General features: G+C 73.6%; 56 protein-coding genes (2 of these 56 only partly in view). 48 read left to right on the forward strand and 8 right to left on the reverse strand.

What is annotated here, in order from left to right; genetic code table 11:
- The 22 genes from rplN to truA form a co-directional block, all read left to right on the forward strand.
- On the forward strand, positions 1-360 hold the 3' portion of the coding sequence (gene rplN, locus CLV72_RS12980) for a 50S ribosomal protein L14 (protein WP_106245128.1). Its footprint begins 9 nt before the window's first position; 360 of the gene's 369 nt are visible here — the last part of the coding sequence; its start codon lies off the left edge, out of view; its stop codon occupies positions 358-360.
- Positions 361-363: 3 nt separating this feature from the next.
- The gene (gene rplX, locus CLV72_RS12985) at positions 364-666 is read left to right on the forward strand and encodes a 50S ribosomal protein L24 (protein WP_106245130.1); all 303 of its coding nucleotides are present in this window, start codon (positions 364-366) and stop codon (positions 664-666) included.
- Positions 666-1247 (forward strand): 50S ribosomal protein L5, encoded by a 582-nt coding sequence (gene rplE / locus CLV72_RS12990; RefSeq protein ID WP_106245133.1) that lies wholly within the window; start codon positions 666-668, stop codon positions 1245-1247. The genes rplX and rplE overlap by 1 nt, the downstream gene beginning before the upstream one ends.
- A gap of 13 nt (positions 1248-1260) precedes the next feature.
- Positions 1261-1446 (forward strand): type Z 30S ribosomal protein S14, encoded by a 186-nt coding sequence (locus CLV72_RS12995; protein ID WP_106245135.1) that lies wholly within the window; start codon positions 1261-1263, stop codon positions 1444-1446.
- 349 nt (positions 1447-1795) lie between these two features.
- Positions 1796-2194, forward strand: coding sequence for a 30S ribosomal protein S8 (gene rpsH, locus CLV72_RS13000; RefSeq protein ID WP_106245138.1), 399 nt, complete (start codon positions 1796-1798; stop codon positions 2192-2194).
- 13 nt (positions 2195-2207) lie between these two features.
- Positions 2208-2744: a 50S ribosomal protein L6 gene (gene rplF / locus CLV72_RS13005; protein ID WP_106245141.1), complete on the forward strand. Its 537-nt coding sequence runs from the start codon at positions 2208-2210 to the stop codon at positions 2742-2744.
- Positions 2745-2746: 2 nt separating this feature from the next.
- A complete protein-coding gene (gene rplR, locus CLV72_RS13010; protein WP_106245143.1) occupies positions 2747-3130 on the forward strand; it encodes a 50S ribosomal protein L18 in 384 nt (127 codons plus the stop codon).
- Between the two features lie 43 nt (positions 3131-3173).
- A complete protein-coding gene (rpsE, locus tag CLV72_RS13015; RefSeq protein WP_106245146.1) occupies positions 3174-3773 on the forward strand; it encodes a 30S ribosomal protein S5 in 600 nt (199 codons plus the stop codon).
- A gap of 5 nt (positions 3774-3778) precedes the next feature.
- Positions 3779-3961, forward strand: coding sequence for a 50S ribosomal protein L30 (gene rpmD / locus CLV72_RS13020; protein WP_106245149.1), 183 nt, complete (start codon positions 3779-3781; stop codon positions 3959-3961).
- Positions 3962-4441, forward strand: a complete 480-nt coding sequence (gene rplO / locus CLV72_RS13025; protein WP_106245151.1) for a 50S ribosomal protein L15 — start codon at positions 3962-3964, stop codon at positions 4439-4441.
- Between the two features lie 383 nt (positions 4442-4824).
- Positions 4825-6138, forward strand: a complete 1314-nt coding sequence (gene secY, locus CLV72_RS13030) for a preprotein translocase subunit SecY (protein ID WP_106245154.1) — start codon at positions 4825-4827, stop codon at positions 6136-6138.
- A complete protein-coding gene (locus CLV72_RS13035) occupies positions 6138-6794 on the forward strand; it encodes an adenylate kinase (RefSeq protein WP_106245156.1) in 657 nt (218 codons plus the stop codon). The genes secY and CLV72_RS13035 overlap by 1 nt, the downstream gene beginning before the upstream one ends.
- Positions 6795-6868: 74 nt before the next feature.
- Entirely contained in the window at positions 6869-7726 is an 858-nt protein-coding gene (map, locus tag CLV72_RS13040) for a type I methionyl aminopeptidase (protein WP_425428064.1), read from the forward strand.
- Entirely contained in the window at positions 7716-8177 is a 462-nt protein-coding gene (locus CLV72_RS13045) for a DUF1707 SHOCT-like domain-containing protein (protein ID WP_106245159.1), read from the forward strand. Before map ends, CLV72_RS13045 begins: the two co-directional genes overlap by 11 nt.
- 63 nt (positions 8178-8240) lie before the next feature.
- A complete protein-coding gene (locus CLV72_RS13050) occupies positions 8241-8825 on the forward strand; it encodes a Uma2 family endonuclease (RefSeq protein WP_245930165.1) in 585 nt (194 codons plus the stop codon).
- 219 nt (positions 8826-9044) lie between these two features.
- Positions 9045-9266 carry a translation initiation factor IF-1 gene (gene infA, locus CLV72_RS13055; protein WP_106245166.1) on the forward strand — a complete coding sequence of 74 codons (222 nt, stop codon included), beginning with the start codon at positions 9045-9047 and terminating at the stop codon, positions 9264-9266.
- 57 nt (positions 9267-9323) lie between these two features.
- Complete coding sequence (rpmJ, locus tag CLV72_RS13060) at positions 9324-9437, forward strand: 50S ribosomal protein L36 (protein WP_106245169.1); 114 nt, start codon at positions 9324-9326, stop codon at positions 9435-9437.
- Between the two features lie 135 nt (positions 9438-9572).
- Positions 9573-9953, forward strand: a complete 381-nt coding sequence (rpsM, locus tag CLV72_RS13065) for a 30S ribosomal protein S13 (RefSeq protein WP_106245172.1) — start codon at positions 9573-9575, stop codon at positions 9951-9953.
- A gap of 50 nt (positions 9954-10003) precedes the next feature.
- Positions 10004-10408 (forward strand): 30S ribosomal protein S11, encoded by a 405-nt coding sequence (gene rpsK / locus CLV72_RS13070; protein WP_106245175.1) that lies wholly within the window; start codon positions 10004-10006, stop codon positions 10406-10408.
- Positions 10409-10517: 109 nt separating this feature from the next.
- A complete protein-coding gene (locus CLV72_RS13075) occupies positions 10518-11534 on the forward strand; it encodes a DNA-directed RNA polymerase subunit alpha (protein WP_106245177.1) in 1017 nt (338 codons plus the stop codon).
- A gap of 51 nt (positions 11535-11585) precedes the next feature.
- Positions 11586-12131 carry a 50S ribosomal protein L17 gene (gene rplQ, locus CLV72_RS13080; RefSeq protein WP_106245180.1) on the forward strand — a complete coding sequence of 182 codons (546 nt, stop codon included), beginning with the start codon at positions 11586-11588 and terminating at the stop codon, positions 12129-12131.
- A 91-nt stretch (positions 12132-12222) separates the two neighbouring features.
- A complete protein-coding gene (gene truA, locus CLV72_RS13085) occupies positions 12223-13125 on the forward strand; it encodes a tRNA pseudouridine(38-40) synthase TruA (protein ID WP_106245182.1) in 903 nt (300 codons plus the stop codon).
- A gap of 40 nt (positions 13126-13165) precedes the next feature.
- On the opposite strand, the gene CLV72_RS13090 is transcribed toward truA, so the two are convergent.
- Positions 13166-14323, reverse strand: a complete 1158-nt coding sequence (locus CLV72_RS13090; protein WP_106245185.1) for an NAD-dependent formate dehydrogenase — start codon at positions 14321-14323, stop codon at positions 13166-13168.
- Positions 14324-14619: 296 nt separating this feature from the next.
- Between CLV72_RS13090 and CLV72_RS13095 the strand changes: the two genes are divergently transcribed.
- Positions 14620-15573, forward strand: a complete 954-nt coding sequence (locus CLV72_RS13095) for a LysR family transcriptional regulator (RefSeq protein ID WP_106245187.1) — start codon at positions 14620-14622, stop codon at positions 15571-15573.
- Positions 15574-15589: 16 nt separating this feature from the next.
- Here CLV72_RS13095 and CLV72_RS13100 read toward each other — a convergent pair whose 3' ends face one another.
- Positions 15590-17044 (reverse strand): hypothetical protein, encoded by a 1455-nt coding sequence (locus tag CLV72_RS13100; protein ID WP_146159446.1) that lies wholly within the window; start codon positions 17042-17044, stop codon positions 15590-15592.
- Between the two features lie 633 nt (positions 17045-17677).
- On the opposite strand from CLV72_RS13100, the gene rplM reads away from it, so the two are divergent.
- The 4 genes from rplM (at position 17678) to CLV72_RS13120 (ending at position 21374) form a co-directional block, all read left to right on the forward strand.
- Complete coding sequence (gene rplM, locus CLV72_RS13105) at positions 17678-18130, forward strand: 50S ribosomal protein L13 (protein ID WP_106245192.1); 453 nt, start codon at positions 17678-17680, stop codon at positions 18128-18130.
- 46 nt (positions 18131-18176) lie between these two features.
- Positions 18177-18704 carry a 30S ribosomal protein S9 gene (gene rpsI, locus CLV72_RS13110; protein ID WP_106245194.1) on the forward strand — a complete coding sequence of 176 codons (528 nt, stop codon included), beginning with the start codon at positions 18177-18179 and terminating at the stop codon, positions 18702-18704.
- A 141-nt stretch (positions 18705-18845) separates the two neighbouring features.
- Positions 18846-20183: a phosphoglucosamine mutase gene (gene glmM / locus CLV72_RS13115; protein WP_106245196.1), complete on the forward strand. Its 1338-nt coding sequence runs from the start codon at positions 18846-18848 to the stop codon at positions 20181-20183.
- Positions 20184-20372: 189 nt separating this feature from the next.
- Positions 20373-21374, forward strand: coding sequence for a hypothetical protein (locus CLV72_RS13120; protein WP_146159447.1), 1002 nt, complete (start codon positions 20373-20375; stop codon positions 21372-21374).
- 12 nt (positions 21375-21386) lie between these two features.
- On the opposite strand, the gene coaA is transcribed toward CLV72_RS13120, so the two are convergent.
- Positions 21387-22337, reverse strand: a complete 951-nt coding sequence (gene coaA, locus CLV72_RS13125) for a type I pantothenate kinase (RefSeq protein WP_106245201.1) — start codon at positions 22335-22337, stop codon at positions 21387-21389.
- 629 nt (positions 22338-22966) lie between these two features.
- On the opposite strand from coaA, the gene glmS reads away from it, so the two are divergent.
- From glmS to CLV72_RS13140, 3 genes are all read left to right on the forward strand, one after another.
- Complete coding sequence (glmS, locus tag CLV72_RS13130; RefSeq protein ID WP_245930138.1) at positions 22967-24802, forward strand: glutamine--fructose-6-phosphate transaminase (isomerizing); 1836 nt, start codon at positions 22967-22969, stop codon at positions 24800-24802.
- A gap of 72 nt (positions 24803-24874) precedes the next feature.
- Complete coding sequence (locus CLV72_RS13135; protein ID WP_106245205.1) at positions 24875-25636, forward strand: alpha/beta fold hydrolase; 762 nt, start codon at positions 24875-24877, stop codon at positions 25634-25636.
- A 106-nt stretch (positions 25637-25742) separates the two neighbouring features.
- Positions 25743-27215, forward strand: coding sequence for an NAD(P)H-hydrate dehydratase (locus CLV72_RS13140; RefSeq protein ID WP_106245208.1), 1473 nt, complete (start codon positions 25743-25745; stop codon positions 27213-27215).
- A 9-nt stretch (positions 27216-27224) separates the two neighbouring features.
- Here the strand turns inward: CLV72_RS13140 and CLV72_RS13145 are convergent, their stop codons facing one another.
- Positions 27225-27821, reverse strand: a complete 597-nt coding sequence (locus CLV72_RS13145; RefSeq protein ID WP_211302838.1) for a hypothetical protein — start codon at positions 27819-27821, stop codon at positions 27225-27227.
- A gap of 265 nt (positions 27822-28086) precedes the next feature.
- Here CLV72_RS13145 and CLV72_RS13150 point away from each other — a divergent pair, with 265 nt between their 5' ends.
- The 10 genes from CLV72_RS13150 (at position 28087) to tsaD (ending at position 38051) form a co-directional block, all read left to right on the forward strand.
- Positions 28087-28473: a VOC family protein gene (locus CLV72_RS13150; protein ID WP_106245211.1), complete on the forward strand. Its 387-nt coding sequence runs from the start codon at positions 28087-28089 to the stop codon at positions 28471-28473.
- A gap of 46 nt (positions 28474-28519) precedes the next feature.
- The gene (locus tag CLV72_RS13155; protein ID WP_106245213.1) at positions 28520-29761 is read left to right on the forward strand and encodes a GNAT family N-acetyltransferase; all 1242 of its coding nucleotides are present in this window, start codon (positions 28520-28522) and stop codon (positions 29759-29761) included.
- Between the two features lie 192 nt (positions 29762-29953).
- Positions 29954-32326, forward strand: coding sequence for a PrsW family glutamic-type intramembrane protease (locus CLV72_RS13160; RefSeq protein WP_146159448.1), 2373 nt, complete (start codon positions 29954-29956; stop codon positions 32324-32326).
- A gap of 54 nt (positions 32327-32380) precedes the next feature.
- Complete coding sequence (gene alr / locus CLV72_RS13165) at positions 32381-33496, forward strand: alanine racemase (protein WP_106245218.1); 1116 nt, start codon at positions 32381-32383, stop codon at positions 33494-33496.
- 3 nt (positions 33497-33499) lie between these two features.
- Positions 33500-34609: an alpha/beta hydrolase gene (locus CLV72_RS13170; RefSeq protein WP_245930140.1), complete on the forward strand. Its 1110-nt coding sequence runs from the start codon at positions 33500-33502 to the stop codon at positions 34607-34609.
- A 39-nt stretch (positions 34610-34648) separates the two neighbouring features.
- Positions 34649-35110 carry a tRNA (adenosine(37)-N6)-threonylcarbamoyltransferase complex ATPase subunit type 1 TsaE gene (tsaE, locus tag CLV72_RS13175; protein ID WP_106245223.1) on the forward strand — a complete coding sequence of 154 codons (462 nt, stop codon included), beginning with the start codon at positions 34649-34651 and terminating at the stop codon, positions 35108-35110.
- Between the two features lie 122 nt (positions 35111-35232).
- The gene (locus tag CLV72_RS13180; protein WP_106245225.1) at positions 35233-35778 is read left to right on the forward strand and encodes a GNAT family N-acetyltransferase; all 546 of its coding nucleotides are present in this window, start codon (positions 35233-35235) and stop codon (positions 35776-35778) included.
- A 55-nt stretch (positions 35779-35833) separates the two neighbouring features.
- A complete protein-coding gene (gene tsaB, locus CLV72_RS13185; RefSeq protein WP_106245227.1) occupies positions 35834-36505 on the forward strand; it encodes a tRNA (adenosine(37)-N6)-threonylcarbamoyltransferase complex dimerization subunit type 1 TsaB in 672 nt (223 codons plus the stop codon).
- Between the two features lie 32 nt (positions 36506-36537).
- The gene (gene rimI / locus CLV72_RS13190; protein WP_106245511.1) at positions 36538-37023 is read left to right on the forward strand and encodes a ribosomal protein S18-alanine N-acetyltransferase; all 486 of its coding nucleotides are present in this window, start codon (positions 36538-36540) and stop codon (positions 37021-37023) included.
- The gene (tsaD, locus tag CLV72_RS13195; protein ID WP_106245229.1) at positions 37020-38051 is read left to right on the forward strand and encodes a tRNA (adenosine(37)-N6)-threonylcarbamoyltransferase complex transferase subunit TsaD; all 1032 of its coding nucleotides are present in this window, start codon (positions 37020-37022) and stop codon (positions 38049-38051) included. Before rimI ends, tsaD begins: the two co-directional genes overlap by 4 nt.
- A gap of 69 nt (positions 38052-38120) precedes the next feature.
- Here the strand turns inward: tsaD and CLV72_RS13200 are convergent, their stop codons facing one another.
- The gene (locus tag CLV72_RS13200) at positions 38121-39611 is read right to left on the reverse strand and encodes a coiled-coil domain-containing protein (protein ID WP_245930141.1); all 1491 of its coding nucleotides are present in this window, start codon (positions 39609-39611) and stop codon (positions 38121-38123) included.
- Between the two features lie 206 nt (positions 39612-39817).
- Entirely contained in the window at positions 39818-41080 is a 1263-nt protein-coding gene (locus CLV72_RS13205; RefSeq protein ID WP_106245232.1) for a THUMP-like domain-containing protein, read from the reverse strand.
- Positions 41081-41424: 344 nt separating this feature from the next.
- Between CLV72_RS13205 and groES the strand changes: the two genes are divergently transcribed.
- Together groES and groL are read left to right on the forward strand one after the other, a co-directional pair.
- Positions 41425-41736 (forward strand): co-chaperone GroES, encoded by a 312-nt coding sequence (gene groES / locus CLV72_RS13210; RefSeq protein WP_106245234.1) that lies wholly within the window; start codon positions 41425-41427, stop codon positions 41734-41736.
- A 134-nt stretch (positions 41737-41870) separates the two neighbouring features.
- Positions 41871-43496: a chaperonin GroEL gene (groL, locus tag CLV72_RS13215; RefSeq protein ID WP_106245237.1), complete on the forward strand. Its 1626-nt coding sequence runs from the start codon at positions 41871-41873 to the stop codon at positions 43494-43496.
- A gap of 587 nt (positions 43497-44083) precedes the next feature.
- On the opposite strand, the gene CLV72_RS32815 is transcribed toward groL, so the two are convergent.
- Entirely contained in the window at positions 44084-45190 is a 1107-nt protein-coding gene (locus CLV72_RS32815) for a helix-turn-helix transcriptional regulator (RefSeq protein WP_106245239.1), read from the reverse strand.
- A 416-nt stretch (positions 45191-45606) separates the two neighbouring features.
- Here CLV72_RS32815 and guaB point away from each other — a divergent pair, with 416 nt between their 5' ends.
- The 3 genes from guaB to CLV72_RS13235 all read left to right on the forward strand — a co-directional run bounded on the left by guaB (position 45607) and on the right by CLV72_RS13235 (position 50180).
- Complete coding sequence (guaB, locus tag CLV72_RS13225; RefSeq protein ID WP_106245241.1) at positions 45607-47109, forward strand: IMP dehydrogenase; 1503 nt, start codon at positions 45607-45609, stop codon at positions 47107-47109.
- 131 nt (positions 47110-47240) lie between these two features.
- On the forward strand, positions 47241-48329 hold the full coding sequence (locus tag CLV72_RS13230; protein WP_211302860.1) for a GuaB3 family IMP dehydrogenase-related protein: 1089 nt from the start codon (positions 47241-47243) through the stop codon (positions 48327-48329).
- Between the two features lie 138 nt (positions 48330-48467).
- A complete protein-coding gene (locus CLV72_RS13235) occupies positions 48468-50180 on the forward strand; it encodes a glycerol-3-phosphate dehydrogenase/oxidase (RefSeq protein ID WP_106245245.1) in 1713 nt (570 codons plus the stop codon).
- Between the two features lie 47 nt (positions 50181-50227).
- Here the strand turns inward: CLV72_RS13235 and CLV72_RS13240 are convergent, their stop codons facing one another.
- The gene (locus tag CLV72_RS13240; protein ID WP_106245247.1) at positions 50228-51394 is read right to left on the reverse strand and encodes an epoxide hydrolase family protein; all 1167 of its coding nucleotides are present in this window, start codon (positions 51392-51394) and stop codon (positions 50228-50230) included.
- Positions 51395-51709: 315 nt separating this feature from the next.
- On the opposite strand from CLV72_RS13240, the gene CLV72_RS13245 reads away from it, so the two are divergent.
- The 3 genes from CLV72_RS13245 to CLV72_RS13255 form a co-directional block, all read left to right on the forward strand.
- Positions 51710-52522: a serine/threonine-protein kinase gene (locus CLV72_RS13245; protein WP_106245250.1), complete on the forward strand. Its 813-nt coding sequence runs from the start codon at positions 51710-51712 to the stop codon at positions 52520-52522.
- Between the two features lie 87 nt (positions 52523-52609).
- Positions 52610-54127: a 3' terminal RNA ribose 2'-O-methyltransferase Hen1 gene (locus CLV72_RS13250; RefSeq protein ID WP_106245252.1), complete on the forward strand. Its 1518-nt coding sequence runs from the start codon at positions 52610-52612 to the stop codon at positions 54125-54127.
- Positions 54127-56656 carry the 5' portion of a polynucleotide kinase-phosphatase gene (locus CLV72_RS13255; RefSeq protein WP_106245254.1) on the forward strand. It continues 83 nt past the right edge of the window, so only the first 2530 of its 2613 coding nucleotides appear in the window; it begins with the start codon at positions 54127-54129; its stop codon lies beyond the right edge, outside the window. The genes CLV72_RS13250 and CLV72_RS13255 overlap by 1 nt, the downstream gene beginning before the upstream one ends.

Here is a 56656-nt window from a genome sequence, read left to right on the forward strand (position 1 = left end):
CAGGAGTCGCGACTCAAGGTCGCCGACAACACGGGCGCCAAGGAGATCTTGTGCATTCGGGTGCTCGGCGGCTCGGGTCGGCGCTACGCGGGTATCGGTGACACCATCGTCGCCACGGTGAAGGACTCCCTTCCCGGGGCGGGCGTGAAGAAGGGCGATGTCGTCAAGGCAGTCGTCGTGCGCACCCGCAAGGAGCGCAGGCGGCCCGACGGCTCCTACATCCGCTTCGACGAGAACGCCGCCGTGCTCATCAAGGACGGCGGCGACCCGCGTGGTACGCGCATCTTCGGCCCGGTCGGCCGGGAGCTGCGCGAGAAGAGGTTCATGCGCATCATCTCGCTGGCCCCGGAGGTGCTGTAAGCGATGAAGATCAAAAAGGGCGACGACGTGATCGTCATCGCCGGCAAGGACAAGGGCGCCACGGGCAAGGTCCTCCGGGCCATCCCGAAGGAGGAGCGCGTCGTCGTCGAGGGCGTCAACATCATCAAGAAGCACCGCAAGCCCACCCAGAGCGGTGAGCAGGGCTCGGTGATCACGATGGAGGCGCCGATCCACGTCAGCAACGTGGCGATCGTCGAGGACGGCAAGCCGACCCGTGTCGGGTACCGCTTCGGCGATGACGGCAAGAAGATCCGCGTCTCGCGCCGTACCGGTAAGGACATCTGATGACCGCCACCACCGAGGAGACGAGGACCGAGGTCCCGACGCCTCGCCTCAAGACCAAGTACCGCGAGGAGATCGCCCCGGCGCTCCGCGAGGAGTTCGGCTACCCCAACGTCATGCAGATCCCCCGGCTGACCAAGATCACGGTCAACATGGGGGTCGGCGAGGCCGCCAGGGACGCCAAGCTCATCCAGGGCGCCGTCAGCGACCTCTCGCTGATCACCGGCCAGAAGCCGAAGATCAACCGGGCCAAGAACTCCATCGCCCAGTTCAAGCTGCGCGAGGGCCAGCCGATCGGCGCCAGCGCCACGCTGCGCGGCGACCGGATGTGGGAGTTCCTGGACCGGCTGCTCTCGCTGGCGCTGCCCCGCATCCGCGACTTCCGCGGCCTGTCCGACCGGCAGTTCGACGGCCGGGGCAACTACACCTTCGGCCTGACCGAGCAGGTGATGTTCCACGAGATCGACCCCGACAAGGTCGACCGGCAGCGCGGTATGGACATCACCCTGGTGACCACCGCCCAGACCGACGACGAGGGACGCAGCCTGCTCCGCCGGCTTGGCTTCCCGTTCAAGGAAGCGTAGAGGGAGACCGGAAATGGCGAAGAAGGCCTTGATCATCAAGGCGGCGCGCAAGCCGAAGTTCGCTGTGCGCGCCTACACTCGATGCAGCCGCTGCGGCCGCCCCCGCGCCGTGTTCAAGAAGTTCGGCCTGTGCCGGATCTGCTTCCGCGAGATGGCGCACCGGGGCGAACTGCCGGGCATCACGAAGTCGAGCTGGTAGCGAAGTCGAGCGGGGGTGCCCCTGCTCGCTCGCTGGCGCTCGCTTCGCAGGGCTCGACTTCCTGCTAGTCCGGGGGGCGACCCCCGGACCCCCGATGTGGGGGGCTGCGCCCCCCACGCCCCCCTCGGGATGTGAGTGGCCTCGGCCGCTGCGGTCCGTGGAGGGCGAGGCCCGGGAGACCGGGCTTCGCGCGGGGTGTGGGTGCATGGCGATAATTGCATAGCTGAAATTCATATATTGATCGCGCTGCTCATGCGGCGCATGACCACGCCGTAGGTCTGGTAACCAAAGGTCCGGGATTCGTCCCGGGGTGCGGGCGGAAACCGCGGCGAGGAAGGGCCGACTGGCCATGACGATGACCGACCCGATCGCAGACATGCTGACGCGTCTGCGCAACGCGAATTCGGCGTACCACGACAGTGTGAGCATGCCGTATTCGAAGATCAAGGCGCACATCGCCGAGATCCTGCAGCAGGAGGGCTACATCCAGGGCTGGCGCTCCGAGGACGCCGCCGTCGGCAAGAACCTCGTGGTCGACCTGAAGTACGGGCCGACCCGTGAGCGTTCCATCGCCGGCCTGCGCCGCGTGTCAAAGCCCGGCCTGCGCGTGTACGCCAAGAAGGAGAACCTGCCCCGGGTGCTCGGCGGTCTCGGCGTCGCGATCATCTCGACGTCCGGCGGGCTGCTCACCGACAAGCAGGCCAAGAAGCGCGGCGTGGGCGGCGAAGTCCTCGCCTACGTCTGGTAAGGGAGGGATTCGAATGTCGCGTATCGGACGGCTTCCGATCCCGGTCCCCAGCGGTGTCGAGGTCACGCTCAACGGGCGGGACGTCAAGGTCAAGGGCCCCAAGGGCGAGCTGAGCCACACCGTGGCCGCGCCCATCCAGGTGTCCCAGGAGGACGGCGTCATCACGGTGAGCCGCCCCAGCGACGACGGGCCGATCCGTGCTCTGCACGGGCTCACCCGCTCGCTGCTGGCCAACCTCATCACCGGGGTGACCCAGGGATACAAGAAGACGCTGGAGATCCACGGGGTCGGCTACCGCGTCCAGGCGCGGGGGCAGAACCTCGAGTTCTCGCTGGGCTACAGCCACCCCGTCGTGGTGGAGGCGCCGGCGGGCATCACCTTCACCGTCGAGCGCCCGACCGTGCTGAGCGTCGAGGGCATCGACAAGCAGCTGGTCGGACAGGTCGCCGCGAACATCCGCGGTCTCCGCCGCCCCGACCCCTACAAGGGCAAGGGCGTGCGGTACCAGGGCGAGCAGATCCGCCGCAAGGTCGGAAAGGCTGGTAAGTAGTCATGGCTACCAAGGCGCCGATTCGCAGGCGCAGCGACTCGCGCGCGGCCGCGCGGTCCCGTCGGCACGCCCGGGTCCGCAAGCGGGTCTCCGGCACGCCGGAGCGTCCCCGCCTGGTCGTGACGCGCTCGACCAAGCACATCGTCGCGCAGGTCATCGACGACACCAAGGGCCACACCCTGGCCTCGGCCTCCACCATGGACGCGTCCATCCGGAGCGCCGAGGGCGCCAAGACCGACAAGTCCCGGCAGGTGGGCGCCCTGGTCGCCCAGCGGGCGAAGGACGCCGGCGTCTCCGCCGTCGTCTTCGACCGGGGCGGCAACCGCTACACCGGGCGGATCGCCGCACTGGCCGACGCCGCCCGCGAAGCCGGTCTGGAGTTCTAGTGGCCGGGCGCAACAGCAAGCAGCGAGAGAAGAGGAACCCCTGATGGCAGCAGCTCCCCGGCGCGGCGCCGGCGGTGGCGAACGGCGTGACCGCCGTGACGATCGCCGCGGCGGTGGCGCCGACAAGGGTGTCTCCCACATCGAGCGCGTGGTGAAGATTAACCGCGTGGCCAAGGTCGTCAAGGGCGGTCGGCGCTTCAGCTTCACCGCGCTGGTCGTCGTCGGCGACGGCAACGGCATGGTCGGCGTGGGCTACGGCAAGGCCAAGGAGGTGCCCGCGGCGATCGCCAAGGGCGTCGAGGAGGCCAAGAAGCACTTCTTCCGAGTGCCCCGCATCCAGGGCACCATCACCCACACCGTGCAGGGTGAGGACGCCGCGGGTGTGGTGTTCCTCCGTCCGGCGGCCCCCGGTACCGGCGTGATCGCCGGTGGTCCGGTGCGCGCCGTGCTGGAGTGCGCGGGCGTCCACGACGTGCTGAGCAAGTCGCTCGGCTCGTCCAACCCGGTCAACATCGTGCACGCGACCGTCGCGGCGCTCAAGGGCCTGAACCGTCCCGAGGAGATCGCGGCCCGCCGCGGCCTGCCGATCGAGGACGTCGCCCCGGCCGCCATGCTTCGGGCGCGCGCCGGAGCGGGGGCCTGACAGCCATGGCGAAACTGAAGATCACCCAGGTCCGCTCCAAGATCGGCGGCAAGCAGAACCAGCGCGACAGCCTGCGTTCGCTCGGTCTGAAGCGGATCGGCCACTCGGTCGTCAAGGACGACCGTCCCGAGTACCGCGGCATGATCAACGTCGTGTCGCACCTGGTCACCGTGGAGGAGGTGGACTAGATGGCGGACAACACCGAGACGGGCGGCGAGCGCGGCGACGCGCTCAAGCTGCACCACCTCCGGCCGGCGCCCGGTGCGAACAAGGCCAAGACCCGCAAGGGCCGCGGCGAGGCGTCCAAGGGCAAGACGGCCGGCCGGGGCACCAAGGGCACCAAGGCCCGCTCCACCGTGCCGTTCGGCTTCGAGGGCGGCCAGATGCCGCTGATCCGGCGGCTGCCGAAGCTCAAGGGCTTCTCCAACCACCGGTTCAAGACCACCTACCAGGTGGTGAACCTGGACAAGCTCTCCGAGCTGTACCCGGACGGCGGCGAGGTCACCGTCGCCGACCTGGTCGCCAAGGGTGCCGTGCGCAAGAACCAGCTGGTGAAGGTGCTCGGTACCGGTGAGATCAACGTCGCTCTGCAGGTGTCGGCGCACGCCTTCTCCGCCTCGGCGAAGGAGAAGCTGACCGCTGCGGGCGGCGGAGTGACCGAACTGTAAGGAGTTGGGGCCGGTACCGATCCCGCCCGACCACCGCTCGACCCGCATCCGTGCGGCTCGGCGGCGGAAGCGCGGCGGTACCGATTTCGTGGCGAATTGGGGCGCTCCAACCGGGTGGTTCCGCATGGAACCGCCGGGGGGAGCGCCCTTCGCTGTCGAACTGTTAGAGTGCGAAACGCCCCAGGGGTAGGCTCGGCGGCGGGACGAACGTCCGCGCCGTTACCGACGACGTCGCTCTCCCGGCGAGGTCGGATGGATCACGGGCCGGCCCGAGAACTCACAGCCCCAGGCTGTCGCCGGCTCCGCTAGTGACACCGCAACGATCCAGGATCGACCGTGACGTATCGATACGGTCCCGTAGCCGCGGCCGTGCAGGAGGACCCGTGCTAACCGCGTTCGTTCGTGCGTTCCGCACGCCTGACCTGCGCAACAAACTGCTCTTCACCCTGTTCATTCTGGTGATCTTCCGGCTCGGCTCCGCCGTGCCGCTGCCCGGCATCGACTCCGCCGAGATCCGCCAGTGCATGGAGAACGCGACCGCCAGCGGGGGCGGCGTCTACCAGCTGGTGAACCTCTTCAGCGGCGGCTCGCTGCTCCAGTTGGCGATCTTCGCTCTGGGCATCATGCCCTATATCACCGCGAGCATCATCCTGAACCTGCTCACGGTGGTCATCCCGAGGCTGGAGACCCTCCGCAAGGAGGGGCAGTCGGGCCAGGCCAGGATCACCCAGTACACCCGCTACCTGACCATCGGCCTGGCGGTGCTGCAGTCCACCACCATCCTGGCCATGGCGCAGAGCGGGCAGATGTTCCAGAACTTCTGCTCCCCGTCCCTGTTCATGCCGAACCAGGACATCCTCACGCTGATCACCATGGTCTTCACCCTGGTGGGCGGCACCGCCGTCATCATGTGGTTCGGCGAGCTGATCACCGACCGCGGTATCGGCAACGGCATGTCCCTGCTGATCTTCACCCAGATCGTCGCGGTCTTCCCGAGCGAGATGATCCGGATCTGGCAGGAGCAGGACCGCTGGGTCTTCGCGGTCATCGTCGCAGCCGGCATCGTGATGGTCGCCGCGGTGGTCTTCGTGGAGCAGGCGCAGCGCCGCATCCCGGTGCAGTACGCCAAGCGCATGGTCGGCCGCCGGATGTTCGGCGGCACCTCCACCTACATCCCGCTGAAGGTGAACCAGGCCGGCGTCATCCCGGTGATCTTCGCCTCCTCGCTGCTGTACCTGCCGACCCTCGCGGTCGGCCTGCTCGGCGAGGACAGCACCAACCCGGTGGTGCGCTTCCTGATGACCTACTTCGACCCCACGCAGATCCACCCGGTCTACATGGCCACGTACTTCGTGCTGATCGTGGGCTTCGCGTTCTTCTACGTCGCCATCACCTTCAACCCCGCCGACGTCGCCGACAACATGAAGAAGTACGGTGGGTTCATCCCGGGCATCCGCCCTGGCCGTCCGACCGCCGAGTACCTCGACTTCGTACTCTCGCGGATCACGACGGCCGGTGCGCTCTACCTCGGGGTGATTGCCCTGCTGCCGATGGTGGCGCTCGGGACGGCTGGTGCGTCCGCGAACTTCCCCTTCGGCGGTACGAGCATTCTGATCATGGTCGGTGTCGGGCTGGACATGGTGAAGCGGATCGAAAGCCAGCTCCAGCAGAGGAACTACGAAGGCTTCCTGCGATAGTGCGCGTTGTTTTGGTGGGCCCCCCTGGTGCGGGCAAGGGAACTCAGGCCCAGTTCATCGCCGAGGAGCTGCTGATCCCGAAGGTGTCGACAGGCGACATCTTCCGGGCCAACGTCAGCGGCGGCACCGAGCTGGGCAAGACGGCAAAGGCCTACATGGACCGTGGTGACCTCGTCCCCGACGAGGTCACCATCGCCATGGTGCGGGACCGGCTCGCGCAGGACGACGCCCGGGAGGGATTCCTCCTGGACGGCTTCCCGCGCAACGTTCCCCAGGCCGAGACCCTCAAGAAGCTGCTGGCCGAACTCGACCAGCGGCTGGACGTCGTGCTCGAACTGCGGATCAGGGAAGAGGAGGTCGTCCGGCGGCTGGCGGGCCGCCGTACCTGCAGAAAGTGCGGGCACACCTGGCACCTGGACTTCGACCCGCCCAAGCGCGACGGCGTCTGCGACCTCTGCGGCGGCGAGCTGTTCCAGCGCGACGACGACCGCGAGGAGACCATCCGGCACCGCCTGGAGGTGTACCGGGAACAAACCGCGCCGCTGATCGAGTTCTACGGTGCGGACGGCATCCTGGTGCCGATCGACGCCACCGGCGCGGTCGACGTGGTCACCGAGCGGGCGCTGGACGCGCTGCGGCCGTTCCTCAAGACCTAAGGCAGAGCGGTGCGGGCCAGGGCGCGTGCGTCCGGCCCGCACCCGGCGGTATCCGCATGATCGGGGATTGACACGTGGGTCTGCGCAAGCGCACATCGCGGTTCCAGCTCAAGAACGAGGCGCAGATCCGCAAGATGCGCGCGGCCGGGCTGGTGGTGGCCGACACCCTGGCCAAGATCGCCGCCGCGGTCGCCCCCGGGATCACCACCGCCGAACTCGACGCGATCGCCGAGCGCAACATCCGCTCCTCGGGGGCGGTGCCCTCGTTCAAGGGCTACCACGGCTTCCCGGGCAGCATCTGCGCCTCGGTGAACGAGGAGATCGTGCACGGCATCCCGAGCCCGGACAAGGTGCTGCGCGAGGGCGACATCATCTCGCTGGACTGCGGCGCCATCGTCGGCGGCTGGCACGGCGACGCCGCCGTCACGGTCGGCGTCGGGGAGATCAGCGACGAGGACCGCAGGCTGCTGGCGGTCTGCGAGGCGTCGCTGTGGCACGGCATCGCCGCCTTCCGGCAGGGCAACCGCCTGGGCGACATCGGCCACGCCGTCGACGGCTACATCCGCTCCCAGGGCCGCTACGGCAATGTGGAGGGCTACGGCGGCCACGGCATCGGCACCGAGATGCACATGGACCCGTTCGTGGCCAATCGCGGCAAGCGCGGCGACGGACCCCCGCTGGTGTCTGGTATGTGCCTGGCGATTGAGCCTATGGTGAACCTGGGCACCCGGCACACCGAGGTGCTCGCCGACCACTGGACCGTGGTCACCCAGGACGGGAGGCGTTCGGCGCACTTCGAGCACTCCGTGGCCCTCACCCCTGACGGCCCGCTGGTGCTCACCGCGGCCGACGGCGGCCAGGCCGGCCTGGCCGCGCTGACCGGGCAGGTGAACGCGGTCGCGAGCCCCGCGAGGAAGGGTGATGGATCCTAGCGCCGGCACGCGTGCCTCCGACCGCGACCGCGACCGGGTCGCCCAGGCGCTGCGCGGCCACTACGAGCAGGGCCGCCTCGACTACCAGGAGTTCGACGAGCGCGTCCAGCAGGCGTTCACCGCCAAGACCCTGGGCGAGCTGCGCGAGCTGACCCTGGACCTGCCGGAGGAGGACCTCCGCCAGTACCGGCTGCCCGTCCCCGCCGAGCAGCGCGGCCGCGCCGTCACCGGGCTGTGGGGCGACTCCTGGCAGTCCACCGCGCTGCGCACCGCCTGGTTCATGTGGGGCGGCGTCAGCGCCCTCAACCTGGTGATCTGGGGCATCATCTCCGCCAGCACCGGCGGCTTCCTCTACCCGTGGTGGCTGTGGGTGGCCGGCCCCTGGGGCGTGGTCATGCTGGTCGTCACGGTCGCCGTCATCGGTACGCGCAAGGACGAACACAATCTGTGACAGGATGTGTACCGCGGTTTCGCGTACCATTGGCAGTGGCCCTCGGGAGGAGGAGACGTGGCGATGACCCTGTCCGCAGCGGATCCGCGATCGTGCTCTCTCCGTGAGGCCGCCAACCAGCTGAACGTCCCCGAAGGCTGGCGGGTAGAGATCGTCGGGAGCGGTCTGGTCGTGTCGCCGACACCACTGGGAAGGCACGCCGGAATCATTGACGACATCGCGGAGCAGTTGGCCCGGCAGTTGCGGGACGACCGGGCCGCGCTGCAGAACATCGCGGTCGAGGGCGTGGACGACGGCGAGGACTACACCATCCCGGACCTCACCGTGCTACCCGCCGCGGTCAAGTTCGAGGATGACTGGCTCTTTCCCGCGGACATCGTGGATCTGGCCGTCGAAGTCGTGTCGCTGAGCAATCCGAACAACGACACGGTCAACAAGGTCCAGGAGTACGCGGAGTGGGGTATCCCGGTGTACCTGCTCGTCGACCCTCGCGACGGCGGCATCGTCACCTACTCCGATCCGGTGGACGGCGAGTACAGGGCTCAGCACAAGTCCCGGTTCGGGGAGGCGGTGCAGCTGCCCAAGCCGCTCGCGGATGTGAGCATCGACACCGCAGCGTTCACCCGGTACGGCAGCGGACGCCCCTGAGTTCCGCCGTGGCCCGAAGTACTTTTCGGGAGAGGTACGATAAGAAGACCTGACGCGCGGGTTCTGGTCTGTCTGTCGTAGTGTGTCGCGCCACCTGGCGCGGCCCGAGGTCTCCAGGCCGCCTACTCCGCCGTCCGATCCCGTATCCGCGCCTCGCGGGCGCGTCATCTGGCGGTGGCGTCGGGTCCATCCAGCTAGTCGATCGAATGAAGCGAGGATATGCCCAAGAAGGACGGCGCCATCGAGATTGAGGGCACCGTTATCGAGTCACTCCCGAACGCTTTCTTCCGGGTCGAGCTCGACAACGGGCACAAGGTCCTCGCTCATATCAGCGGCAAGATGCGGATGCACTACATCCGGATCCTCCCCGACGACCGGGTCGTCGTGGAACTCAGCCCGTACGACCTCACCCGCGGGCGGATCGTCTACCGCTACAAGTAGCTAGCCTGCACCTCCGCGCCGCCGTGGCGGCCGCGGCGGACGACCCCGGAGCCATCAGTGAAAGTCAAGCCGAGCGTCAAGAAGATCTGCGCGAAGTGCCGAGTGATCCGCCGCAACGGCCGGGTCATGGTCATCTGCTCCGACCCGCGGCACAAGCAGCGCCAGGGCTGACGCCCCGTACAACCCACACGCGCCCCGCCTTCGCGTGAACACCGCGAAGCACCTCCGGTCGGAGGCCGGGGCCCCGCCAGGGCAGGCGGGGAGGGGCGCGTAGGACCTCCGCGAAGCAAGAGGAGAACCGCCCAGATGGCACGCCTCATCGGCGTCGACCTGCCGCGCGACAAGCGGCTCGAGGTCGCTCTCACCTACATCTACGGCATCGGCCGTACCCGTTCCCTGGAGACCCTCAAGGCCACCGACATCAGCGGCGACCTGCGGGTGCACCAGCTCGGCGACGACGAACTGGTCAAGCTGCGCGACTGGATCGAGGCGAACTACAAGATCGAGGGCGACCTCCGCCGCGAGGTGGCCGCCGACATCCGCCGCAAGATCGAGATCGGCTGCTACCAGGGCATCCGGCACCGCCGCGGCCTGCCGGTGCACGGTCAGCGCACCCAGACCAACGCGCGCACCCGCAAGGGCAAGAAGAAGACCGTGGCCGGCAAGAAGAAGGCCGGCAAGAAGTAGTCCGCATCGGGTCCATGCGGACCGATGATCTCCAGGAGTGAAGAGGGCAGATGCCTCCGAAGAGCCGCCAGGGCGCCGCACGCAAGGTGCGCCGCAAGGAGAAGAAGAACGTCGCGCACGGCCAGGCGCACATCAAGAGCACGTTCAACAACACGATCGTCACGATCACCGACCCCACCGGCGCGGTGATCTCGTGGGCCAGCGCGGGCCAGGTGGGTTTCAAGGGCTCGCGCAAGTCCACCCCGTTCGCCGCGCAGATGGCGGCCGAGGCCGCCGCCCGCCGTGCCCAGGAGCACGGCATGCGTAAGGTGGACGTGTTCGTCAAGGGCCCCGGCTCCGGCCGGGAGACCGCCATCCGGTCGCTCACCGCGACGGGCCTGGAGGTCGGCTCGATCCAGGACGTCACCCCCGTCCCGCACAACGGGTGCCGTCCGCCGAAGCGGCGCCGGGTCTGACCCGCACCGCTCGGCCGTGGTGAACCCGCGGCGGAAGGCCGCCGCGGGACCATCTGTCTGATCCGCGTTCGTCAAATAGCGGGCATCGCGGAGAAACGGAGTACGAACAATGCTCATCGCACAGCGTCCGACCCTGCAGGAAGAGCAGGTCGACGAGTACCGGTCCCGGTTCGTGATCGAGCCGCTGGAGCCGGGCTTCGGCTACACCATCGGCAACTCGCTCCGGCGCACGCTGCTGTCCTCGATCCCGGGTGCCGCCATCACGAGCATCCGCATCGAGGGCGTGGAGCACGAGTTCACCACCGTCCCCGGGGTCAAGGAAGACGTCACCGAGGTCATCCTGAACCTCAAGGGCCTGGTGGTCAGCTCCGAGCACGACGAGCCGGTGGTCATGTACCTGCGCAAGCAGGGGCCCGGCGAGGTCACCGCGGCCGACATCGCGCCGCCGGCTGGTGTCGAGGTGCACAACCCCGACCTGCACATCGCGACCCTCAACAGCAAGGGCAAGCTGGAGATGGAGCTGACGGTCGAGCGCGGCCGCGGCTACGTCTCGGCGGCGCAGAACAAGCAGCCGGGGCAGGAGATCGGCCGGATCCCGATCGACTCCATCTACTCGCCGGTGCTGCGGGTCACCTACAAGGTCGAGGCCACCCGTGTCGAGCAGCGCACCGACTTCGACCGCCTGATCCTGGACGTCGAGACCAAGCCGTCGATCCGGCCCCGCGACGCGGTGGCCAGCTCGGGCAAGACGCTGGTCGAGCTGTTCGGCCTGGCGCGTGAGCTGAACGTCGACGCCGAGGGCATCGACATGGGCCCGTCCCCGACGGACGCCGCCCTGATGGCCGACCTCGCGCTGCCCATCGAGGAGCTGAACCTCACCGTCCGGTCCTACAACTGCCTCAAGCGCGAGGGCATCCACTCCGTGGGCGAACTCGTGGCCCGCAGCGAGCAGGACCTGCTGGACATCCGCAACTTCGGCGCGAAGTCCATCGAGGAGGTCAAGCAGAAGCTGGTCGACATGGGGCTGTCCCTGAAGGACTCCCCGCCCGGGTTCGACCCCACCAGCGCGGCCGACTCCTACGGTTCCGACGACGAGGACAGCTACGTCGAGACCGAGCAGTACTAAGGCGATCGATCCCGGCCGACCGGCGCCGGACCGCAATCTGAGGAGAACGACATGCCCACGCCCACCAAGGGCCCGCGGCTCGGGGGCAGCGCCGCTCACCAGCGACTGATGCTGGCGAACCTCGCCACGTCGCTGTTCGAGCACGGCAGGATCAAGACCACCGAGGCCAAGGCGAAGCGGCTCCGCCCGCTGGCGGAGAAGCTGATCACCTTCGCCAAGCGCGGCGATCTGCACGCCCGCCGCCAGGTGATGACCGTGGTCCGGGACAAGAGCGTGGTCCACACGCTCTTCACCGAGATCGGCCCGAGCTTCGAGAACCGCCCGGGCGGCTACACCCGGATCACCAAGGTCGGTCCGCGCAAGGGCGACAACGCGCCCATGGCCGTGATCGAGCTGGTCCGGGAGCAGCTGGCGGCCCGCACCGAGACGGCCGCCGCGGCCGCCGAGGAGCCGGCCGGCAGCGCCGCCGCCGAGACCGCCACCGAGGCGGGCGACACTCCCGCGGAGGACACCACCTCGGCGCAGACCTCCGGGTCCGCCGAGACCTCCCAGGCCGAGGGCGACGCCGACGAGGCGCAGGCCGACAAGAAGGACTGAGTCGCGGACGGACACCGTCCCGCCGCAGGCGCCCGCCGTCCCGTGCAGGGGCGGCGGGCGTTCGCGTGCGGGGACGCGGCCGGGAGGGCCGATGAGCGAGCAGGCCGAGGCGGCGCCGGAAGTCCGGCTGCGGCTGGACATCGCCTACGACGGCACCGACTTCGCGGGCTGGGCCCGCCAGCCGGGGCGGCGCACCGTGCAGGGCGAGCTGGAGGCGGCGCTGGAGCGGGTGCTGCGGCTGCCTGAGGCCGCGCTCACCGTCGCCGGGCGGACGGACGCGGGCGTGCACGCCAGCGGCCAGGTGGCGCATCTGGACCTGCCCGAGGCGGTCTGGGCGCCGGAGGCGGACGGCCGGCTGCTGCGGCGGCTGGCCGGGGTGCTCCCGCCCGACGTGCGGGTGCGGGCGGTCGGCCCGGCGCCCGAGGGCTTCGACGCCCGCTTCTCGGCGCTGTCGCGGCGCTACGTCTACCGGGTGAGCGACGAGCCGGGCGGGGTCGACCCGCTGCGGCGCAGGGACGTGCTCTGGCACCGCCGCCCGCTGGACCCCGAGCGCATGAACGAGGCGGCGGAGCGGCTGCTCGGCGAGCACGACTTCGCCGCCTTCTGCCGCCGCCGCGAGGGCGCCACCACCGTGCGCGAGCTGCAGCGGCTGCTGTGGACGCGGACCGGGGAGCACCGCTACGAGGCCGAGGTGCGCGCCGACGCCTTCTGCCACAACATGGTGCGCGCGCTCGTGGGCGCGCTGCTGGCGGTGGGCGACGGCCGCCGGGGGCCGGAGTGGCCCGCGCGGGTGCTGGCCGCCGGGGTGCGCGACTCCAGCGTGGCCGTGGTGCCGCCGCACGGGCTCACCCTGGTGGAGGTGCGGTACCCGTCGGGTGAACCGGGCGCGATGGCCGAACGCGCCCGGCTCACCCGACGGGTCCGCACCGGGCCGGAGCCGGACGGCGACGGCTCCGGCCTGCCGCCCCGGACCGGGGAGGCCGCCCGCGGCTGAGCCGGGACCGCGGCCGGGCGGGGCGGTGCCTTCTGTGCGGTCAGCCGACGGTGTAGGCGTGGGCGCCCGCGCCCGCCAGCGCGCCGCCGTCGACGATCAGGTACTCCTCGCGGATCGGGCGGCCGGCGAACCAGCTCTCCAGGATCTCCCGGGTGCCCGCCGCGTAGCGGGCCTGGGCGGACAGGGTGGAGCCCGACACGTGCGGGGTCATGCCGTGGTTGGGGGCGGTGCGCCAGGGGTGGTCGGCGGGCGCGGGCTGCGGGTACCAGACGTCGCCCGCGTAGCCGGCCAGCCGGCCGCTGCGCAGCGCCCGGACGACGGCGTCGCGGTCCACGATCCGGCCCCGCGCGGTGTTGACCAGGTAGCCGCCCCGCTTGATCCTGCCGATCAGGGCGTCGTCGAAGACGCCCTCGGTGCCCGGGTGCAGCGGCGCGTTGATGGTGAGGACGTCGACCGCGCCGGCCAGCGACTCCACCGACTCGTGGTAGGTGAGGCCCAGTTCGGCCTCCAGTTCGGCGGGCAGCCGGTGCCGCTCCGTGTAGTGCAGCTCCACGTCGAAGGGCTTGAGCCGGCGCAGCACCGCCGTGCCGATCCGCCCGGCGCCGACGGTACCGACCGCCATGCCCTCCAGGTCGTAGGCGCGCGAGACGGCGTCGGCGATGTTCCAGCCGCCGTCGAGCACGATGCGGTGCGCCGGCAGGTAGTTGCGGACCAGCGCCAGGATCTGCATCACCACGTGCTCGGCGACGCTGATGCTGTTGCTGTAGGTGACCTCGGCGACGGTGATGCCGCGACGGGTGGCGGCCTTGAGGTCGACGTGGTCGGAGCCGATCCCGGCGGTGACCGCCAGTTTCAGCCGGGGCGCCGCCGCGATTCGCTCGGCGGTGAGATATGCCGGCCAGAACGGCTGGGAAATGACGATGTCGGCATCGCGGAGTTCGCGGTCGAATTCGGAGTCGGGCCCTTCTTTGTCGGAGGTGACCACGAAGGTGTGGCCGGCGTCCTCCAGGTACCGGCGCAGCCCGAGCCCGCCGGAGACCGAGCCGAGCAGCTCGCCGGGGGTGAAGTCGACCGCCTCGGGGCTGGGCGCGGTCTGGCCGCCGGGGTAGCCGGTGATCCGCGGGACGCCGTCGCGGGCGTAGCGCGGCGGGTAGCCGCTCACCGGGTCGTCGTAGAGTACCGCCACGATCTTGGCCATCGCTGGTTCCTTTCCGGCGTCCGGCGCCGGCGCCGCTGCGCGGCGCCGGACGGGCGGCGTTGGGCGAATACGCGGGAAGGTGAGGAGAAAGGGAAGTAGAGGGGACATGCGGCGTCAATCGGAAACATGGCTGAATGGCTTCCGTTGATCCGTTCGCATACTCATTCGCTGGTGTTCTGCCATTGAGCCTGCCATTGGCGTGAAATGGCGTCAAATCATTCTTTCTTCCCGGCCGATAGACGCCGTTTATCGCCTAGGCTGGAGCTGGCGCCGGGGCGGACCGGGGAGGCGAGGCCGTGCTGCTGCGGCAGTTGGAGTACCTGACCGCGCTGGCGCGCGAGCGCCACTTCGCCCGCGCCGCGGAGTCCTGCCACGTCTCGCAGCCCGCCCTGTCGGCGGCCATCCGCAAGCTGGAGGCGGAGCTCGACGTGCCGATCGTGCGGCGCGGCGCCCGCTTCGAGGGCTTCACCCCCGAGGGCGAGCGGGTGCTGCGCTGGGCGTACCGCATCCTGGCCGAGCGCGACGGCCTCACCGAGGAGCTGGGGGTGCTGCGCGCGGGGCTGACCGGCCGGCTGCGGATCGGCGCGATCCCCACCGCGCTCACCACCGTGCCGCTGCTCACCGTCCCCTTCGCCGCGGAACATCCGCTGGTGACCGTCTCGGTGCTGTCGCTGCCGTCGGCCGACATCCACCGGCAGCTGGCAGAGTTCGAGCTGGACCTCGGCCTCACCTACCTGGGCGGCGAACCGCCGCCCGGCCTGCGCGCCAGCCCGCTCTACCGGGAGCGGTACGTGCTGCTCACCCACGCCGAGGGGCGCTTCGCCACCGCGGAGGCGGCGAGCTGGGCGGAGGCGGCCCGGCTGCCGCTGTGCCTGCTCACCCCGGACATGCACAACCGCAGGGTGCTGGACGAGATCTTCCGCAGTGTGGACGCCGAGCCGGCCGCCACCGTGGAGACCAACTCGGTGGCGGCGCTGTACGCCCATGTGCACGACGGCCGGTGGGCCGGCGTCGTGCCGCACGCCTGGCTGCGCGTCTTCGGGGTGCCCGCGGGCATGCGCGCGCTGCCGCTGGTGGATCCGGTCGCCAGCCGACCGGTCGGCCTGGTGCGGCCCGACCGCGACCCTGAGCCGATCCTGGCCCGCGCCCTGCTTGAGGTGGCGCGCCGCGGCGGGGTCCAGCGCGAGCTGGACCGGCTGCTCCCCGGCTCGGCGGCCCGGGGCGGGGAGCCGCGCCCGGGCCGGCCCTGACGGCCGCGGGCCGGGATCAGCCCCCGGCGCGGCGGACGACCTCCGCTGAGGCGGGCGCGACGAACTCCTGGCTGAGCCGGACCAGGTCCTCGTCCTCCTGCGGGGGGAAGCGGCCGTTGCTGTAGCTGGCCACGGTGAAGGTGACGTAGCGGCCCCACACCTCGCCGGCGACCTGCGCGCCGGAGTAGTGCAGCCGGTCGGCGCCGCTGCCCTCGTCGCCCTGGAGCCCGGTGAACCACTCGCCGGCCGCGAAGTCCGCGCTCTCGTAGGCGGCGCGCGCCGACTCGGCGTCGGCGAAGGCGGCGATGCCGGTGGTCACGGCGAACTGCTGCTCGGCGTCGACGTAGCTGGCCCGCGCCACCTGGCGGCAGTCGTTGGCGCTCAGCACCTCGGCGAAGCCGTTCCTGGCCGCCGTGGCGCAGTCGTCGCTGGCCGCGGCGGTGACCTGGGTGAAGGTCTCGCCCTGCGCCGTCTCCAGGGTGGGGGCGGCGAAGGCGGTGGCGGGGTCGAGCGGGGCGGTGTCGGTGCTCTCGCTGGTGATGTCGACCGGCCCGGCCTGCTCCCCGCCGGGCGCGGCCGGGTCGCCGCCGGGGCGCATGCCCAGGAAGTAGCCGCCGATCCCGACCACCAGGACGAGGGCGACCACCACGATCGCGCCGATCAGCACGGCGTTGGTGCGGCGCCTGGGGTCGCGGCGCGGCTCCCGGTCGTCGTAGTCGTCGACGGGCGGCAGCCCGCCGACGCGGGTGGCGTCGGCCCCGCCGGGCCGGGCGGGGCCCAGGCCGTCCAGGCGGGTGGCGCGGGGGTCGCGGTCGGCCGGGACGGCGGCGAGGTTGGCGGTCTCGTCGTCAGGGCGGGAGACCGACCACGGCACCGGGCCGGAGCCGCGGCCGTCGTCGGGGCGGCGCCGGGGCGGCTGGCCGAAGGCGCTCCACTGCTCGCCGGAGCCTGACTCGCGGGTGTCGGGTGCGAACACGGCCGGCTGGGTGTGCACCGGCGGGGGCCCGGCGCGGTCGGCCGGGTTGGGCGGCTCGGCCTTGGGCTCGCGCTTGGGCAGCCCGGCCGGGGTGCGCGGGGGCGGGCCGCCGTGCCCGCCGCCCTGGCCCGGGGGCGGGCCCTGCCGCGCGCCCGGCGGCGGCGCGGCGTAGGGCTGCTGGAAGCCCTGGCCGGGCGGCGGGCCGCCCGCGGGCGGGCGCTGCGGCCCGGAGTCGGGCCGGGCGCCCTGGGGGTGCGGCGGCCGGGCGCCGCCGGGCGGGGTGCCCTGCCAGGGGTCGTGCTGGGGGTGCTGCCGAGGGTCGCCCATGGCGTTGGGCGGCGGCGGGACCACGAACGGCTGCCGTCCGGGCGGCGGCCCGGGCCGGGCCGGGGGGCCGTCGGGCGGGGGCTGGTGCGCTTGCTGGGGGGACCGCTCGCCGCCGCCCTGCTCGGGCCGGCGGTGCGGGTCCTGGGGTCCACTGGGGTGTGATCGCACGATTGGTGCCTATCGGATCCTCGGTGCGGGGCTGACGCTCAGCGACGGCGTCGCAGAGCAGGGTAGCGCCCCCTCGCCGGACGGAGCCCGGCGAAGTGCGACCGAGCGGGGCGCCGCGGGGCGAACGGGGGCGGAGCGGACGTGCCGGGCACGGCGCGAGCATGTCACGAGTGCTGCGCGGAGGAGGCATACTTGTAAGGGAAGGGGTCTGATCGGACCTGTATGGGACGGCACCGCACCGGAGCGACACCGTACAGGGACGGCCCGGCCGGTCGCCGCGGCGTTCGAGGAGCCTCACCGCTCCGCGATCCGCCCGCGACGTCCGCCGGCGGATCGAAGCAGCGGCGAGCACGGTGCGTGAGCGTGTCTTTTGACCCCCGGTGAAGTGACCGGTAGTCTGGGACGTCGTTGTGTGCGCTATGCTAGCGCGACTGATCCCAAGGCACATCATGACCGCGCTCTTCGCGTTCCGGTCAGGGTGTCCTTCGGGCCCCGGGTGGCCGGCGGCCGGTTCGGTGTCCTGACAGACCCTCCCGCGCCCGAGCAAGCGGCCAGACCGGTGGAACCTCGCCGGACTGGCGGGCCGCACCGCAACATCCGACAGACCAAGGACCGAAACGAAGGCTTACGACCGTGCGCACTTACAGCCCTAAGCCCGGCGACGTCCAGCGTCAGTGGCACATCATCGACGCGGAGGACGTCGTGCTGGGGCGGCTGGCCAGCCACGTCGCCACACTCCTTCGCGGCAAGCACAAGCCGATCTACGCGCCGCACTTCGACACCGGCGATTTCGTGATCGTCGTGAATGCCGACAAGGTGGCGCTGACCGGCAAGAAGCTCGAGCAGAAGCGGGCGTACCGGCACTCCGGCTACCCCGGCGGGCTCCGCTCCATCTCCTATGGCGACCTGATGGCCAAGCGCCCCGAGCGGGTGATCGAGAAGGCCGTCAAGGGCATGCTGCCGAAGAACTCCCTCGGCCGCCAGATGGCCAAGAAGCTCAAGGTCTACGCGGGCCCTGAGCACCCCCACGCGGCCCAGCAGCCGGTGCCGTTCCAGATCACCCAGATCAGCCAGGTCGCGCACTAGCGTTCCGCCAGTCGCCCGCGAGCCGAAGGAAATACGAGGAAGAACCGTGTCCGAACCCACCGGCATCGAGGACACCGCGATCGAGGGTGTCTCTCCTGAGGACAACCCCGAAGAGTTCCCCGCCGAGTACACCAGCGAGACCCCGCTGCCCGCGGACTACAACGCCGGCACCGTGTCGGCCGCGTCCGGTCCCTCCGCGGGAACCGGCCGGCGCAAGGAAGCCGTGGCCCGGGTGCGCCTCATGCCGGGCGCGGGCGAGTGGAAGATCAACGGCCGTTCGCTGGACGCCTACTTCCCGAACAAGGTCCACCAGCAGATCGTCAAGGAGCCGTTCGTCACGCTCGGCCTCGACGGCGCCTACGACGTCACCGCCCGTATCAACGGCGGCGGCGTCACCGGCCAGGCCGGCGCGCTGCGGCACGGCATCGCCCGCGCGCTCAGCCAGCTCGACCCGGTGGAGAACCGGCCGCCGCTGAAGAAGGCCGGCTTCCTCACCCGCGACGCGCGGGAGATCGAGCGCAAGAAGGCCGGTCTCAAGAAGGCCCGCAAGGCTCCGCAGTACTCCAAGCGCTGACCTCCGGCGCTGTCGCTTGTTCCCGCCCCCGCAGCTTGTGCCGCGGGGCGCGGGGAGTCCTCCGGCCCGCACGATCGCCCCGCATCCCCGCGGCGGCGGTCGGCGGGCCGAGTCGTTGCACGAAGGAAAGCGAGAGAGTTCGTGGGCCGCTTGTTCGGGACGGACGGGGTACGGGGCGTGGCGGGGCGGGACCTCACCGCGCCGCTGGCCATGGAGCTGGCGATCGCGGCCGCGCGGGTGCGGGCCGAGGACGCCGGCGGGCGGCGGCCGGTGGCGGTCGTCGGGCGCGACCCCCGGGCGTCGGGGGAGTTCCTGGAGGCGGCGGTGGTCGCCGGGCTGGCCAGCGCCGGCATGGACGTGCTCCGGCTCGGCGTGCTGCCGACGCCCGGAGTCGCGCACCTCACCGGTGAGCTGGGCGCCGATCTGGGCGTGATGCTCTCGGCCAGCCACAACCCCGCGCCCGACAACGGCGTCAAGTTCTTCACCCGCGGCGGGCACAAGCTGCCCGACGCCGTCGAGGACCGCATCGAGGCGCAGCTGGGCCGGCCCGCGAGCTTCGCCGTCGGCGCCGACGTGGGCCGGGTCACCGACGCCGAGGCCGAGGTGCGCCGCTACCGCGAGCACCTGCTCGCCTCCATCGAGCAGCGGCTGGACGGCCTGACCGTGGTGGTCGACTCCGCCAACGGCGCGGCCAGCCAGATCGGCCCCGAGGTGCTGGCCGCCGCGGGCGCCGAGGTGATCCGGATCGGCGACCGCCCCGACGGCCTGAACATCAACGACGGCTGCGGCTCCACCGACCTCACCGCGCTGCGCGACGCCGTGCGCGCCTCAGGCGCCGGCCTCGGCATCGCCTTCGACGGCGACGCCGACCGCTGCCTGGCGGTCAGCGCCGACGGCTCCTTCGTGGACGGCGACCAGATCATGGCCGTCCTGGCGCTGGACATGCGCGAGAGCGGCCGGCTGCGCGAGGACACCGTGGTCGCCACCGTCATGTCCAACCTGGGCTTCAAACTGGCCATGCGCGCGGCCGCGATCACCGTGGTCGAGACGGCGGTGGGCGACCGCTACGTGCTGGAGGCCATGCGCGAGGGCGACTTCTCGCTGGGCGGCGAGCAGTCCGGCCACGTCGTCATGCTGGAGCACGCCACCACCGGCGACGGCCTGCTGACCGCGCTGCACCTGCTGGAGGTGGTGGCGCGGCGCAAGCAGCCGCTGGCCGAGCTGGCCGCGGTGATGACCCGGCTGCCGCAGGTGCTGATCAACGTGCGCGGGGTGGACAAGTCCCGGGTCGGCTCCTCAGCCGAGCTGGCCGGCGCGGTCGAGCGGGCCGAGGCCGAGCTGGGCGAGACCGGCCGGGTGCTGCTGCGGCCCAGCGGCACCGAGCCGGTGGTGCGGGTGATGGTCGAGGCGGCCTCGCAGGAGCAGGCGCGCGAGGTGGCCGAGCGGCTGGCCGCCGAGGTCGAGTCGGCACTGGGCTGACCGGGCCGCGGACGCGCGCCGGATCCGTCCGATGTCGCCCTGTTACCGGCCAGGGTGGCCGGAACACCCGGCGAGGCCCTAGGTTCGTTCCTGGCATGACGGCAGCCGACCCCGGGGTGGAGTGACATGCGCAGGCGGATGATCACCGCTGTGGCCCTCGTGCCGGTACTCGCGACCGCCTGCACACCCGTGAGCGAGTTGTTCAGCGGTTCGCGGGGCGCGGTGCGCACGGCGATCGAGCAGCTGGGCCAGGCGGAGAGCTACTACGCCGAGGAGACCGTCTCGGGCGGCCGGAGCTCCGGGGTCTCGGAGATCAGGTTCACCACCTCGCCGCTGGACACCCACGAGATCCTCCAGGCCGACGCCAACGGCCGGGAGTTCGTCTTCCTGATGCGCGGCACCACCCTGATCACCGAGAGCCGCGAGTACACCGGCCTGTGGTACATCGTGGACGAGATGCCGGGCAAGCCGGTGTACCCGGTGGCCGAGCTGGAGCTGATGCTCGGCGCCGAGGAGATCGTGGAGGTCGGCCCCGAAAGCCTCGGCGGCGCCACCACCACCCGCTACACCGGCAGCTACCTGCCGCAGGCCGGGCTGGCCGAGATCAGCGAGGAGCACCAGGCCGAGGCGTACGAGTCCTTCCTCGACGGCGTCGACCAGGTGAGCTTCGACCTGTGGGTGGACGAGAGCGGGTACCCGCGCCGGATCGAGCAGGACTTCGGCGAGGTCAGCGCGGAGCTGGAGTTCTCGGAGTTCGACGAGTCCGAGGAGCTGTTCTTCCCCCGCTCGGTCGAGATCGTCGAGTACCTGATGCTGGACCCCTACGGCGACATGATGCTGGCCGAGCAGCGCTGCCGCTACGGCGGCGAGGACCCCGAGGACGGATCGGGCGGCGGGGCCGACGCCTCGGGCGAGCCCTCGCCGGAGGCGTCGGAGTCCGCGGAGCCGTCCGAGGGCGAGGGGAGCGGCGAGCCGTCGGGCAGCCCGAGCCCGTCGGCCTCCGGGGAGCCGTGGACCGACGAGTCCGGCGACCCCGTCCCGCTGCACGAGCCGGTCTGCCTGCGCGAGACCGGCGAGATCGACCAGTACGTCGAGCCCGAGGACGGCGAGGAGGAGGCCGCCGAGGGCGAGGGCGAAGGCGAAGAGGGCCAGGGCGAGGGCGACGGGGAGGGCGAGGCGTCGGGCGGCTGAGCCGGGGCCGGCTCAGGTCTTGCGCAGCCGCACCCGCCGCACGCCGTGATCGGCATCCTTGTACAGCACCAGGGTGGCCCGGCCCCGGGTGGGCACGATGTTCTCCACCAGGTTGACCTCGTTGATCGTCCGCCACACCTCGGCCGCGAAGGCCAGCGACTCCTGCTCGTCCACGGTGGTCGCCATCTCGTGGAAGTAGGACCGGGGGTCGTTGAACGCGGTCCGGCGCAGCGCGCGGAAGCGGTCCAGGAACCACGAGCGGATGTGCTCGACCTTGGCGTCGACGTAGATCGAGAAGTCGAAGAAGTCGGCCACCCCGAGCCGGCCGGCCGGCGGGGGCTGCAGCACGTTGAGCCCCTCGATGACCAGGATGTCGGGCCTGCGTACCGTCTGGACCTCGCCGGGCAGCACGTCGTACTGGAGGTGGGAGTAGATCGGGGTGGTCACCTCGGCGGCGCCGGACTTCATCGCGGAGATGAACCGCACCAGCGCGCGGCGGTCGTAGCTCTCCGGGAAGCCCTTGCGGTGCATGATGCCGCGGTCCTCCAGCACCGCGTTGGGGTACAGGAAGTTGTCGGTGCTGACCAGCTCGACATCGGGGTGCTCGGGCCACTGCGCCAGCAGGTTCTGCAGCAGCCGGGCGGTGGTGGACTTGCCCACGGCGACGCTGCCGGCCACGCCGATGACGAAGGGGACCGGCTGGTCGGCCCCGCCCGGTGCGTCGTCGCCGAGGAAGGCCCGGACCGCGGCGTGCCGCTCGCGGGTGGCCAGCACGTAGAGGTTGAGCAGCCGCGACAGCGGCAGGTAGATGTCGCGGACCTCGTCCAGCGAGGTGGGGTCGCCGGTGCCGCGCAGCCGGTCGAGTTCGGCCTCAGTCAGCGAGAGCGGGGTGGCGGCGCGCCGGTCCGCCCAGGCGGCGCGGCCGAACTCGACGTACGGGCTGGCCGGGCCGGGCTGCTTCATCGGGTGGGACACGACAGCACACCCTAGTTCACCGCCCCGGCGCCGCCTCCGGCGGCCCGCGGGCGGTCGCGGTGCGCGGCGTCCGCGCCGCCGGCCGGAATTCGATTTCGGCGCGGGTACGGTTCCGGCGCCATTTTCCGCATATGGGGGCCGCCATTCCGCCAGGGCGTCCGCCGGGCCGTACCGGGCGGCCGGACGGGGCGGTGCCGCGCATTAAATCATCGGCAAAAAGCGGGTGCGGCGCCATTGCCCGTGGCAGCGTGATCCCTGCCGCGGCCGGGTCTTCCCGCAGGTCCGGACGGGTCCGTCCGGTGGCGGCCGGGCGGGCGACGCCGCCGCGGACGGGCCGGACCGGCCGCCGATTCCACCGCGGAAGGCGACATTCCGGCCGCCGCCGCCGCGGACCGCCGCGCCAACGCGGGCCGCGCCGCTCCCGGCGGCCCGGCCGCCCCCGTGCCATCCCGGAGAACGGGCAGCCGCCACACCCCCGATTCGGCGGCTGTCCGTTCGGATGTCGCAGGCCACGACCGGTCTAGAGCGGTCTATACCTATTCTTGCAGGTGAAATCACGTTTCTCCTTGCGTGGTCTACCTGGCGGAGCCGATACGCTGGCCCCCATGTGTGGAATTGTGGGTTACGTCGGTTCCCGGGCCGCCCTGGACGTCGCGGTCGACGGCTTGGCGCGCCTGGAGTACCGGGGGTACGACTCCGCCGGGATCGCGGTCCTCAGCGGCGGCAAGCTCGAACTGGAGAAGCGCGCCGGGAAGCTCGCCAACCTCAGGTCGGCCCTTGACGAGCGCCCGCGCCCCTCCGACGGCATCGGCATCGGGCACACCCGGTGGGCCACCCACGGCCCGCCCACCGACGGCAACGCCCACCCGCACACCGACTGCGCCCGCTCGCTGGCGGTCATCCACAACGGCATCATCGAGAACTTCGCGACCCTCCGCCGCGACCTGGAGGACCGGGGCCACGCCTTCGCCTCCGACACCGACACCGAGGTCACCGCGCACCTGCTGGAGGAGCACTACGCGCGCACCGGCGACCTCGCCGCCGCCATGCGCGCGGTGTGCCGGCTGCTCGAAGGCGCGTTCACCCTCGTCGCCATCCACACCGGCGAGCCCGAGCTGGTGGTGGCGGCCCGCCGCAACTCCCCGCTGGTGGTCGGCCGCGGCATCGGCGAGAACTTCCTGGCCAGCGACGTCGCCGCCTTCATCGCCTACACCCGCGACGCCATCGAGCTGGGCCAGGACCAGGTGGTCGAGCTGCGGGCCGACTCCGTGCGGGTCACCGACTACGACGGCGCGCCCGCGCCGGTGCGCGAGTACCACGTCGACTGGGACGCCTCCGCCGCCGAGAAGGGCGGCTACGACTACTTCATGCTGAAGGAGATCGTCGAGCAGCCGCGCGCCGTGGCCGACACCCTGCTCGGCCGCGCAGGGCTCGACGGCACCCTCACTCTGGACGAGATGCGCCTGTCGCCCGAGGACCTGCGCGACGTCACGAAGATCGTCATCATCGCCTGCGGCACCTCCTACCACGCCGGGCTGATCGCCAAGTACGCCATCGAGCACTGGTGCCGCATCCCGTGCGAGGTCGAGGTGGCCAGCGAGTTCCGCTATCGCGACCCCATCCTCGACCCCACCACCCTGGTGATCGCCATCTCCCAGTCGGGGGAGTCCATGGACACCCTGATGGCGGTGCGCTACGCCCGCGAGCAGCGCTCCCGGGTGCTGGCGATCTGCAATGTCAACGGCTCCACCATCCCGCGCGAGGCCGACGGCGTCCTGTACACCCACGCAGGCCCCGAGGTCGGAGTGGCCGCGACCAAGACCTTCCTCACCCAGCTGGTCGCCTGCTACCTGATCGGCCTGTACCTGGCGCAGGTGCGCGGCTACAAGTACGGCGACGAGATCAACGCCGTCATCGCGCAGCTGGCCGCCATGCCCGACAAGGTCGAGCGGGTGCTGGACACGGTGGAGCCCGTGCGCGAGCTGGCCAGATCGCTCGCCGACGCCCACTGCGTGCTCTTCCTGGGCCGGCACGTCGGCTACCCGGTGGCGCTGGAGGGCGCGCTCAAGCTCAAGGAGCTGGCCTACATGCACGCCGAGGCCTTCGCGGCCGGCGAGCTCAAGCACGGCCCGATCGCGCTGATCGAGCAGGACCTCCCCGTCGTGGTGGTGGTGCCCTCCCGCGAGGGCCGCAGCGTGCTGCACGACAAGATCGTGTCCAACATCCAGGAGATCCGGGCGCGGGGCGCCCGCACCATCGTGATCGCCGAGGAGGGCGACGACACCGTCGCGCCCTTCGCCGACACCCTGATCAGCATCCCGCGGGTGCCCACCCTGCTGCAGCCGGTGGTCGCCTCGGTGCCGCTCCAGGTCTTCGCCTGCGAGCTGGCGCTGGCCAAGGGCAACGACGTCGACCAGCCGAGGAACCTCGCCAAGAGCGTCACGGTGGAGTGAGGCGGCGCGGCGGGTTCCGCCGGTGTCGGTGGCATCGGGCAGGATGGTGCGCCGAGCGAAAGGGGCCCGACCATGACACCTCCGGCGACGACCGGCTACGCCGACGTCAACGGCCTGCGCATGTACTACGAGGTGCGGGGTGAGGGCCGTCCGCTTGTGCTGCTGCACGGCGGCGTGCACACCATCGAGCTGAGCTTCGGCGCCCTGCTGGAGCCGCTGAGCACCGGGCGGCGCACCATCGCGGTGGAGCTGCAGGGCCACGGCCGCACCGCCGACACCGGCCGCGAGCTGAGCTACGAGAGGCTGGCCGCCGACGTCGTCGCCCTGCTCGACGTGCTCGGTATCGAGCGCGCCGACGTGTTCGGCTACAGCTTCGGCGGGCTCACCGCGCTGCAGACCGCCATCGGCCACCCCGAGCGGGTCGACCGCCTGGTGCTGGCCGCCGTCCACTACCGGGCCGACGGCTACCACCCGGAGATCACCGATCCGGCGCAGGACTCCCCGCGGCTGCCCACGGAGGCCGACTTCGCCGACATGGTCGCCGCCTACCGCCGGGTCGCCCCGGACCCCGACCACTTCGACGCCTTCATGGCCCGGATGAACGAGTCGGTCCACGGCGACGAGGGCTGGCCGGAGGAGGCGCTGCGCGGAATCGCCGCGCCCACCCTGCTGATCCTCGGCGACACCGACTTCATCCGCCTCGACCACGCCGTGCGGATGCACGAGCTGATCCCGGACGCCCGGCTGGCCGTGCTGCCCGGCACCACCCACATGGAGGTGGTGCGCCGCGCCGAGCTGGTGGTGCCCATGGTGGACGCCTTCCTGGCCCGCTGAGGCCGCCGCCTCCGGGCGGCGGTGACACGGCGGGGCGGCGGGCGGCCCCGGGCGCGGCGGCGTGGTTCGATGAACCCTGGCGTTCTGCGAGTCCGGAGGTAGCCCCGTGCGCGAAGCCCACTCCGTCCCCGCCGTGCGGGCCGCCGAGGCGGCGCTGATGGCGCGGCTGCCCGACGGCGCGCTGATGGCGCGCGCCGCCGCCGGGCTGGCCGTGGTCTGCGCCCGCGCCCTGCCCCGGGTCTACGGCGCCCGGGTGGTGCTGCTGGTGGGCGGCGGCGACAACGGCGGCGACGCGCTCTACGCGGGCGCCCGGCTGGCCGGGCGCGGCGCCCGGGTGGTGGCGCTGGCGGCCGGGTCCAGGATCCACCAGGGCGGGCTGGCCGCGCTGCGCCGGGCCGGGGGCGTCCTGGGCACCGACCCGGCCGAGATCGACCGCGCCGACCTGGTGGTCGACGGCCTGCTCGGCATCGGCGGCCGGGGCGGCCTGCGCGAGCCGCACCGCGAACTGGCCGAGCGGGCGAACGCCGCCGCGGCCGCGGTGGTCGCGGTCGACCTGCCCAGCGGGGTGGACGCCGGCACCGGCGCGGTCGAGGGCGCGGCGGTGCGGGCCGACATCACGGTCACCTTCGGCACCCACAAGCCCGGCCTGCTCATCGACCCGGGCGCCGCCTTCGCGGGCGTGGTCGAGTTCGTCGACATCGGGCTCGGCCCCGAGTTGGGGCCGCCCGAGGTGGTGGCGGCGCAGGCGTCCGACATCGCGGCGCTGCTGCCGCGCCCGTCGGCGGAGTCCGACAAGTACCGGCGCGGGGTGCTCGGCCTGGTGGCGGGCAGCACCCGCTATCCCGGCGCGGCGGTGCTGGCGGTCGGCGGCGCGCTGCGCGGCGGCGCCGGCATGGTGCGCTTCGTCTCGGCGGCGGGCGCGGTGGACCATGTGCTCAGCCGCTGGCCCGAGGCGGTGACCACCGTGCTCGACCCCGAGGCGCCCGACCCGCGCGCCGCCGGGCGGGTGCAGGCCTGGGCGGTCGGCCCCGGCGCGGGCACCGGCGAGCAGGCGGTGCGGACGCTGGCGGCGGTGCTGTCGGGCTCCGAGCCGGTCCTGGTGGACGCCGACGGCCTCAGCTGCCTGGCCGCCCGCCCCGAGCTGGTCCGCGACCGGGAAGCCCCGACCCTGCTCACTCCGCACGCCGGCGAGCTGACCCGGCTGCTGGCCGCCGCCGGGACGGAGACCGAGCCCGCGCGGGTGGCGGCGCACCGGCTCGACCACGCCAGGCGGGCGGCGGACGCCTACGGCTGCACGGTGCTGCTGAAGGGCTCCACCACGGTCATCGCCGGCCCCGGCGAGTCGGGCCCGGCCGCGGTGAACACCACCGGCACCCCCTGGCTGGCCACGGCCGGCAGCGGCGATGTGCTCTCCGGCCTGATCGGCGCCCAGCTGGCCGGCGGCCTGGGGCCGCACGACGCGGCGGTGGCCGGCGCCTACCTGCACGGCCTGGCCGCGCGGATCGCCGCCGAGGGCGCCCCGATCTCGGCCGCCGACCTGATCACCGCGCTGCCGGGCGCCTTCCGGGCGGTGGGCTGAGCTCCCGGCTCAGTCGTCGGCGCCCACCAGCAGGGCGAGGGTGCCCGCGCGCCGGTCGACCAGCACCAGCTCGTGGAACTCGATGTGCACCCCGCCCCACACGTGGAAGGCGTCGCGGCCGAGCTCGCGCAGCCGGTACCGGCCGGTGGCCGCCCGGATCGGCTGGTAGGCGGCCTGCTCCAGGGCGGCGGCCAGCGCCGCGGGCACCGGGCCGCCGCCCTCGGCCCAGGTCCGCACGGTGTGCTCGGCCTCCTGCGCGCTGACCGGCTCGTAGGCGTCGGCGGTGACCGCGTCGAGCCGGTAGGAGCCGTGCCAGCCGCCGGCCTCGTTGGCGCCGTCGCCGGCGTAGCCGTCGCGGAACTGGACGTGCCCGATGAGCGCCTCCAGCAGCCCGCGGTCGTCGGGCGGTCGCGGGCCGAGGTCGAAGTGCTTGACGTCCAGCCACCGGTAGGCGTGGCCGCCCGGCTCGGCGAAGTCGAAGCGGCGGAAGTTCACGAACACCTGCTCGCGGAAGTCCAGGACCGGCGCGCCGGGCGCCTCCGCCGCCCCGCCCGTCCGGGCCTGCGCTCCGGCCGGCTCGGCCGATCCGTCGGTATCTGCTGCCACCGCGGTCCCCCCGTGTCCGGCGCCGCTCGGCCGAGCGGCGCGGCGTCCGGCCCGGTGCCGCCCGGTGTCGCCGGTCCGGCGCGGGCCGCGACGCCACGGTAACCGGCGGGCGGGCGGCACGTCACCGTCCGCGCGCCGTCCGTGTGTCCGGGGCGGCGGCCGGACACGCCGGGCCGCCGGCAGCGCGGATGTCGGATCGGCGTGCGATAACGGCGGAGGGGCGCCCGCGGAGGTGCGGGCGCCGGACCAGGAAGGACGGTGCCCGGTGGACTGGACGCTCGAAGTGGTGGTGGTGCCGGTCGCGGACGTCGACCGCGCCAAGCGGTTCTACGCCGAGCAGGTCGGCTTCGCCGTCGACCACGACACCGACGCGGGCGGGGGTACGCGCATAGTGCAGCTCACCCCGCCCGGTTCGGGCTGCTCCATCGTGATCGGCACCGGGCTGCCCGGCAGCGACGCGGCCCCGCTCAAGGGCCTCCAGCTGGTGGTCTCCGACATCGAGGCGGCCCGCGCCCAGCTGCTCGCCCGCGATGTCGCGGTCAGCGCCGTGCACGAGATCGACCCGCGCGACGGCGGCCGCTTCGTGTACTTCGACGACCCCGACGGCAACAGCTGGGCGGTGCAGGAGATCCGCGCCCGCGCCCGGGCCTGAGCCCCCGCCGCGCCGTCCCTACCGGTGGCGCCGCTAGCCTCCCGGCATGGCTCTCGACGTACGCACCATCACCGAAAGTGAGGTCGACGCCTGGTGCGCGGCCTGGGACACCGGCTCGCTGAACCCGGCCGGCGGGGCCGACGCGCCGGCGCGCCGCCGCGGGCTGCTGCTCGACCGCACCTGGGCCGCCTTCGACGGCGACCGCGCCGTCGCGACCCTGCGCAGCTTCCCGGCCGAGCTGACCCTGCCCGGCGGCGGCACCGTCACGGCCGGCGCCGTCACCCAGGTCGGCACCGCGGCCACCCACCGCAGGCGGGGGCTGGCCACCCGCCTGGTCGAGGCCGAGCTGGCCGCGGCGGCGCGGCGGGGCGAGCCGGTCAGCGTGCTGATCGCGTCGGAGTGGGGCATCTACGGGCGCTTCGGCTACGGCGCCGCCACCGAGCACCAGCACTACACCGTCGACACCCGCGCCGCGCGGCTGATCGACCGCCCGCGCGGCTCGGTGGAGTTCGTCGACCGCGACACCGCGCGGGCCGCCGCGCCCGGGCTGCACGCCCGGCACCGCGCCGGCCGGCCGGGCGACCTGGCCCGCGACGGCCTGTTCTGGGACCGGCTGTTCGGTATCGCCCGCGTGCCCGGCCGGCCGCAGCCGGCGCCCGCCTTCCACGTGCTGGCCCGCGACGCCGGCGGGCACCCCGCCGGCCTGGCCCGCTACCGCGCCGAGCTGCGCACGGAGCACCGGGTGCCCGCCGGCGAGGCGACGGCCGAGCTGTTCCTGGCCGTCTCCCGGGACGGCGCGCTGCTGCTCTGGGACCACCTGCTCAATCTGGACCTGGTCACGACGGTGCGCGTCGGCGACCGCCCGGCCGACGAGGCGCTGCCCTGGCTGCTCACCGACGCGCGGGCGGCCCGGGCCGCGGAGCGGGCCGACTTCCTGTGGGTGCGCCCGCTCGACGTGCCCGCGCTGCTGGCCGGCCGTCGCTACGCCGCCCCGGGGCGGATCGTGCTGGAGGTGGACGACCCCCTCGGCTTCGCGGCCGGCCGCTTCGCCCTGCACGCCGGGGGCGGCGACGGCTCCGTGGGCCACCCCGCGTCGTGCGAGCGCACCGACGCCCCCGCCGAGCTGGCGCTGAGCGCGTCGGCGCTCGGCTCGGTCTGCCTCGGCGGCTTCGGGGTGGGCGCGCTGGCCGCGGCTGGGCGGATCGCCGAGCGCATCCCCGGGGCGGCGGCGCGGGCCGACGCGATGTTCCACTGGCCGACGGCGCCGTGGTGCAGCACCTGGTTCTGATCCGGAAGGGCCGCACTCGAAATGATCAATTGGCGACCGGCGCGGATCCGAGCGGCGCGGACCGCGCCGCCATTCACCCGAGACCGGTTGTGCCATTGCGGTCCGCGACGGTAAACCGATAAAACCGCCGAACGGCTCCCCCTGGAATTCCGCCGTCCGGCTCCGCCCCTGGACTCCCCCGATCGGTTGATCATGAACAGAACGAAGACGACGGACTCGCAGGCGATGCTGACGCGGGATCTGGTGCTGCGCCTGTGCGCCACCCCGTCGGAGTTCGACGGCGCCTGGCTGGCAGAGGGGCACAAGGTCGCCGCCCCCTACCTGGCCCGCAGGGACGCCGAGCTGGCGCGCACCATCGTCGAGGCCGCCTACACCATGGGCGCCGACCGGCTGCTGGTCTGCCGCACCCGGTCCGAGCACGCCTACGACCCGGTCTCGGTCATCCCGGCGCAGGCCGGGGCGCTGATCGACCTGGTGCAGAGCTGGGGCGGGGAGCCCACCGACTTCCTCGTCGCGCTGGAGGACCTGTCCGGGGCGGTGCTGGTCACGGCCGGGCCGCTCACGGTGGCGGTGGGCCCGGCGCCCTTCCTGCGCACCCTGGTCGGCCCCGACATCGGGCGGGCGCGGGCCGCCTTCGCCCAGCGGGCGCTGGACGGCCACGACAGCGTGCTGATGCAGGCCGCCACCCGCTACGGCTGCATCGAGCCCGGCGCCCGGCACGCGCGGACGCGCAGGGAGCCGCGGCCCGACCTCGCCGAGCGGCTGAACAACCGCGCCGCCGCGCTGCGCGAGCGCCGCCCGGGCACCGCGGCGGTGCTGCGGGCCAGCCGCGCCCTGCTCGCCTGGGCGCTGGTGGTCTTCCTGGCCGCCGTGGTCCTCGCACTGCCCGAGGCGCAGCGCGCCGCCGCCGTGTTCTTCACCCTGCTGTGGCTGCTGGTCCAGCTCTGCCTGTTCGCCCGGTCCCGCACGGTGACGCTGTCGGTGCTGATGCGGCTGGTGGCGGCGGGCGGCCTGATGGCCATCCCGGTCGCCCTGGCCGAGCCGGCGCTGGCCGGCGTCCTCGGCATGGCGCCGGCCGACCCCTTCGCCTACGCCTACGTCGCCGTCCCGGTGGAGGAGGCGGCCAAGCTGGTGCCGCCGCTGCTGCTGTGGCTGCTGGCCCGGCAGCGGGTGCGCCGCTTCGCGGCCGTGGACTACCTGCTGGTCGGCGCGGCCAGCGGCGCGGGCTTCCAGCTGGTCGAGCAGGGCATCACCGCCCTGGTCACCACCCCGGTGCCGGTGCTGGTGCCCCCGGGCGTGTGGACGCTGCTGCCCGGCTGGACCGACCTGGCGCAGCTCCGCTTCGCCGGCCACGCCGTGACCACCGCGCTCATCTGCGCGGGCGTCGGCCTGGCCGCCGTGGGCCGGCGCCGGTACGGCCTGCGGCTGTGGCTGCTGCCGCCGCTGCTGGCCGCCGTCGCCGTCCTGGACCACATGGCGCTGAACGCCGCCGCGGCCGGCCTGGACCTCACCGAGCCCACCCAGGCGGCGCACGCCCTGCTCGGCGGCGGCCACGCCACCCGCTGGCTGCTGCTGGCGCTGCTCGTGCTGGGCGTGCTGCTGGACCACCGGGCGGCTAGGGAGGTCGACGACGTCGTCCCGCCGCTGCCCGGCACCCCGCCGCTGTCGGCGCTGGCGCGGATGACGCGCGGGCTGGCGATCAGGATCCGGGCCCGGGTGCCCGGCGACATCGCGCCCGTCTTCGCCCGCTCGGCACGCTGGTGGGCGCAGTTCCCCGCCGCGCTGACCGAGACGGTGGTGACCGTGCTGCACGAGTTCACCGTCGCCCTGGTGGCCGCCAGCCGGGGCCCGGCCACCCTCTTCGCGACGCTGCGGTTCATCAGGGAGCGCAGGGAGCTGGCGATGGCCGCCTACCGGGCGGGGCAGCGCCCGCGCCGCGACGTGCCGGCCCGGGTGCCGCTGTGGGACACCACCACCTGGCTGACCGGCGCGCTCACCGGCACCGCGGCCGTGGCCGCGGCGGTCGCGGCGGCCGGGATCCTCGCGCCGTCCGCGATCCGGCCCGGCGGCGCGGACGGCTCCGCGGCCGCAGTGCTCTCCGACGGTGGCTCCGCCGCCGCAGTGCCCATTGACGGCGGCTCCGCCGCCTACCTCGCCCTCCTCGTCGAAGACCTGCGGACCTGGCTGCTGCCGTACGCGCCGACGGGCTACACGATCGCGATCGGGGCGTCGATCGCGCTGGTCACGGTGCTGCTCACCGGCTGGTCGCCGCCGCGCGACCAGCTGACCATGAGCGGCTTCCTGCGCGACCCGCGCGGCGTGCTCGGCAACGCCCTGGGCACCGTCGCCCCCGGCCAGCTCGGCTACGCCCTGCTGGCCCTGCTCGGCCTGGCCGTTCCGCGCGGCATCGACACCCTGCTGGTCCGCCGCAGGGACGCCGCCCGCCGCCGCACCCTGGCCGCCGCCCACCGCCCCGGCGAGCTGGCCCCGCACCCCGTCACCCCGCCCGACGGCGGCTCGCCCCCGTCGGGCACCTACCTCAACACCGACACCCCGCCCTGGTAGGGGCGCGCGGGTCCGTGCCTGGTCAGCCGCTGGGATGCGGCAAGATGAGCGACTATGGCGAACCAGGCAACGGCTCGGGTGGAGCTCTCCGCCATCAGCGGCAATGTCGCGTACCTGGCCGGCCTGACCACCGCCCGGGTGATGGTGGCGGTCAAGGCCGACGGCTACGGCCACGGCATCGTGCCCTCGGCGCGGGCCGCGCTGGCCGGCGGGGCCGCCGCGCTGGGCACCGCCACGGTCGCCGAGGCGCTGCGCCTGCGCGCGGCCGGCATCACCGCCCCGGTGCTGGCCTGGCTGATCCCGCCGGACGAGCCGCTGGGCGCGGCGCTGGCGGCCGGGATCGAGCTGGGCGTCGGCTCGACGGAGGTGCTGGACGCGGTCGTGCACGCCGCCGCCACCGCCGGGGTGCGGGCCCGGGTGCACCTCAAGGCCGACACCGGCATGCACCGGGGCGGGTCCACCCCGGCCGACTGGCCGCGGCTCACCGAGGCGGCCGCCGCGGCGCAGGCCGCCGGGCGGATCGAGGTGGCCGGCGTCTTCTCGCACTTCGCCTGCGCCGACGAGCCCGGCCACCCGTCGATCCAGCTCCAGCTGACCGCGTTCAAGGGCGCTCTGGACGCCGCCGAGTCGGCGGGGCTCCGCCCCGAGCTGCGGCACTTCGCCAACTCCGCCGCCACCCTCACCCTGCCGGAGAGCCACTACGACCTGGTGCGCGTGGGCATCGCCGCCTACGGCCTGAGCCCGATCCCCGACCGCTTCGCCGACCGCCTGCGCCCGGCCATGACCTTCACGGCCCCGGTGGTGCAGGTCAAGCGGGTGCCGCCCGGCAGCGGGGTGTCCTACGGCCACCGCTACACCACCGGCGCCGCCACCACGCTGGCGCTGGTCCCGGCCGGCTACGCCGACGGCGTGCCGCGGGGGCTCACCAACCGGGGCGAGGTGCTGGCGGCCGGGCGGCGCCGCAGGATCGCCGGTACGGTCTGCATGGACCAGTTCGTGGTGGACGTGGGCGACGCCGAGGTGCGCCCCGGCGACGAGGTGGTGCTGTTCGGCCCCGGCGACCGGGGCGAGCCCACCGCGCACGACTGGGCTGGCGTGCTCGGCACGATCTCCTACGAGATAGTCACCCGGATCGGAATCCGGGTACCAAGAGAGTATGAGGACGGTTGATCGGTGGCACGTAACCGGATGGGGAAGCTCGTCGGAGCGGTGGTCGGCGCCGGTGTGGCCGCGGCGGGGATCACGGCGGCCGTCGTCACCGAGCGCCGGCTGGTGAGCCGGATGCGCAGCCGCCGGGCCCCCGAGCAGGAGCCGCCGCTGCCGCCGTTCGGCTCGCTTCGCGGCCGCACGGTGCCGGTGGTGGCCGACGACGGCACCCCGCTGCACGCCGAGGTCGACGACCTCCCCGACGACGCGCAGCGGCTCGGCGCCGCACCGCCCACCGTGGTCTTCTGCCACGGCTACGCCCTGAGCAGCGACTGCTGGCACTACCAGCGGCTGGCGCTGCGCGGCCGGGTGCGGATGGTCTTCTGGGACCAGCGCGCCCACGGCCGGTCCCGGCGCGGCGCGCCCGCCAACACCAGCATCGAGCAGCTGGGCCGCGACCTCCACCAGGTGCTGCGCGCCACCGTGCCCGACGACGGCCCGGTGCTGCTGGTCGGCCACTCCATGGGCGGGATGACGGTGCTGTCGCTGGCCGCCGACCACCCGGAGCTGTTCGGCACCCAGATCGTGGGCGCGGCGCTGGTCAGCACCTCGGGCAAGCTGGCCGAGGTCACCCTCGGGCTGCCCGCCTTCCTGGGCCGCACCGTCGGCCTGAGCGTCACCCCGCTGATGCGGGCGGCGGGCTGGCAGTCGGCCATCGTCGACCGGGGCCGCAAGGCCAGCGGCGACCTCTCCTACCTGGCCACCCGCTTCCTCGGCTTCGGCGACGCCGAGGTCAGCACCGACGTGATCGAGCAGCTTGAGGAGATGATCCAGCGCACCCCCACCGATGTGGTGGCGGAGTTCCTGCCCGCGCTGACCTCCCACGACAAGCTGGCGGCCGTCGGCGTCTTCAGCGGCGTGCCCACCCTGGTCATCTGCGGCGACAGCGACCGGATGACCCCCATCCGGCACAGCGAGCGGATCGCCGAGGCGCTGCCCGAGGCGGAGTTCGTCCGGATCGCCTCGGCCGGGCACCTCGCCATCATGGAGCGGCCCACCGTGGTGAACGCGGCGATCACCCGGCTGCTGCACCGCGTCACCGGCGGGCGGCTGTCGGAGCTGCCGGCCACCGCCTGAAGCCCCCGCGTCCCCCGTCGAAAGAGAGCAAGGCAGAGCATGACCAGGGAGTTCACCGCGGCCACCGCCGAGGAGATGACGCAGCTGGGCCGGCGGCTCGCCGCCGATCTGCGCGCCGGCGACCTGCTGCTGCTGACCGGTCCGCTGGGCGCCGGCAAGACCACCCTCACCCAGGGCATCGGCGCCGGACTCGGCGTGCGCGGGCCGATCACCTCGCCGACCTTCGTCATCGCCCGCAGCCATCCCTCGCTGCACGGCGGTCCGCCGCTGGTGCACGCGGACGCCTACCGGCTGGGCGGGGTGGCCGAGCTGGACGACCTCGACCTCGACGCCGCCGTGGACTCTGCGGTCACCGTGGTGGAGTGGGGCGAGGGGCTGGCCGAGGAGCTGACCGAGGACCGGCTGCACATCCGGATCAGCCGCGAGGACGACGTGCGGCGCGTCTCCGTCACCGGCCACGGCGCCCGCTGGACCGGGATGCCGCTCGCGGCCGAGGGCTGAACCGGACCGCAGGCGCTTCCGGACCGTGATCAACACCGTGATCGGGCAAATCGCCGGAAATCGTGTCGTTGAAGGGTGAAGCGGGCGCCGAAAGCCCGGCCTGGACCGGTACTCTTCGGCAGGTGTATCCGATCGCCGTCGACCAAGAGCGCCTGAGCCTCCGCGAACTCGTCCCCGACGACGCCGCGGCCCTGATGGCGGTCTACGGCGACCCGCGGACCACCGCCCACCTCGCCATGGAGCCGCACGACCACGGGCAGTGCGTCCGGCTGATCGAAAGCGCCGCCGAGCGCGCGGTCGAGCAGCCGCGCACCGACTACCTGCTCGGCATCGTCAGCCGCGACACCGGCGACCTGGTCGGCTCGGCGCGGCTGCGGGTCGACGAGCATCCGCACTCCGCCCAGATCGGCTTCGCGCTCCGCCCCGACCAGTGGGGGCGCGGCATGGGCGCCGAGACCGTGCGGCTGCTGCTGCACTTCGGCTTCGGCGTGCTGAAGCTGCACCGCGTCTGGGGCGTCAGGGCGCCGGAGGACACCGCCTCCCAGTTGGTCATGCTGGCCGGCGGCATGGTGGCCGAGGGCAGGATCCGGCACCACCTGCCCACGGTCGGCGGCTGGCGCGACTCCATCGTGCACTCCATCCTGGTCACGGAGTGGGCCGAGCCCTAGCCGGACCCGCGGCGGCCGGTCCGACCGGCCCCGGTCCGCACTACCCTTGACAGCTGTGCTGCTGCTGGCTTTCGACACCGCCACCCCCGCCGTCACCATCGCGCTGTGCGAGGCGCCCGACGCCGGGCCGCCCGGCGCGGGCCGGGTGCTGGCCGAGCTGACCACGGTCGACGCGCGCCGCCACGGCGAACTGCTCACCCCCGGAATCCGCGAGGTGCTGGCCAAGGCCGGCGCCGGGGCCCGCGAGCTGTCCGCCATCGCGGTCGGCGTCGGCCCCGGCCCCTACACCGGCCTGCGGGTGGGCCTGGCCACCGCCCAGGCGCTCGGCGCCGCGCTGGGCGTGCCCGCCCACGGGGTCCACACCCTGGACGCCCTCGCCTTCGCCTCGGGCCGCTCCGAGCCCTTCCTGGCCGCCACCGACGCGCGGCGCAAGGAAATCTTCTGGGCCCGCTACGCCGACGCCCGGCACCGCGAGACCGAGGTGGCGGTCGACCGCCCGGCCGAGGTGCCCGTCGGAGGGCTGCCGGTCATCGGCCACGGCGGGCTGCTCTACCCCGACGTGCTCGGCGGCGGGCTCGACCCGGTCTACCCGTCGGCCGGCGCGCTGGGGCTGCTGGCCGCCGAGCGGCTGGCGGCCGGGGAGCCGCTGCCGCCGGCCCGGCCGGTGTACCTGCGCCGCCCCGACGCCAGGCAGCCGGGTGCGCCGAAACCGGTGAGCCGGCCGTGACCGCCGAGCCGGCTCCGCCGCGGCTGCGGCCGATGGAGCCGGCCGACCTCCCCGCCGTGCTGGACCTGGAGCGGCGGCTGTTCCCCGGCGACCCTTGGAGCCGGCGGATGTTCCTGGACGAGCTGGCGCAGCCGTCCCGGTACTACCTCGTCGCCGAGCAGGCCGGGCGGCCGGCCGGGTACGCCGGGCTGCTCGCCGCGGGCGAGCAGGGCGATGTGCAGACCCTCGCGGTCGAACCGGGGCTGTGGGGGCGCGGCATCGGCCGCGCCCTGCTCGACGCGCTCTTCGCCGAGGCCGGGCGGCGCGGCGTGCGCGACCTCTTCCTGGAGGTGCGCGCGGACAACGACCGGGCCAGGGCCCTGTACACCCGGCTCGGCTTCACCCAGGTCGGCCTGCGGCGCCGCTACTACCGCGACCGCGCCGACGCCATCACCATGCACCGCCCGCACCCCGCGCCCGCGGCCGGGCGGGCCGGCTCCGGCGGCGCGCCGGAGCCGGGAACGGAAGGGAAGCCATGACCGACGCGCCTTTGGTGCTGGGCATCGAGACCTCGTGCGACGAGACCGGGATCGGCCTGGTGCGCGGGCACACCCTGCTCGCCGACGAGATCGCCTCCAGCGTCGAGGAGCATGCCCGCTTCGGCGGGGTGGTGCCCGAGGTGGCCAGCCGCGCGCACCTGGAGGCGATGACGCCGACCATCGCGCGGGCGCTGGACCGGGCCGGCGCCTCGCTGGCCGATGTGGACGCGATCGCCGTCACGGCCGGGCCCGGCCTGGCCGGGGCGCTGCTGGTGGGTGTGGCCGCCGCCAAGGCGTACGCGCTGGCGCTGGACAAGCCGCTGTACGGGGTGAACCACCTGTCCGCGCACGTCGCCGTCGACCAGCTGGAGCACGGCGCGCTGCCCAAGCCCTGCGTGGCGCTGCTGGTCTCCGGCGGCCACTCCTCGCTGCTGCTGGTCCGCGACCTGGCGCAGGCGGTCGTCCCGCTCGGCGCCACCGTGGACGACGCGGCGGGCGAGGCCTACGACAAGGTCGCCCGGCTGCTCGGCATGCCCTTCCCCGGCGGGCCGCCGATCGACCGGGCGGCGCGCGAGGGCGACCCCGCCGCGATCCGCTTCCCGCGCGGCAAGTACGACGACGGCACCCTGGACTTCTCCTTCGCCGGTTTGAAGACGGCGGTGGCCCGCTGGGTGGAGGACCGGCGCCGGGCGGGCGAGCCGGTGCCGGTCGCCGACGTGGCGGCCTCCTTCCAGGAGGCGGTGGTCGACGTGCTCACCAAGAAGGCCATCGCGGCCTGCCGCGAGCACGGCGCCGACCACCTGCTGATCGGCGGCGGGGTGGCCGCGAACTCGCGGCTGCGCGCCCTCGCCGAGGAGCGCTGCCGTGCGGCCGGCATCCACCTGCGGGTGCCGCGCCCTAAGCTGTGCACCGACAACGGCGCCATGGTCGCGGCCCTGGGCGCCGAACTGGTGTCGGCCAACGCCCTCCCGTCCCGGCTCGACCTGCCCGCCGACTCCTCGCTGCCGGTGGAGTACGTGCGGGTGTGAGCGACCGGCCCCGGACGCACCGCCGCCCCCGGCCGTGCGGCGCGGGGGCGGCGGGAGGCGTCGGGACGGCTACTCCTCGGTGTCGGCCGCGGCCTCGGCGGCCTCGCCCTCGGCCGCCTCGGCCGGGCGCTGGCCCTTCTTGCCCTTGCCCTTGCCGGCCGAGGGCTGCGAGGGCACCGGCGGCGCCTGGGCCGGGACGCGCTCCTCGCGGCGCGGGCGCAGCAGCGCCTCGGCGAGGGCGAGCATGGTCTCCTCCAGCGCGGCCAGCCGCTTGGTGACGTCGTCGTGGGCGGTCTCGACCACGTCGCTCAGGGTCTCCTCGACCTCGGTGCGGTCGGGGCGGTCGCGCACCTCCGACAGCAGCGGCTCCAGCTGCTCGCTGAGCCGCTTGTCGATGGCGTCGAAGCGGTCCTTGGGGTCGATGACCGGGCGTTCGAGCAGCTCGGTGAGCCTGCGGTGCAGCTCGGTGACCTCCAGGGTGGCCGGGAGCTGGCTGAGGCGCTGGTTCACCGCCTCCAGGCGGTCGTCAACGGCCTCCAGCCGGTTGTCGACGCCCTCGAAGCGGCCGTCGACCCCCTCGAACTGGCCCTCGACCCCGTCGAGGCGGCCGATCAGGCCGTCCAGGCGGCCCTGCACGCCGTCGAGCCGGCCGTCGAGCCCGCCGAGCTTGCCCTCGACCCCGCCGAGCTTGCCCTCGACACCGGCCAGCTCGCCCTCCAGGCCGTCGAACTGGCCGTCGATGCCGTCGAAGCGGCCGCCGAGGTTGACGAAGCCCTCCTGGATGCGGGCGATCACGGTGTCCTGCTGCTTCTCCAGCCGGTAGCCCAGCGCCTCCTGCTGGTTGTCGAGCTTGGAGACCAGGGCCTCCTGCTGCTGACCGAGCCGGTTCGCCAGGCTTTCCTGGTGGGCCTCTGCCAGCTGCACCAGCGCCTCGTGGCCGCGCTGCTGCTGGGCCCGCAGCTCCCCGAGGCCGCCCTCGATGCCCTCGGCCCGCCGGGCCAGCTCGGCGACGGCCTGGTCGACGCGGTCGAAGCGCTCGACCGCCGCCTCCACCCCCGCCTGCACGCGGTCCAGGCGCTCGCGGGTCTCGGTGCGCAGCGCCTCCAGGTCGGCGGCCAGCCGCTCGACCCGCCCGGCGGTCTCGCGCCCGGTGTCGCCGACCGACTGGAGCCGGCCGAGCAGGGTGTCGACGTTCTCGGAGATGACGCCGACGTCGGCCCAGAGCGCCGGCATCTCGGCCAGCGGCTTGACCTGCTCGCCGACCCGCTCGATGTGCTCGGCCAGGGTCTCGGCCCACTCCGGCGGCTTGGCGTTCAGCTCGTCGAAGCGCCCCTTGAGCACGCCGAGGTCTTCGGCCAGACCCTTGAACTCACGCTCCCTGAACTCGCGCAGCAGCCACTCCATGCCCTCCAGCCGCTGGCGCATCTCCTCCACGACGGTGCTCTGCACCCGCTGCTCGGACATGTGGTCCTGGGCGGCGCGCGAGAGGAGGTCGCGCATCCGGTCGGAGATGCCCGCCTGGCCTCCTGCGTTCAGGAAATCGTGGTTGTTGTGGTCCACCGGAGGCTCCTTGTGATCGGCGCTGCGCGCCCGTGGGACAGTCAAGGGGGATTCGGGCGGCTCGGCGTACGCGCCGCCCTACTTTAGCCGCTGGGGCGAGATCGACTCCGAGGTTACGGCGAAACGGTGCGGCTTCGCCGTGAACGGCGGCGATCACGGCGAATCGCGCGCCCGCACGGGGGTCGCGCAGGTCGCCCGGCGGGCCGCTATGCAGACGGTAGCGGAGCGTGAACGGTCCGACACAGGAGTGCGAAGGGGCGCTCGCCGATCCTGGTGAGCGCCACCACGGCCGTCTTCCCGCCGCTGAGCTTGAGGTATTTGTGCAACTGGTCCACATCGACGGCCGATCCGCGCTTGGTGATCGTTACCTTTCCGACATCGTGCCGGCGCAGCGCGTCGCGCAGCCGCTTGAGCGAGAAGGGCACCGCCTCGATCACCTGGTAGGCCCGCGCGAAGGGGGTGGGCACCGGCTCGTCGCCGGTGATGTAGGCGATCCTGGGGTCCAGCAGCGCCCCGCCGAGGCGCCGCGCCAGTTCGGCGACCAGGTGCGAGCGGACCACGGCGCCGTCGGGGTCGTAGAGGTAGCCGCCGACCTCCCCGGCGACGGGGGCCTCGCCGAGGCCCGGCTCCTCGGTGATCGTGGCGCCCCGGGGCGGTGCCGCGGTGGTGAGCGCGGCCGGGTCGCCGCCGTCCTCCTCGGCGGCCGGCGCTCCGCGCTCGGACGGGAAGACGGTGGCCCGCCGCCGCACTCCGTCGGCCAGGGCGCCGAACCAGAGCGCGACCTCCTTGACCTCGCCGCCGACCGAGATCCACTCCGCGCTGACGTCGCCGGGGATCATCTCGTGCGGCAGCCCGGGGGCCAGTTTGAGCGCGCCCGCCGGGGCCGAGCGGGCCAGCCGCACCGCCTCTTTGAGGGTCGGGCTGAAGTTCCTGGGGTCGAAGACCCGGCCGGAGTCGTCGCGGCGGGCGGGGTCGCAGAAGACGGCCGCCCGGCCGCGTGCGGCGCCCGAGCCGGTGGCGTCGCCGGTGCGGACCCGGGCGCGGTCGGCCAGGCCGAGCGCGTCCGCGTTGGCGGCGGCGACCTCGGCGGTCAGCGGGTCGAGTTCGACGCCCTCCACGGTGCGGCCGGCGGCGGCCAGCGCCAGCATGTCGGCGCCGATGCCGCAGCACAGGTCGGCGACGGGGCCGTCGACGGCGGCGAAGCGGGCGGCGCGGTGCCGGGCCACCAGCCCGCGGGTGGACTGCTCCAGCCCGGCCGGGGTGAAGTACATCCGGTCGGCGTCGGTGCCGAACTTGGCGCGGGCGCGGGCGCGCAGCCGCCCCTGCACCAGGACCGCGGCGACGAGTTCCGCGGAGTGCTCCCGGCGCAGCCGGACGGTGGCCCGCAGCGCGTCCTCGGCCGGGTCGACCCGGCCGAGCACCCGCTGCCCTTCGGACGTGAGCAAGGTGCGAAACGCGTCGATGTCCACCTTTTACCCCCACTTGCCCGGCTGTTTGTCCAGGTCCTCGCCGTGTACCTGCCCATTCGGACGGTGCTTCGCCCCTGGTCGGGCGGTCCGGTTCCGCGGCCGCGCCGGGCCCCCGCCGCGGCGCCGCGGTGCCCGGCCGCGCCCGTGTTGACGAGCCGCAGTGCTGCGGATACTGTTCCACATTGGCACTCGCAATCGTAGAGTGCTAACGGTCGGCGGCGGCGGAACGGCCGCGCCGGCCGATCAGAGCGAGCGACGAGGTAGGTCTGGCACCCGCGACGGCAGGCCGCCGTGGTCGCATGCAGCCGAAGCCGAAAATCGCATGTGAAGGGGGAGGTCACACCGTGTCGACCGCCACCAAGATTGTGCTCAAGCCGCTCGAGGACCGCGTCGTCGTCAAGCCGCTTGAGGCCGAGCAGACCACCGCCTCCGGCCTGGTGATCCCGGACACCGCCAAGGAGAAGCCCCAGGAGGGCGAAGTCCTGGCCGTGGGCCCGGGCCGCTGGGACGACGAGGGCGAGAACCGCATTCCGCTGGACGTCAAGGAGGGCGACGTCGTCCTCTACAGCAAGTACGGCGGCACCGAGGTGAAGTACAACGGCGAGGAGTACCTCGTCCTGTCCGCCCGGGACCTGCTCGCGATCGTCCAGAAGTAGTCCGGTCGGCCGCCCCGCGCCAGGGGCGGCCCGGCCTGCTGGTCATGGAACCGCAGCAGCGAACCGACCTGTGAATGCGCCCGCCCCGGCCAGCCCACGCGCTGGTGCGGGGCGGGTCGCGTGAAAGGACAAGAATGCCGAAGATCCTGGAGTTCCAGGAAGACGCCCGGCGCGCCCTGGAGCGCGGCGTCAACCGCCTGGCGGACGCGGTCAAGGTGACCATCGGCCCCCGCGGCCGCAACGTGGTCATCGACAAGAAGTTCGGCGCGCCGACGATCACCAACGACGGCGTGACCATCGCCCGCGAGATCGAGCTGGGCGAGCCGTACGAGAACCTCGGCGCCCAGCTGGTCAAGGAAGTCGCCACCAAGACCAACGACATCGCCGGCGACGGCACCACCACCGCCACCGTGCTGGCCCAGGCCCTGGTCAACGCGGGCCTGCGCAATGTCGCGGCCGGCTCGGCGCCGCTGGCGCTCAAGCGCGGCATCGACGCCGGCGCCCGCGCGGTCGCCGACAGGCTGCTGTCCTCGGCGCGCGAGGTCACCGAGCGGGCCGAGATCGCCCACGTCGCGACGATCTCCGCCCAGGACCGCAAGATCGGCGACCTCATCGCCGAGGCCTTCGACAAGGTCGGCAAGGACGGCGTCATCACCGTCGAGGAGTCGCCGACCCTGGGCCTGGAGCTGGAGTTCACCGAGGGCCTCCAGTTCGACAAGGGCTACATCTCGCCCTACTTCGTGACCGACGCCGAGCGGGCCGAGGCCGTCCTGGAGGACGCCTACGTGCTCGTGCACCAGGGCAAGATCTCCAACCTCAACGAGTTCCTGCCGGTGCTGGACAAGGTCGCGCAGGCCAAGAAGCCGCTGCTGATCATCGCCGAGGACGTCGAGGGCGAGGCCCTGTCCGGCCTGGTGGTGAACCGCATCCGCGGCCTGCTCAACGTCGCCGCCGTCAAGGCGCCCGGCTTCGGCGAGCGCCGCAAGGCCATGCTCGGCGACATCGCGGTCCTCACCGGCGCGCAGGTCATCGCCGAGGAGCTGGGCCTGACCCTGGAGAGCGTCGACGTCGACGCGCTGGGCTCGGCCCGCCGGATCACGGTCACCAAGGACACGACCACCATCGTGGACGGTGCCGGTGCGCAGAGCGAGGTCGACGACCGCGTCGCGCAGATCCGCAAGGAGATCGAGGCCAGCGACTCCGACTGGGACCGCGAGAAGCTGCAGGAGCGGCTGGCCAAGCTGGCCGGCGGCGTCAGCGTGCTGCGGGTCGGCGCCGCCACCGAGGTGGAGCTGAAGGAGAAGAAGCACCGCCTGGAGGACGCGATCTCGGCCACCCGCGCCGCGATCGAGGAGGGCATCGTGTCCGGCGGCGGCAGCGCCCTGGTGCACGCCGCCGCCGACCTCGACGACCTCGGCCTCACCGGCGACGAGGCCGTGGGCGTGAGCATCGTCCGCCGGGCGCTGGTCGAGCCGGCCCGCTGGATCGCCAACAACGCCGGCCAGGAGGGCTACGTCGTCACCGGCAAGGTGGCCGAGCTGCCCGCCGGCCACGGCTACAACGCCGCCACCGGCGAGTACGGCGACCTCATCGCGCAGGGCGTCATCGACCCGGTCAAGGTCACCCGCTCCGCGGTCGAGAACGCCGCCTCCATCGCGGGCATGCTGCTGACCACCGAGGCGCTGGTGGCCGACAAGCCCGAGGAGGAGGACGACTCCGCGGGCGCCGGCCACGGCCACGGGCACGGCCACGGCCACTGAGGCCGGGCGGCACGGCACCACCGGCGCGCCCAGGCGCGCCGCCTCCGGGCTCCGGCCCGCGCCCGACCGGGCGCGGCCGGGGCCCGGCCATTTTCCGGAACGATCAATAATTGCGCAGCGTGCTAATGTAATTACAGATAGTGATTGCCGGGCGCGCTGTTTCCGTCATATAAGGACAACGGCGATCAGTCAGACTTTCAGCCGGTAACGTAACCACTCACCTAACGCAGTCCGAAACCGTGCGCCGTAACCGTTCCGTTGTGCCGGATGCAGGCGACAGCGGCGCGCGAAAAAGGCATGATGCATTACGTGATCGGATGTCGACAGTCGCGGGGACCGCGCACTTCCGGGCTCTGGCTGGGATTCGGCCGCGAGCGCTGGCGCCCCCTGCGGCCCAAGAACACCCACCCGGCGACGAAATGGCACCCCGTCCGCGTTACCAGGCGCCGCGACGGCCGTACCGTCCTGCCGGGCCACTCCGCCGGCCGCCCCGGCCGCTCCCGCCACCCCCAGGAGACCTGCACCCCCAGGCGGCACTGCCTGATCTGACGGCGCGGCGGCCGCGCCGGTCCCGTCCCCCGCGGGCATCAGCGCAGCCAGCCGCGCCTGGCCGCCTCCACCCCGGCCTGCAGCCGGGTCCTGGCGTCCAGCCCGGCCATGGCGTCGGCCACCCGGCTGCGCACCGTGCGCACCGAGACGCCCAGGTGGCGGGCGACCGCGTCGTCGGACAGCCCCTGGGCCAGCAGCCGCATCACCTCGCGGTCGTGGTCCTCGCCGGAGCCGGGCGGGTGGGCGCCGCGCCGCCACAGGTCGTCGGCGAGGGCGAGCATGCCCTCGGCGATGACCCGGGTGCGCACCAGGTAGGAGCTGTAGCGGTGCGCGGCCACGCTGTGCCCCCAGGCCAGCGGCAGCCCGACGGCGTCGCGGTCCACCACCACGAACCAGCTCGGCAGCTCGCGCAGCAGCCGGAAGCGCCCGCCCAGCTTCACCAGCACGTCCAGCAGCTCGCGGACGGTCTCGTGCTCCAGCGCCCGGAACTCCACCAGAGCCCGCAGCCGCCAGGCGCCCGAGGACACCAGCTCGCACAGCTCCTCGCGCCGCGGCACCAGCAGCTCGCCCAGCATGCGCTGGTCGGGGATGACCGCCACCACGTCGGAGGGCACCCGCTGCCGGGTGCACTCCATGGTGGCCCGCCACAGCTCCTCGCCGCCGTGCAGCAGCTCCACCGGCAGCCGCCCCGACTCGAACAGCCGGCCGGTCTCATAGGCGTCGACCAGGCCGCCCACCGAACTCTGCAGCGCGGTGAGATGCCCCACCAGCTCCGTCGCCTGGGCCAGGCGCCGCGCGGCCAGCCGGCCGAGCGCGGTGCCGGGGTGCTGGGCCGCCACCTCGCCGTCGCGCCGCTCGACCAGCCCCAGCTCTTCGAGCGCGTCCAACTGCTCGCCGACCCGCTCCACGGGCAGGGCGGCCGCCTCGGCCAGCTCCGCCACGCTGAAGCCGGGCAGCCGGAGCGCCGCCAGGTAGAGCCGCCGCTGCGCGGCGCTGAGCCCCCACGCGGCCAGCGCCTCCGCCGACTCCTCCGAGGTGCCGCGCGGCGGGCGCCGGGGCTCCGGCGCGGAGCGGGCGGCCCGCTGCCGCGGGCCCGGGGGCGCGGCCGGAGGCCCGTCGTCAGGGGCGGTGCGTTCTGCGTCCACCCGCCAAGCCTGCCTGCATCTTTCTGCATTTGCAGGCGTTTCCATTGCTTGGACACCGCGGGTGTTCCAGGCTTGGCCTCGCTGGCGCGCGGGGTCGTGTGGAGGAGGGGGACCCCGCCGTCCGTGCCCGAGCCGCCCGTGCCGCAAGGCACGAGCGGCCGTGGCGGTCCGCCGACTCCCCGGGTCGGGCGGCCCGCCGCGGCCCGCCCGAGTCCGTGGGGCGGGCGGTACCCCGGAAGGGCACGGCCGGAAGCGCGACGGCCACGGCGGCGCCGCCCGGTCACGGCGGCGCCGCCGATCAGCAGGCGGCCCGGCGGCGCGCCCCCGTCCGCCGGGCACCTGCTGATCGGGCCGGTCGAGGCGGGGACAGGGCCTACGATGGGAAGACACACCGTGACCAGGAGCTGGAAGGTGCCATGACTCCGCGCGACCAGGGAGACCCCGCCCAGACGGCCACCATCCTGCCGCCGGGGCTGACCTACGACGACGTCCTGCTGCTGCCGGCCTACTCCGACCTCCAACCGGGCGAGGCCGACACCAGCACCCGGCTGTCCCGGTCGCTCACGCTGCGCATCCCGCTGATCTCCTCGGCCATGGACACCGTCACCGAGGCGCGCATGGCCGTGGCCATGGCCCGGCAGGGCGGCGTGGGCGTGCTGCACCGCAACCTCCCGGCCGAGGAGCAGGCCCAGCAGGTCGACCTGGTGAAGCGCTCCGAGGCGGGGATGATCACCCACCCCGTCACCTGCAGCCCCGACGAGACCCTCGCCGACGTCGAGGAGCTGTGCGCGCACTACCGGATCTCCGGGGTGCCGGTCACCGACGCCGACGGCGTGCTGGTGGGCATCGTCACCAACCGCGACATGCGCTTCGAGGAGGACCGCCGCCGCGCCGTGCGCGAGGTGATGACCCCGATGCCGCTGGTCACCGCCCCCGTCGGCGTCTCCAGGGACGACGCCTTCCGGCTGCTGCGCTCGCACAAGGTCGAGAAGCTTCCGCTGGTCGACGAGCGCGGTCGGCTGCGCGGGCTGATCACCGTCAAGGACTTCACCAAGAGCGAGCAGTACCCCCTCGCCACCAAGGACGCCGACGGCCGGCTGGTCGTCGGCGCCGCCGTGGGCGTCGGCCCCGACGCCGAGAAGCGCGCCCAGGGGCTCATCGACGCCGGCGCCGACTTCATCGTGGTCGACGTCGCGCACGGCCACTCCCGCGGCGTCGTCGACATGGTGGCCAAGCTCAAGGCCAACGGCCAGGCCGACGTCATCGCCGGCAACATCGCCACCCGCGCCGGGGCGCAGGCGCTCATCGACGCCGGCGCCGACGCCGTCAAGGTCGGCGTCGGACCCGGCTCCATCTGCACCACCCGGGTGGTGGCCGGGGTGGGCGCGCCGCAGGTCACCGCCATCTACGAGGCGGCCAAGGCCTGCCGGCCCGCCGGGGTGCCGCTGATCGGCGACGGCGGCCTCCAGTACTCCGGCGACATCGCCAAGGCGATCGTGGCCGGGGCCGACACCGTCATGCTGGGCAGCCTGCTGGCCGGCGTCGAGGAGAGCCCCGGCGACCTCATCTTCATCAACGGCAAGCAGTTCAAGACCTACCGGGGCATGGGCTCGCTCGGCGCGATGCGCGGCCAGTCCTACTCCAAGGACCGCTACTCGCAGGCCGACGTCGCCGTTGAGGAGCAGCTGGTCCCCGAGGGCATCGAGGGCCAGGTCCCCTACCGGGGGCCGCTGCGCGCCGTCTCCCACCAGCTCGTCGGCGGCCTGCACCAGTCGATGTGGTACGCGGGGGCCCGCACCATCGCCGAGCTGCGCGACCGCGGGCAGCTGATGCAGATCACCGCGGCCGGGCTCAAGGAGAGCCACCCGCACGACATCCAGATGACCGTCGAGGCGCCCAACTACCACGGCCGGCGCTGAGCCGCGCCGCCGCCGGGAGCACCCGTCGGCGGGCGGCCGCGGAGCTGGCACAGTAGGGGGAGTCGGCGGGGCCGGTACGGCGCCCGCGGGGCCGAGAGGGGAATCACGCGGTGGACCAGGTTGAGATCGGGATGGGCAAGAGCGGCCGGCGGGCCTACGGGCTCGACGACATCGGCATCGTGCCGGCGCGGCGCACCCGCGACCCCGAGGAGGTCTCGATCTCCTGGCAGATCGACGCCTACCGCTTCGAGATCCCGCTCGCCGTCAGCCCGATGGACAGCGTGGTCTCGCCGCGCACCGCGGTCGAGATCGGCCGGCTCGGCGGCCTGGGCGTGCTCGACCTCGAAGGGCTCTGGACCCGCTACGACGACCCCGATCCGCTGCTGGCCGAGATCGCCGAACTCGACACCGAGGCGGCCACCCGGCGGCTCCAGGAGATCTACACCGCGCCGATCCGCGAGGACCTCATCGGCCGCCGGATCGAGGAGATCCGCGCCGGCGGCGTCACCACCGCCGTCCGGCTCTCCCCGCAGCGCACCGCGCAGTTCCACAAGGCGGTCATCGACGCCGGGGTCGACATCTTCGTGATCAGGGGCACCACCGTCTCCGCCGAGCACGTCTCGGGCCGGGCCGAGCCGCTGAACCTCAAGCAGTTCATCTACGAGCTCGACGTCCCCGTGATCGTCGGCGGCTGCGCCACCTACACCGCCGCGCTGCACCTGATGCGCACCGGCGCGGCCGGGGTGCTGGTCGGCTTCGGCGGCGGCTCCGGCCACACCACCCGCACCGTGCTGGGCGTGGCGGTGCCGATGGCCACCGCCATCTCCGACGTCGCCGCGGCCCGCCGCGACTACCTGGACGAGTCCGGCGGCCGCTACGTCCACGTCATCGCCGACGGCGGCATGACCCGCAGCGGCGACATCGCCAAGTCGCTGGCCTGCGGCGCCGACGCCGTCATGGTCGGCTCGCCGCTGGCGCGCGCCACCGAGGCGCCGGGCCGCGGCCACCACTGGGGCAGTGAGGCCCACCACAACGAGCTGCCGCGCGGCCGCCGCCTCGAACTCGGCACCATCGGCACCATCGCCGAGATCATCAACGGCCCCTCGTCCACCAGCGACGGCTCGATGAACCTCATGGGCGCCCTGCGCCGCACCATGGCCACGGCCGGCTACTCCGACGTCAAGGAGTTCCAGCGGGTCGAGGTCGTGGTCGAGGGGTAGTCCCCACGCCGCGGTGCGCGCTGTCCCCCTTCCATACCGGCCGGTAGCGTAAGGGGCGCGTTGCCCGGATCATGGGCGGATAGCGCGTGATCCGGCTGGGTAACGCCTTGGTGAGAGCACCCGTGGGGAGAGGCGACCATGACGACAGCGCGACTGGGGCCCGCCGAGCGCGAGGAGAGTCTGGCGTATCTGGCGGACAACGAGGTCGACGTGCTGGTCGTGGGCGGCGGCATCGTCGGCGCCGGAGTGGCGCTGGACGCCGTCACGCGCGGGCTGAGCGTCGGCCTGGTCGAGGCGCGCGACTTCGCGTCGGGCACCTCCAGCCGGTCCAGCAAGCTGATCCACGGCGGGCTGCGATACCTGGAGCAGAAGGACTTCGACCTCGTCCGCGAGGCGCTGAGCGAGCGGGCGCTGCTGCTGCAGCGGCTGGCCCCGCACCTGGTGCGTCCGGTCCCGTTCCTGTACCCGCTGAGCCACCGCGTCTGGGAGCGGCTCTACCTGGGCGCCGGGGTGACCCTCTACGACGTGCTGGGCCTGTCGATGGGCTCCACCCGCGGGCTGCCCCGGCACCGCCACCTCACCCGCGGCGGTGCGCTGCGGCTGGCGCCCGCGCTCAAGCGCAGCGCGCTGGTCGGCGCGGTGCAGTACTGGGACGCCCAGGTCGACGACGCCCGCTACGTGCTGTCGGTGCTGCGCACCGCCGCGAGCTACGGCGCGCGCATCGCCTCGCGGGTGCGGGTCTCGGGCTTCCTGCGCGAGGGCGAGCACGTTACGGGTGCGCGCGCCTGCGACCTGGAGACCGGGCACGAGTTCGACATCGCGGCCAAGCAGGTGGTGAACGCCGCCGGGGTGTGGACCGACGACATCCAGGAGATGGTGGGCGGCCGCGGCCAGATCCACGTCCGCGCCTCCAAGGGCATCCACCTGGTGGTGCCGCGCGACCGCATCCAGTCGCGCAGCGGGCTGATCCTGCGCACCGAGAAGAGCGTGCTCTTCGTCATCCCGTGGGGGCGGCACTGGATCATCGGCACCACCGACACCGCCTGGGACCTGGACAAGGTGCACCCGGCGGCCAGCCGCGCCGACATCGACTACCTGCTCGAACGCGTCAACGCCGTACTGCGGGTGCCGCTGACCCGCGACGACGTCGAGGGGGTGTACGCGGGGCTGCGCCCGCTGCTGTCGGGTGAGTCCGACGAGACCTCGAAGCTCTCGCGCGAGCACATGGTGGCGCACCCGGTGCCGGGGCTGGTGCTGATCGCGGGCGGCAAGTACACCACCTACCGGGTGATGGCCAAGGACGCCGTCGACGCCGTCGCGCACGGCCTGGGCGGCGGGGTCGCCGACTCCTGCACCGACGTGATCCCGCTGGTGGGCGCGAACGGCTTCCGCGCGCTGTGGAACGCCCGCCGCTCCACCGCGCGCCGCTCCGGGCTGCACGTCGCCCGGGTCGAGCACCTGCTGCGGCGCTACGGCTCGCTGATCGAGGAGGTGCTGGCGCTGATCGAGGAGCGCCCCGACCTCAGCAGGCCGCTGAAGGGCGCCGACGACTACCTGCGCGCCGAGATCGTCTACGCCGCCCGCCACGAGGGCGCCCGCCACCTCGACGACGTGCTCACCCGCCGCACCCACGTCTTCATGGAGACCTGGGACCGGGGGCTGGCCGTGGCCGAGGAGGCGGCGGCGCTGCTCGGCGGGGAGCTGGGCTGGGACGACGACCGCCTCAAGCGCGAGGTGGCCTACTACCGCAAGCGCATCGAGGTGGAGCGGGCGGCGCAGGAGACCGACAACGACCGCGAGGCCGACGCCGTGCAGCACGGCGCGCCCGAGGTGGTGCCGCTCGGTTCGTGAGGCGGTGTGCGCGGCCCCGGGCCTTTCGCCCGGGGCCGCCGCCGTGTTCAGGCCCGTGCGGCGAGCGCGCCGAAGAACTCCCTGATGTCCTCGACCAGCCCCTCGGGAGCGGCCATCGCCACCATGTGGCTGCCGCTGGACCGGTTCGACCAGTGCGCGATGTCGTTGCGGCGCTCGGCGATCCTCCGGATCGCGTCCGAGCCGCCGTGCGAGACGCCGGTGGGCACCTTGTCCTGGTCGATCGGCATCCCGGCCGCTCCGTCGTAGTAGGTCCACGACGACGACGCCCCCGTGCCGGTGAACCAGTACAGGCTCGCGTTGGTGAGCAGCGCGTCGCGGCCGATCGGCTCGGCGGGCGCCGTGCCGTCCTGCGGCCAGCCGTCGAACTCCGTGAAGCGCTCCACCAGGTAGGCCAGCTGGGCGACGGGCGAGTCCAGGAAGCCGTAGCCGAGGGTGAGCGGCCGGGCGGCCAGGTAGGGCGCGTAACCGCTGCCGCCGGCCCCGGCGAGCATGTCCACCAGCCCCTGGACCTGCTCGCGCTCCTCGCCGGTCAGCCCGGCGAGTTCGGCCGGGTCGCCGGTGGGGATGCCGACGCCGCCGGTGATGTGCACGCCGACCAGGTGGTCGCCGTCGGCGACGGCCAGCTCGGGGGAGATGACGGCGCCCGCGTCATTGCCGTGCGCGCCGTAGCGCCGGTAGCCGAGCCGGGCCATCAGCTGCGCCCAGGTGCGGGCGACGCGGGCCGCGGTCCACGGGGCGGGGTCGGGCGGCTGCGGGAAGCGGGAGAAGCCGAAGCCGGGCAGCGAGGGCGCCACCACGTGGAAGGCGCGGGAGGGCTCGCCGCCGTGGGCGCGCGGATCGGTGAGCGGGCCGATGACCTCCAGGAACTCGGCGATGGAGTTCGGCCAGCTGTGCGTCATGATCAGCGGCAGCGCGTCCGGCTCGGGGGAGCGCACGTGCGCGAAGTGGATCGGCTGCCCGTCGATCTCGGTGATGAACTGCGGGAACGCGTTCAGCCTGCGCTCGGCGAGCCGCCAGTCGAAGCCGTCCGCCCAGTACTCGGCCAGTCCGCGCAGGTGGTCCACTGGTACGCCCCTGCTCCACTCGGCGCCCGGCAGCGGCTCCGGCCAGCGGGTTGCGGCCAGCCGGGCGCGCAGGGCGTCCAGTTCGGCCTGCGGGATGTCGATGCGGAACGGGTGGATCTCGGTGCTCATGGGCGTCCTTCCGGCGGTGGGCCCGGCGGTCCCTCCGCCGCGCCGCTGCCCGGCCGACGCTAGGCGGCCAGTAGGACGGAATCTGTCCGCTATGGCCGCTCACCTGGTGCGGGTCGCGCGGGAGTGCGCTCCGGAACGGCTGCGCACGGGCGGCTTGCGGCGGTTCCGTCAAGATTCGACCCCTGCGAGCCAAAGAGTATGCACTCTCCGTAATGAAAAAATCGCTCAGGGTAGCAACGCTCTCGAACGCGCCCTGGGCACGGCGGTCCGCCCGCCGGGGACCGGGCGCACCGGCGGTCGGGAGGGAGTGCGGGCATGCGCGACAACGGAGGCGTCAGGAGGCGGCGCGCGGCCGCCGCCGCGGCCGGACTCGGCCTGGCCGCGGCGCTGGCGCTGCTCGGCGCGGCGCTCGGCCGGCCCCCGGCGGTGCTCCGCCCGGCCAGCGCCGCCGGCGAGGTGAGCGCGGCCTACCGCTGCGAGACCCCGGTCGGGCCGCAGGAGGGCACGGTGCGGCTGACCGTCGACGCCCCCGCCGAGGGCGCCCCGGGCCGGCCGGTCGAACTGCGGCTCACGGTGCGGGAGCTGCCGGTGACCCTGCCGGTGCTGGTGCCGGCCGGCGGGCTGCGCCCGAGCGCCGTGCTGCGCGCCTCCGGCGCGCACACCGAGCCCGTACGCCTCGACGGCGCGGCCAACACCGAGGACCTGCCCGCCGACCGCCCGCTGGCCGCCCCGGCCATGACCGGCCGCTTCACCCCCGCCGCCCCCGGCGAGATCACGCTGACCCCGGACCGGATCACCCTCGCCGCCGACCTGCCCCTGGCCGGAGCCACCGAGACCGTCTGCACCCCGGTCGGCACCGCCCCGGCGGCGGCCACCGTCCGGGTGTCCGGGGAGGGGCGGCCCTCGGACGGGTACGGGGACGGCGGTCCCGCCGACGAGCCGAGCCCGGACGCTCCGGCCTCCGGCGGTGCGCCCCGTCCCTCGGCCGAGCCCTCGGCCGCACCCGCGTCCGGGCCGGCGCCCACGCCGGGCCCCGGCGTGCCGAGTCCCGCGGCCCCGAGCCCCGCCCCGTCCGTGCCGGCGTCCGGCGCGTCCGGTCCGCCGGGCACCCCCGGCCCCGCGGCCTGACAGCCGGGGATCGGGCCGGCCCCGCCCCGCGGCCGCCACCAGGAAAAGGACTTGGTGGCATAAGCCCGGGATCGCCACACTTGACGGATGCTGCTCACGATCACGACGACGCACCGGCCCGCGACCGATCTCGGGTTCCTGCTGCACAAGCATCCCGACCGGATGCAGTCGTTCGAGCAGTCCCACGGCACCGCGCACGTGTTCTACCCCGAGGCGGCCGAGGACCGCTGCACCGCCGCGCTGCTGCTGGAGGTCGACCCCGAGCGGCTGCTGCGGCGCGCCCGCGCCGCCGCGACCCCCGACTTCGCGCTCGGCCAGTACGTCAACGACCGGCCCTACGCCGCGTCCTCGCTGCTGTCGGTGGCGCTCGGCGACGTGTTCCGCACCGCGCTGCGCGGCCGCTGCGACAGCCGCCCCGAACTGGCCGAGCACCCCATCCCGCTCCGGCTCGAACTGCCCGCGGTGCCGTGCCGGGGCGGCGCCGAGTACGCGCACCGGCTGTTCGAACCCCTGGGCTGGGAGGTGGCGGCCGAGCCGGTGCCGCTGGACCCGACCGTGCCCGACTGGGGCGACTCCGCCTACCTGCGGCTCGCCCTCACCGGCACCCTGCGGCTGGCCGAGGCGCTCAGCCACCTCTACGTGCTGCTCCCGGTGCTCGACGGCACCAAGCACTACTGGGTGGCCGCCGACGAGGTCGACAAGCTGGTGCGCTCCGGCGAGGGCTGGCTGGCGGCGCACCCCGAGCGGGCCGCGATCACCCGCCGCTACCTGGCCCGGCGCGGCCACCTCTTCCGCGCCGCGATGGCCCGGCTGGCCGAGGTGGACGACGCCCCGGCCGAGCGCTTCGACGCCGAAACCGACGCGGACGCGGACGGGGGCGCCGACGCGGCGATCACCGAGGAGCCGCCCGAGCCCGCGCTCTCGCTCGCCGAGCAGCGCGCCGGCGCGGTGCTGGCCGTGCTGCGCGCCGAGGGCGCCGCCTCGGTGGTGGACCTGGGCTGCGGCCAGGGCCGGCTGCTGGCGCGGCTGCTGGCCGAGCCCGCGTTCACCCGGATCACCGGCGTGGACGTGTCCGCCTACGCCGTCGAGCAGGCCAGGCGGCGGCTGCTGCCCGACCGGATGCCCGAGCGGCGCGCCGCCCAGGTGGCGGAGCGGCTGGCGCTGCACGTCGGCTCGCTGGTCTACCGCGACGACCGCTTCGCCGGCCACGACGCCGCCGTGCTGATGGAGGTGATCGAGCACATCGACCCGCCCCGGCTCCCGGCCGCCGAGTACGTCGTGTTCGGTGCCGCCCGCCCCCGCGTCGCCGTGGTGACCACCCCCAACGCCGAGTACAACGTGCGCTACGAGGGCCTCGCGCCCGGGGCGGCGCGCCACCCCGACCACCGCTTCGAGTGGACCCGCGCCGAGTTCACCGACTGGGCCGGCGGCGTCGCCGAGCGCTACGGCTACCGGGTGCGGCTGCTGCCCGTGGGCGCCGTCGACCCCGAACTCGGCGCGCCCACCCAGCTCGCCGTCTTCACCCTCGGCGCCGCTCCCGCAGCAGCACCCGCGCACACCGATCCGGCCGCCGCCCCGGCGCCGGGGAAGGAGACCGGCGCCTGATGGCCGAGACCCCGCGCGAACTGCGCATACCCGAGCTTGCGCTGGTGGTGCTGGTCGGCGTGTCCGGCTCGGGCAAGTCCACCTTCGCCGCCCGCAACTTCCGTCCCACCCAGGTGGTGAGCTCCGACTTCTGCCGGGCCGCCGTCAGCGACGACGAGAACGACCAGAGCGCCACCGCCGACGCCTTCGACCTGCTGAACTTCATCGTCGGCAAGCGGCTGGCCCGGGGCCTGCCCACCGTGGTGGACGCCACCAATGTGCAGCGCGCCGCCCGCGCCCCGCTGGTGCGGTTGGCCAGGGAGCACCACGTGCTGCCGGTCGCCATCGTGCTCGACGTGCCCGAGGGCGTCGCCCAGCGGCGCAACCGCGCCAGGACCGACCGCGCCCTCGGCGAGCACGTCGTGCCCCGGCAGCGCCGCGAGCTGCGCCGCGACCTCCGCAGGCTGGAGAAGGAGGGCTTCCGCCGCATCCACGTGCTCACCGACCCGGCCGAGATCGACACCGCGACGGTGGTGCCGGAGCGGCTGTGGAACGACCGCCGCGAGCTGACCGGGCCCTTCGACCTGGTCGGCGACGTGCACGGCTGCCGCGCCGAACTGGAGGCGCTGCTGGACGAACTCGGCTACCAGCCGCGCCGCGACGAGCTCGGCCGCGCCGTCGGCGCCCGCCACCCGGAGGGCCGCACCGCCGTGTTCGTCGGCGACCTCGTGGACCGGGGCCCCGACACGCCGGGGGTGCTGCGGCTGGTCATGGGCATGGTGGCCGACGGCGACGCGCTGTGCGTGTCGGGCAACCACGAGGCCAAGCTGGTGCGCGCCCTGCGCGGGCGGAAGGTCTCCACCGGGCACGGCCTGGCCGAGACCCTGGAGCAGCTGGCCGCCGAGCCCGACGAGTTCCGCGCCCGGGTGCTCGACTTCTGCGACGGCCTGATCAGCCACTACGTGCTCGACGGAGGGCGGCTCGTGGTCGCGCACGCCGGGCTGAAGGAGGCGTACCACGGCCGGTCCTCCGGGAAGGTGCGCTCGTTCGCGCTGTACGGCGACACCACCGGCGAGACCGACGAGTACGGCCTGCCGGTGCGCTACCCGTGGGCCGAGGAGTACCGGGGCCGCGCCGCCGTGGTCTACGGCCACACCCCGGTGCCCTCGGCGGAGTGGGTCAACAACACGATCTGCCTGGACACCGGCGCCGTGTTCGGCGGGCGGCTCACCGCGCTGCGCTACCCAGAGCGGCGGCTGGTGGACGTGGTGGCCGAGCGGGTCTGGTACGAGCCGTCCCGCCCCTTCCCGGCGGCGGGGGAGCGGCCGGCCGCCCGCGAACCGGGCGTGCTCGACGCCGCCGACGTGCTCGGCCGCGACGCCGTGCACACCGCCTACGGCAGGATCGCCGTCGACCCCGGCGCCCGGGGCGGCGCACTGGCCGCCCTTGAGGTGATGAGCCGCTTCGCCGCCGACCCCCGGTGGCTGGTGTACCTGCCGCCCACCATGGCGCCGTGCCCGACCACCGACCGGCCCGGCCTCCTGGAGCACCCGGCCGGGGCCTTCGCCTACTACCTGGACCAGGGCGTGGGCGAGGTGGTGTGCGAGGAGAAGCACATGGGCTCGCGTGCGGTGGCCGTCGTCTGCCGCGACGCCGCCGCGGCCGCGCGCCGCTTCGCCCCCGGCGCCCGGGGCGCCGTCTACACCCGCACCGGGCGGCCGTTCTTCACCGACGCCGCGCTCGCCGCCTCGGTACTGGACGAGCTGGCCGAGACCGTCGCGAGGGCCGGGATCTTCAACGAGCTGGACACTGACTGGGTGCTGCTCGACGGCGAGCTGCTGCCGTGGTCGGCCAAGGCCGACGGGCTGATCCGCGAGCAGTACGCCTCGGTGGCGGCCGCGGCCGGCTCGGCGCTGCCCGCCGCCGCCGACGCGATCGACCGCGCGGCCGCGCGGGGGCTGCCCGAGCCGGAGGGGGCCAGGCTCGCCGAGCTGGCCGGCCGCGCCGCCCGGCGGAGCACGTCGGTGGTGGCCTTCGCCGAGGTGTACCGCCGCTACCGCTGGCGCACCGATGGCCGCGACGGGCTGGCCTTCGCGCCCTTCCAGCTGCTCGCGGGCGAGGGCGCCGCCTACACCGGCCGCGACCACGGCTGGCAGCTGGCGCTGGCCGAGCGGCTGGCCGCCGCCTCGGTGCACGTCGCGGCCGCCGAAGGGCGCGAAGCGCTGGTCCGCGCCACCCGGCACCGGACCGTCGACCTCACCGACCCCTCGGCGGTCGCCGCCGCGACCGCCTGGTGGGAGGAGCTGACGGCGGCCGGCGGCGAGGGCATGGTGGTCAAGCCGCTCGGCGGCGGCACCGTGCGCGGCGGCCGCGACCTGGTGCAGCCCGGACTGAAGGTGCGCGGGCCCGAGTACCTGCGGATCATCTACGGGCCCGACTATCTGGAAGCCGGGCGGCTGGACCGGCTGCGCGACCGCAGGCTCGGCCGCAAGCGCGGCCTGGCGCTGCGCGAGCACAAGCTGGGCCTGGAGGCGGTCGCCCGCCTGGCCG

Source organism: Allonocardiopsis opalescens, assembly GCF_003002095.1.
Lineage (GTDB): Bacteria > Actinomycetota > Actinomycetes > Streptosporangiales > Streptosporangiaceae > Allonocardiopsis > Allonocardiopsis opalescens.

Coding starts and splice junctions, on each gene's coding strand:
- coaA (WP_106245201.1), bottom strand. CDS start 22,337: ATGAAGCAGCCCGGCCCGGCCAGCCCGTACGTCGAGTTCGGCCGCGCC.
- rplQ (WP_106245180.1), top strand. CDS start 11,586: ATGCCCACGCCCACCAAGGGCCCGCGGCTCGGGGGCAGCGCCGCTCAC.
- rplX (WP_106245130.1), top strand. CDS start 364: ATGAAGATCAAAAAGGGCGACGACGTGATCGTCATCGCCGGCAAGGAC.
- rpsM (WP_106245172.1), top strand. CDS start 9,573: ATGGCACGCCTCATCGGCGTCGACCTGCCGCGCGACAAGCGGCTCGAG.
- CLV72_RS13250 (WP_106245252.1), top strand. CDS start 52,610: ATGCTGCTCACGATCACGACGACGCACCGGCCCGCGACCGATCTCGGG.
- CLV72_RS13235 (WP_106245245.1), top strand. CDS start 48,468: ATGACGACAGCGCGACTGGGGCCCGCCGAGCGCGAGGAGAGTCTGGCG.
- rplO (WP_106245151.1), top strand. CDS start 3,962: ATGGCGGACAACACCGAGACGGGCGGCGAGCGCGGCGACGCGCTCAAG.
- rpmD (WP_106245149.1), top strand. CDS start 3,779: ATGGCGAAACTGAAGATCACCCAGGTCCGCTCCAAGATCGGCGGCAAG.
- CLV72_RS13160 (WP_146159448.1), top strand. CDS start 29,954: ATGAACAGAACGAAGACGACGGACTCGCAGGCGATGCTGACGCGGGAT.
- rimI (WP_106245511.1), top strand. CDS start 36,538: ATGGAGCCGGCCGACCTCCCCGCCGTGCTGGACCTGGAGCGGCGGCTG.
- guaB (WP_106245241.1), top strand. CDS start 45,607: ATGACTCCGCGCGACCAGGGAGACCCCGCCCAGACGGCCACCATCCTG.
- rplE (WP_106245133.1), top strand. CDS start 666: ATGACCGCCACCACCGAGGAGACGAGGACCGAGGTCCCGACGCCTCGC.
- CLV72_RS13045 (WP_106245159.1), top strand. CDS start 7,716: ATGGATCCTAGCGCCGGCACGCGTGCCTCCGACCGCGACCGCGACCGG.
- CLV72_RS13050 (WP_245930165.1), top strand. CDS start 8,241: ATGACCCTGTCCGCAGCGGATCCGCGATCGTGCTCTCTCCGTGAGGCC.
- groL (WP_106245237.1), top strand. CDS start 41,871: ATGCCGAAGATCCTGGAGTTCCAGGAAGACGCCCGGCGCGCCCTGGAG.
- rpsE (WP_106245146.1), top strand. CDS start 3,174: ATGGCAGCAGCTCCCCGGCGCGGCGCCGGCGGTGGCGAACGGCGTGAC.
- CLV72_RS12995 (WP_106245135.1), top strand. CDS start 1,261: ATGGCGAAGAAGGCCTTGATCATCAAGGCGGCGCGCAAGCCGAAGTTC.
- truA (WP_106245182.1), top strand. CDS start 12,223: ATGAGCGAGCAGGCCGAGGCGGCGCCGGAAGTCCGGCTGCGGCTGGAC.
- tsaE (WP_106245223.1), top strand. CDS start 34,649: ATGACCAGGGAGTTCACCGCGGCCACCGCCGAGGAGATGACGCAGCTG.
- CLV72_RS13135 (WP_106245205.1), top strand. CDS start 24,875: ATGACACCTCCGGCGACGACCGGCTACGCCGACGTCAACGGCCTGCGC.
- rpsK (WP_106245175.1), top strand. CDS start 10,004: ATGCCTCCGAAGAGCCGCCAGGGCGCCGCACGCAAGGTGCGCCGCAAG.
- alr (WP_106245218.1), top strand. CDS start 32,381: ATGGCGAACCAGGCAACGGCTCGGGTGGAGCTCTCCGCCATCAGCGGC.
- infA (WP_106245166.1), top strand. CDS start 9,045: ATGCCCAAGAAGGACGGCGCCATCGAGATTGAGGGCACCGTTATCGAG.
- CLV72_RS13240 (WP_106245247.1), bottom strand. CDS start 51,394: ATGAGCACCGAGATCCACCCGTTCCGCATCGACATCCCGCAGGCCGAA.
- CLV72_RS13155 (WP_106245213.1), top strand. CDS start 28,520: ATGGCTCTCGACGTACGCACCATCACCGAAAGTGAGGTCGACGCCTGG.
- CLV72_RS13230 (WP_211302860.1), top strand. CDS start 47,241: ATGGGCAAGAGCGGCCGGCGGGCCTACGGGCTCGACGACATCGGCATC.
- CLV72_RS13245 (WP_106245250.1), top strand. CDS start 51,710: ATGCGCGACAACGGAGGCGTCAGGAGGCGGCGCGCGGCCGCCGCCGCG.
- tsaD (WP_106245229.1), top strand. CDS start 37,020: ATGACCGACGCGCCTTTGGTGCTGGGCATCGAGACCTCGTGCGACGAG.
- CLV72_RS13075 (WP_106245177.1), top strand. CDS start 10,518: ATGCTCATCGCACAGCGTCCGACCCTGCAGGAAGAGCAGGTCGACGAG.
- CLV72_RS13090 (WP_106245185.1), bottom strand. CDS start 14,323: ATGGCCAAGATCGTGGCGGTACTCTACGACGACCCGGTGAGCGGCTAC.
- rplF (WP_106245141.1), top strand. CDS start 2,208: ATGTCGCGTATCGGACGGCTTCCGATCCCGGTCCCCAGCGGTGTCGAG.
- rplR (WP_106245143.1), top strand. CDS start 2,747: ATGGCTACCAAGGCGCCGATTCGCAGGCGCAGCGACTCGCGCGCGGCC.
- rpsH (WP_106245138.1), top strand. CDS start 1,796: ATGACGATGACCGACCCGATCGCAGACATGCTGACGCGTCTGCGCAAC.